Raw genomic sequence first — 57,447 nt, forward strand, 5'->3', positions numbered from 1 at the left:
CTAAAAACGCCTACACTGCTATGCGCACAGGTCTACTTTTGGCAAAGAGCTTTGGCGCTGAAGTTGTGTTTATGCATGCCATGTCTAAGCCCATGGTACCGGCCACCTCTCCTGAAGAAGTATACAACAGCCTGCTTGAAAACGAAATAAAAGAGTTGCACGAAAAGCTACGCAGGAGCTGCCATGCTTTGTATGACGAAATCAGGTTGCACCATAGTGAAGTAATGAAACAAGTGCTTGTTGTATCATCTCCACTACCTGAAACTATATTACAAGTAGCCGCAAATCAAAATATTGACTTAGTGGTTATGGGTGCCGGAGGTATAAACAGCATGAAGAGCCTGCTGTTTGGGAGTAATACCCTCCAAATGATTGGTCTTACAAATGTGCCTCTGCTAATAGTACCGGAAAAGTATGTATTCAAAGGTTTTCATCAAATATACACCGTAGTACGGACAAAAGATTTAGGCTACAGAGATGGTTACCAATTATTACTTAGGTTTGCCCGTAATTTCAGCGCTGCCCTTAAATTTCTTGTTATTCAAAAAGACGAAGTCTTCGAACCGCATCTTTCTGATATCATTGGCTCAAATGTACTATTAGAAGAATTCCGTGTGCTAAAATATCAGGTATTAACTGTAAGTAAAATAGAGGTACTACAGGTTTATAAAAATAATCAACCCATTGATTTGTTTGCATGGCTTCCTAATAACAAAAGCTTCTGGTCGGATACTTTTTCAGATGATTTTGCAGAAGAAGTGCTGACAAAACTGCATTTGCCCCTACTCATCATTCCGCCTGAAGCCAAAATTTAAAGAAGCCAATAGTATGGGCAGTATAGAACTTCTACCATTTCATGAATTCGCCTTAATACTTATTCTGGCAGCAGTATTAGGATTTGTGGGCCAACTTTTAAAGCAGCCCCTTATCGTTGTTTTTATTGCACTTGGCATACTTGTTGGCCCGTCTGTTCTGAACTTAGTAGCGTCCACCGATAAAGTAAGCCTCTTATCAGAATTAGGTATTGTTATACTTCTTTTCCTGGTCGGCCTAAAACTGGACCTGAACTTAATCCGGTCTATGGGTAAGGTTGCCATTACTACGGGGCTCGGGCAGGTTATCTTTACTTCTGTTATTGGGTTTCTACTTTGCTTAGGTCTCGGCTACGATTCCATAACAGCCTTATATATAGCCATAGCCTTAACATTTTCAAGTACTATAATCATAGTTAAGCTATTATCTGATAAAAAAGAAATTGATTCGTTGCACGGTCAAATCGCCATAGGCTTTCTAATAGTGCAGGATTTGGTTGTAGTGTTCCTGATGATAGCCCTGACAGCGTTAGACAAAACAGCAGATGATCAGTTGTTTTATAGCATATTAAAGATGCTGGGCCGAGGAGTTACAGTTCTATTGGTTTATGCCATACTTGTTGCTTATGTGATACCCAAACTTGTGCAACGGTTGGCAAAAACACAGGAGTTACTCATACTTTTCTCTATCGCCTGGGCTATAACAGCAGCCTCGGCCAGCGATATGTTAGGCTTTAGCAGGGAGGTCGGAGCATTCATGGCGGGTGTTTCGTTAGCTTCCTCACCTTTTCGCAATATAATCACCGGCCGTTTAGTTAGTCTTCGGGATTTCCTGCTGTTGTTCTTTTTCATACACCTGGGTCTGCATCTGGATTTGAAACTGATCGGAGACCAGGTTACAACTGCAATTATACTTTCAGTTTTTGTATTAGCAGGAAACCCGCTTATAGTGCTAGTAATTATGGGTTTTATGGGATATCGAAAGAGGACCAGCTTTCTGGCAGGGCTCACAGTTGCTCAAATAAGTGAGTTCTCTCTAATTTTTGCCACACTTGGCTATACTTTAGGACACATAAACCAAGAAACAGTAGGCCTTGTCACATTAGTAGGTTTAATCACTATAGGTCTTTCCACCTACATGATTATTTACTCTCATACCTTGTTTGCTTGGATGTCTCCTTTGCTTGATATTTTTGAAAGGAAAGTACCCTACCGCGAAGATAATAGTGTGCTAGATCAAACATCACCTCTGGATGTTATTTTGATTGGACTTGGAAGATTTGGTAGTACTATTGCGAATGCCTTACAACGTGATAGGTACAGGTTTATGGCAGTTGATTTTGATCCCAAACATGTTAAAATCTGGCAAAGAAATGGCATACAGGCACAATATGGTGATATTGAAGACCCTGACCTGCCGGACCAACTCCCTTTGCAACAAACTAAGTGTATTGTTAGCAGTATTGCTGATGTACAGTTAAACTTAGGGCTTATCCGGATGCTAAAGTATAATAATTACAGAGGAGAAATAGCCGTTACAGCACATCGTTCAATAGATGCATTGGCTCTCGAAGATGAGAAAGTAACTGTATTATTGCCCTTTACTGATGCTGCAGAATCTGTTTGCAATAAGTTATTTAAGCTACAGAAAAGCTAAGGCAGGCAAAAAATAGCGGGTGTAGCGAAGAATATATCCTTGCTACACCCGCATGGTAAGGTAGGTTAGTAAAGTTAGATTAGATAAAAAGTATCTTAAAGTTGTGAGTTAACTTGCTCAGGACGTGAGTCAGCTTTTAAGGAGGTTCTAAGTTTTTGTAGTAACTGCGCTACTTGACCTGCCTCTTCTTCTGTTATGCCATATAACTTTTGATCAAGTTCAGGTAGAGCATCGTCAAGGCCTTCAAGTACCTTTAAGCCTGTATCTGAAACAAGTATATTAACCAATCTTTTATCAGACGGATTTTGTGTTACTGTAACAAAGCCTTTCGCGCTTAGCCGGCTAACAAGCCGTGATGCATCAGACATTTTATCTAACAGTTTTTCCCTAAGGAAAGAAGTGGATACAGGTTTTGGAAACTGATCACGCAATATACGCAATGCGTTGTATTGCTGGAAAGTAAGACCAAATTGCTTGAAAAAGTTTTCATAAGTATTATACAACAATCCCTGTGTGTATAAGATACTCATGCTGGCTTTTTGCCATTCGTTTCGGAAGTATTTGTAACCTACTTCGTTCTCTAGATTCATCTTCTTTAGTGTGGTGTGGTTCTGCTTATCAATAATAGAAATAAAAAATGATTATTCAGCAGCTTTGCACAAAAATTTATTTATCTAAAGCTGAAATATTATAAAAATAATAGTAATATGCAGGCTTTTGCTGTCGTGTAACCATTGTTCATTTCTCGAACTAAACAATTAGATCTTGTTATGGATGAAAGGATTGATTGTTTTGAAATGGCCTGTGTTATCTTAAAACCTACCACAAACCTATCTGCGCTTTTACCAGCTTTGTCAGCTTTGAAGAGACCAAACTGTAAGATTCATCAATGAGGCGATAAATCAGTTGCTGATCGAGCCCAGATTCTGGCAACACTGTATTCCAGTGGGTTTTATTCATATGATAGCCAGGCAGTATTTGATACGGATACTGATCGCGCAGCTCAATCGCCCTTGCAGGATTACATTTTAATGCGATCCCTTTGCTGTACTCTGATAAACTGCATAAAGCAAACATTTTACCTCCAACCTTAAATACTAAAGTATCATAATCAAATGGGAGTTCTTCCGTTACTCCTTTTTTGGCAATGCAATAATCTCTAAAGTCCTCTATATGTATTATACTTTTGCTTATTGCGCTACCCACTCCCACTCCTTACCATCCCAGTACATCCAGTTCGCGCTGCCTTTATTTGTAATAAGTATAAGTGCTGTGCCAACATTTTTTGGAGTTCCAGCGCCTGCTGTCAATCTTTCTTCAGCTTTCCATCCTATAAGCCAATTCCAATTACTGCCTCCTAAAGTTTTATGGTTTCCCGCACCAAATATCTGAATAGAATCACTTTCGTGCGTTAAAATAGCAATCCCTCTCCTACCAGACACCCGTTCTACTACAACTGCAGCAAAATCGATCGTGTTATTCCCGTCAATGTCCAGATTCAAATAGAAAGGGTTGATCTTTGTATCAAAATTGTATTTGTTTTTAAATCCGGGCTTTTCGAAGGCTGAAACAGTCCAGTGAGGCAATTCCATTTCAGGAACGTTTACGTTAGAAAGCTTCTGCTGCTCACAAGAATCTATGACCAGAAGTATAATGACTATGAAAGCAAGCTTAAACGATTTCATACTTACCGCAATTGTGCTAAAATCAACACTATACACAAAAAGGAGAATCTATTGATCCTCCTTATACTTTCAAAGACACAAACTCCTAGTTATAGGAGAGTTAGCTACTTATACGTGAGTGAATATAAAATAAATTACGCCAGCCAAAAACATCAGGATAGATATTTTATTAATGGTGTGCATGGTGCGCAAGTTAAAGTTAGTTTTACGGTTTGGGTCTTTTTTTCGGAAAAAATAAGTCGCAACCTCTTTAAAATCAAACAGTCCCTTCATATTAATTATTTCTAAGTGCAGTTATTTAGTAAACAGTCAAAGCTATGAAAAGATTTATTCTTAACATTAATTTTCAATGCTTCTCGGTTTTTATCAATAATGAATTAACGGCCTAGTAAGCTGCTTTAAAAGATAAAAATCTATCCAGAATATAAAGTATGGCTACCGAAAGTATAAAAGTTATACTTGATAAAACCAAAATGCCTAGTAGTGGTGATAGGTTATTGTAAGATATCCTGAACCAGCTGATAAGTATATGTTCAAGCACCAACACATGGATTAGGTATACGCCAAAACTATACTTACTAATAAGGCTAATAATATTAAGTGCCTTTGATGTGATGCTATTTGCGGTCTGCTTAATCAGCAGCCACACACCTAAGGCTTTGATGAAAATATTTAAACTGGTACTTCTGTAGAACACTTCGCTTTGGTCTGGTGCTAATTTGCTTATGTAATAGGAGCCAAAACATGTGATGCCGATGCCGATGATTATAAGCGCAACTGACATTGGGATATTCTTAAGCCACCATTCATCTTGGTTATTTGTTGACAAGCAGTATCCCATAAGGAGATACTGAGCAAATATTACATGCTTGATCACCTCTACTACAATAGGTCTTTCAGAGGGGATGAACATAGAAGAGAATGTGGTAAGAAGCGTAGCAACTAGAATGCCTGATACAGAAAAAGAAGCTTTTTTTGAAATTAACCTAATAAATGGCATCAGCAGGTAAAAAACCAGGATAGTATACACATACCAAAAATGGTTAACGCTGCTGTTCACTAATTCATAAAAGTAATCTGAAAAGCCTAATGTTGCTAGATCATTTCTGGCTAAAAGGTAGACAGCAGTCCAAAATGAAAAGGGCAGGAAAATGCGCCATACTCTCCTGCCAATAAAGCTCAAGCCTGTTGCTCTTGGCAGCAAAAGTGCACCTGAGAGCATCAGAAAAAGTGGAATACCAGATCTGAAGACAGCCTGATAAGTATTTCCAACCCACCAGTTAAACTCATGCAGAATGTTATTCGCACTGACAGGCGATGCTATATGCACAGCAATAACGGAAAACACGGCAACACAGCGTATAATATCAAATGCCACATGCCTGGGCTGTTTTACAGTTCCGGCATGTGGCATTTGGAGAGTTGAGGTCTGAGAAAACATTGATTGATGCTAGGAAATTACTCCTCCAGCTTTACTGGCTCAATCCATTTTTCGTCTTCGCGAATCAACTCTATTAATTCATCCACTGCTCTATCTGCCGGCACTGATTTTTTGATGACATTCTGACCACGATATAGCGCGATCTTATCTTTGCCAACACCTACATAGCCATAGTCTGCATCTGCCATTTCGCCGGGGCCGTTTACAATACAGCCCATAATACCAATTTTAACACCTTTCAGGTGGTCGGTGCGTTTGCGGATCATGGCAGTAGTTTCCTGCAGGTCGAATAAAGTACGGCCACAACTTGGGCAGCTGATGTATTCTGTTTTGCTCATGCGCGTGCGGGCAGCCTGCAGTATACCGAAACTTAGGTTGTTCAACTTGTCTATAGTGCTTAGCCAATCCTGCTTTTCCTGCTGCGGCAATAGTTCTGTGCTTAACATTACGCCATCACCCAAACCATCTATTAACAACCCTCCCACATCAGTGGCAGCATATAATTGTACCTGGTCAGGCGTGAGGTTGCCATACTCTCGTTTGATAATGCAAGGGTTCTTCACGCCATTGTTCATCAGCCTGAAGAAGCATTTACGCAACTCCGGCATAGCATGCTCATTGTTTGTCTGGAGCATCAAAACAGCTGTACGGTCCTGCTTCAGCTGGTTCATCAACTCAGGTGTGATATCGTGTACGGTGGCAAGTATAAAGTTTAGCTCTTGATGCAACTCTAGGGTGCTTAAGTATACTTGAGCCGGAACAAGCGGATGGCGTTCTTCGCGCTGAGCAGCAGTAAACCAGGCATCATAATTCACAATTTCCTTCAAACCGTTTGGAAGCATGAAGGTTATTGGGTTGTTGCCTGTGTAGATGTAGTCAGCACCCAGATCATTCATGTTAAACTTATCCAGCAGCATGGAGTACAGGTGGCCCACGCACTTCAGATCCGCATACTTGATATCTGTCAGTCTGCTTAGGTCTGCAACCACTCGAGGCACATTGCCAGCACCAATGTTCTCCACCTCAACTGTTTCGCGGCGATGGTACTGGAACGGATCTATCGGAACATTGCAAATATTATCTATTGGCTGCGCTTTCTCCGCGCGGTTGGTGTATCGGTCTATTAGTGCCTGGGCTACCGGTGCTTCTGCCTCTGGGGCTTCTGTAAGCGACACACGTACGGTATCTCCCAGTCCGTCTTCCAGCAAAGTGCCAATGCCAACCGCAGACTTAATACGGCCATCTTCAGCTTCACCGGCCTCAGTTACACCTAAATGCAGTGGGTACGGCTGCAGCCCCTCTTCATCCAGCTTCTGCACCAGCAAACGATACGCCTGTACCATTACCTGTGTGTTAGAAGCTTTCATGGAAATCACAATATCATAATAGCCTTCGTCTTCGCAGATACGAATAAACTCCAGCGCGCTTTCAACCATGCCCAGCGGGGTATCGCCGTAGCGGCTCAGGATCCTGTCTGATAAAGAACCGTGATTTGTACCGATGCGCATGGCGGTGCCGTGTTCTTTACAGATGCGCACCAACGGAACAAAACGCTCCCTGATACGGTCAAGCTCTGCCTGGTAAGAGGCATCGTCGTACTCAATTACCTGAAACTTCTTCTTATCGGCGTAGTTACCCGGATTTACACGCACTTTCTCTACAATTCTTGCCGCTACTTCAGCGGCATTAGGTGTAAAATGAATATCGGCTACAAGCGGTACATTGTAGCCTCGTTTGCGCAGCTCCTCTTTTATAAGCTGGAGATTTTCAGCCTCCTTTATACTTGGTGCCGTTATGCGAATATACTCACAGCCTGCCTCTATCATGCGAATGCATTGCTCTACAGACCCAGCGGTATCCATGGTATCTACAGTAGTCATAGATTGCACCCTGATCGGATGATCACCTCCCATAGGTACTCCACCAATGTTTACTACTCTGGTTTTTCTGCGTTTATAGGCTGTAAGGCTAGGGCAATATGTTTTATTCATGTTTAGATATGCGTCAGCTCTTTGGGATAACTAAAGTTATGCCATGTTTGTTCAACTTGGCAACCTTGTAAAATTAACACCAAATATTTAATCAGGCACAAGTAAAAGCCTGTCTTTACAAAATTAGCAGAATATTAAAATTGGTGACTCCACCTCCAGCACACATGGAAAATAAGCCCCTGATTATACTTGGAAGTGCACGAAAAAGTAGCGATACACGTAAACTTATAGATAAGCTGTTTCCAGCCGGTAATATGGTGCTCTTAGACCTGCTGGACTTCGAAGTAAACAACTATAACTACCTGCACCAATACCCGGAAACAGATGATTTTGAAAAGCTTGTACAGGTTATGCTGCAGCATGAGAAGCTTGTTTTTGCAACGCCTGTTTACTGGTATGCCATGAGTGGCTTGATGAAAACCTTTTTTGACAGACTAACGGATATAGTAACAGTGCGTAAAACTCTTGGAAGGCGCCTGGCCGGAAAAGAAGCTTTTCTGATCGCTGTTGGCGCTGAAGACGCTCTACCTGTTGGATTCGCAGAACCGTTCAGGCTGACTGCTGCTTATTTTGATATGCATTTTAAAGGTGTTTATTATGCCAGCAGCAGCTCATTGAAAGGATCTATGCCTGATACCGATGCATTTATGCAACTACTTAAACTATGATGGCACACGTATGATACATATGCGTAACTTTTTCCCTTCTATCTCCCCTCTTAAACTTCAGCAATTACAAAGATGCTCTAACCTACGGCAGGAGCAGCTGGTTGAGGCGATCTCAATAACTAAAGACAGTGTATTAGGGTTTCTGAAACGGCAACTCGAAAAAGGCAATTGGAAAGAGGTGCAGGACGTGCTAAAAGGCAAGCCTATGACCAAAGCGGGCAAGTTCTTTTATAATGAGCTGAGAGGTAAAGTTGTCTCTACCCTGATGATGCGCCTGGGGCTGCGCCGGATAGTTGCTGTTGGCATAGCACTGGTGCTGGTACCTCTTATACTTGCTATGGTGGCTGGTGAGGCGGTCAGGATGGTTAAGAAATAAGCATTGCCTGATAAATGCTTCTTTTTAAGAGCATCCATCAGGCAATGTATGATTTTATACTATTGGAGAAGATTCTTATAAGCCTGCTCCACCTTCTCAAAATTAAAAGCTTCTAACACCTTCTGCATCTGTGCGGCAATCTCAACGTTGCAAAGGTTTCCTATACTTCCCTCGTGGGTGTGCATTACAGCTTCTGGGGTAGCAAAATTACCTGCTTCTATACTTTCTCCAACAGCCTTGTAAGCATCACGGAATGGCATGCCCTCCAGCACCAGCGCGTTTACAGCATCCACACTGAACAGGTATTTATACTTTTCATCCTCCAGGATGTGCTCGCGCACCTGTACTTCCTGCATCATATAGGCCATCATCTGTAAGCAGCTTTTTAGCTCGGCAAAGGCAGGAAACAGATTTTCTTTTAACAGTTGCAGGTCGCGATGATAGCCACTTGGCAGGTTTATGAGCAGCATGGAAATTTCGGTTGGCAAGGCCTGCAGCTTGTTGCACTTGCCACGTAGCAATTCAAAAACATCAGGGTTCTTTTTGTGCGGCATAATGCTGGAGCCAGTGGTAAGGTGGGCCGGCAAGGTAATAAAGCCGAAGTTCTGGCTCATGTAAAGGCACAGGTCCATGCTCATTTTAGCCAAAGTAGCCGCCACAGAAGCCATGGCCGTTGCCACTATTCTTTCAGATTTACCGCGACCCATCTGTGCATACACCACGTTGTAGTTCATACTTTCAAAACCCAGCAGATCGGTAGTCATCTGGCGGTTAAGCGGGAAAGAAGAACCGTAGCCGGCAGCTGAACCCAATGGGTTTTTGTCGGCAATCTTGTAGGCAGCCAGCAGCAGTTGCATATCATCCACCAAACCCTCGGAGTAGGCGCCAAACCATAAACCGAACGAAGAAGGCATGGCGATCTGCAGGTGCGTGTAGCCGGGCAACAGCACATTCTTATACTTTTCGCTTTGTTCCTGAAGTACATCGAACAGCGCTTTTGTGTCTTGTACCAGTTCCTGCAACTGGTGGCGGAAGTATAGCTTTAGGTCTACCAGTACCTGGTCGTTACGGGAACGGCCGCTGTGTATCTTCTTACCGGCCTTACCTACACTACGTGTCAGTTCCAGCTCTACCTGCGAATGAATGTCCTCTACGCCCTCCTCAATGGTAAAATCACCGTCCTCTATGCGTTTGTAGATGTTCTTCAGCTCTGCCTGCAGCACCTCTAGCTCTTCGGGAGAAAGCAGGTTTATACTTTGCAGCATGCGTGTATGCGCCAGAGAGCCCAATACATCAAAGCGGGCAAGCTCCATGTCCAGTTCTGCATCTTTGCCTACTGTAAATTTTTCTATTTCTGCAGCTACGCTTGTGCCTTTCTGCCAAAGCTTCATAATTCAATTTGGAATTAGTGATTGAGTGGATGAGCGAATACATGTTGCATGTTCATCCACCGTACTATTATTTTATTACTCTCTCAAGTAGATCAATGTATAAGTTGATACCTTCCTCAATTTCGTGCAGGTATATGTATTCGTCGGCCATGTGCGAACGGCCTGAGAAACCTGGGCCCATTTTAAGAGATGGTATTGGTAAAAGTGCCTGGTCGGAAGTAGTTGGAGACCCATAAGTATTTCTGCCCATCTGCAAGCCGGCTTGCACCAGCGCGTGTTCCATTGAAATCGAGGATGGCTTTAACCTGGTAGAGCGGGGCTTTACTTCTGCCTTTACGTGTTGCTGTATTGTCTCCAGCACCTCCTCCATGGTATAAGCATCAGTTAAACGCACATCAACAGTAAACTGGCAGTTATCCGGCACCACGTTATGCTGTGTTCCGGCATTGATCACGGTCACGCTCATCTTCACCGGCCCAAGGTGCTCGGACTCTTTCTCAAATTTATACTTTTGAAACCAGTTGATATCTTCTAAGGCCTCATAAATAGCATTTATACCTTCTTCGCGGGCAGCGTGTCCAGCCTTGCCTTTTGCAACGCAATCCAGCACCAGCAAGCCTTTCTCGGCTACTGCCAGGTGCATTTCGGTGGGCTCTCCCACAATTGCCGCTTCCAGCTCACCCAGTTGGGGAAGTATAAGCTCAATGCCATTTCTGCCAGAAATCTCTTCTTCGGCAGTAGCAGCAAGTACTAAGTTATATTTTAAATTTAGCTGATTATTGAAGTATAAAAAGGCAGCGATTAAACTAACTAGGCATCCACCGGCATCGTTACTCCCCAAACCATATAGTTTTCCATCTCCTATACTTGCCTCGAAGGGGTTGCGTGTATAGCCGGAATTCGGTTTTACAGTGTCATGGTGTGAATTTAAAAGTATAGTGGGCAGCTGCTGGTTATAGTGCTTGTTAAATGCCCATACATTGTTCAGTTGCTGGTGCACCTCAATGCCGTGCTTTTTCAGAAAATCGGCAAGTATAGCTGCCGTTTTATCTTCTTCTCTGCTCAGCGAAGGCGTTTGGATCAGCTGCTGCAGTAGCTTTACTGCCTGTTGATATAGGTATTGCTGCTCCATTAATTCAGGCTGATGGTGGTGCCGGCAAAAGTAGTGTCTGTTTCTTCTATACTTAATAGTGCTTCGGCCTCTCCTATTAATACCTGGCTTACTCCCTGATTTAGGGCAGCAAAGGCATTGTCGAGCTTGGGTACCATGCCTGCCGATACGATACCTGCGACTTTCAACTCTTTATACTTTTGCTGATCAATGAAATGAATAACTGAGCCTTCATCATCCGCATCAGCCAGTACACCTTTCTTTTCGAAGCAGTACATCAGCGTCACTCTATACTTTCTAGCTAAAGCTGTGGCTAGTACAGAGGCAATGGTATCGGCATTGGTATTCAGCATAGAACCGTTACCATCATGGGTAAGCGGAGCAAAAACAGGAGTAAGTCCGGCCTGAAGTATGGCATCCAAAGCAGTTATGTTTATACTTTCGTTACCGGCTACATCTCCGGCATAACCATAATCAACTGCACCTAAAGGACGTTTAGTAGCACGTATTGCATTGGCGTCTGCCCCTGTCATGCCGATGGAATTGCAGCCAAGCGCCTGCAGCTGCGCTACTACCTGCTTGTTTACAAGGCCTCCATACACCATGGTTACCAGTTCAAGCGTTTCGGCGTCAGTTACTCTGCGGCCTTCTACCATTACCGGTGTAATGCCCAGCCGCTGGCCAATAGCAGAGGCTATCTTGCCCCCGCCATGTACCAACAACTTGGGCCCCTGCAGCTTCGAAAAATCAACCAAAAAACTATGAAGCCGCGAAGGGTTGTCCAGTATATTACCGCCTATTTTTACTATAATCATTGCCTTGAATTCAAATTTTAGCTCCGCACACCGTTTCATCCCCCTGCCCCCCTTCAAAGGAGAACTTATTCTGCAGATGTAAAATCAATTATTGAGAAACTACTCGCGCTGAATGTCCCCTTTAAAGGAGACATATGGATGAATTATACTTGAGAACAATTAGTAATTACAAAGCCTCCAGCATTCGCTTTAGTACTGCCTGCGCCGCATACGTACGGTTATTGGCCTGCTGCAATACCAGTGAGTTCTGGCCGTCCAGGATCTCATCGTTAAGCTCTACATTTCGGCGTACCGGCAGGCAGTGCATTACTTTAGCATTGTTAGTCAGGGCAAGCTTATTATCTGTCATCATCCAACCTGCTCCCTCAGTTAGTACTTTGCCATAGTCGTTGTAACTGGACCAGTTCTTTACATATACAAAGTCCGCGTTTTGAAGCGCCTCATCCTGATTTGTGGTTACAATTGCGTTCTCTGTGAATTCCTCTGCCAGTTCATACCCCTCTGGGTGCGTTACCACCAGTTCCACATTAGCCTGTCCCATCCACTCTGCAAAAGAGTTGGCCACGCATTGCGGAATTGCCTTTACATGCGGTGCCCAGGTAAGCACTACTTTTGGCTTTTTCCCTGTAGCCTTGTTTTCTGTAATAGTAACTAAGTCTGCTAGGCTTTGCAGCGGGTGGCGTGTAGCAGATTCTAAACTGACAATCGGAATACCGGAGTACTCAATGAACTGCTGCAGTAGCTCCTCATTATAGTCTTCGTCACGGTTCTGAAGTTTAGGAAAAGAGCGGATGCCAAGTATGTCGCAGTATGCTCCCATTACACCGGCTGCTTCTTTTATATGCTCTACAGTAGTACCATTCATGATGGCACCTTCCTGCGTTTCCAGTGCCCAGCCTTCTTTGTCCAGGTTCATCACCATTACGTTCATACCCAAATTCAGAGCAGCTTTCTGGGTGCTTAAGCGGGTACGCAAGCTTGGGTTCAGGAAGATAAGCCCCAGCGTTTTGTTTTCGCCGAGGTGTTTATACTTGTAAGGATTCTGTTTCAGATGCAGCGCCTCGTTTACCAATTCCTCTACATTGGCTACATCTTTTACTGACGTATACTTTTTCATTAAACTGCTGCTAATTCTGCCTTTAAAAGAATTGATTCAAATGCCTCCAGGAAAACTTTGCTTTCACGGGCTCCAATGTTAAGTGGAGGCAATAAACGTAGCGTATTCTTGTCTGACGATGAGCCAGTAAAGATTCCATACTCCTCCAACAGTTGCTTGCGTATGCCTGCACAAGGTTGGTTAAGCTCTACTCCTATCATCAGGCCTTTGCCGCGTACATCCTTCACACCTGGCATATGACGCAGTACGTCCATTATCCAGTTGCCTATGTTCTTTGCATTCTCTGTCAGGTTTTCCTGCTCCATTACTTCCAGCACGGCCAGTGCCGCCACACAAGCCAGGTAGTTACCGCCAAATGTAGTGCCCAGCATGCCGTGCTTTGCTTCAATGGCAGGGCTTATAAGCACACCGGCAACCGGAAAGCCGTTGCCCATACCTTTTGCCATTGTAATCAAGTGAGGCTTAACATCCGTGTGTTGATGGGCAAAGAATTTACCTGAGCGGCCGAATCCTGACTGTACTTCATCCAGAATAAGTAGCGCACCTACCTTTTCACAACCGGCAGAAACTGCCTTCAGGAATGTAGCTTCAGGCATATGTACTCCTCCTACACCTTGTATGCCTTCTACAATGACAGCAGCTAACTCCTGACCGTGCTCATTCAGCGCATTGGCAAAAGCATTCAGGTCGTTTAAAGGAAGAAATATGATGTTATCCGTTTCGTTGATCGGTGCCTGGATCTTAGGATCGTCGGTTGCAGCCACAGCAGCAGATGTACGTCCGTGGAAAGCTCCTTTAAAGGCAATTACTTTTTTACGACCTGTATGAAAAGACGCCAGCTTGAGCGCATTCTCATTTGCTTCGGCTCCGGAATTGCACAGAAAAAGGCTATAGTCATGATAGCCACTCAGAGCACCTAATTTTTCGGCAAGCTCCTGCTGAAGGGGCATTTTTACAGAGTTGGAATAGAAGCCGATGTCGTAAAGCTGACGGGCAATTCTTTTAACGTAGTGAGGGTGGCTGTGACCAATGGAGATAACGGCGTGGCCTCCGTAAAGGTCCAGGTAACGTTTGCCGTTCTCATCCCAAACATAAGCGCCCTGTGCTTTTACAGGAGTTATGTCGAAAAGCGGATATACATCAAACAGATTCATATTTGATATTTAGATGTAAGAAGTAAGACAATAGATGAAGTACTCGACGTACATAGGTTTAATTTTTATATTGTTAAAATGTCGTTTTCATGCTGTGTATAAAGAATCCCCCTTCAAAGGAGAACCTTATACTTAAAATGCACTGGCCTTCAGTTTTAGGCCGGCAGTTTCCTCCAACCCAAACATCAGGTTCATGTTTTGCACTGCCTGGCCAGATGCTCCTTTAAGCAGGTTATCTATCAGGCTTGTGATGACAAGTTTATCATCATGCTTTTCCAGGTACAGGAGGCACTTGTTTGTATTGGTTACCTGCTTTAGATCCGGAATAGAATCTGCAATCGTTACAAAAGGGTGGCTTCTGAAATAGCTTTTGTACATTTGCTCTGCCTCCTCTATACTTAATGTGCTATTAAGGTAACTCGTGCAAAGTATGCCTCTTGTAAACGGACCGCGGTAAGGCACAAAGTTTATTTCAGCCAAATCATCCTGCTGCATACCAGCCAGTGTGCGTCTTATCTCGTTGAGGTGCTGGTGCTGCAATACTTTATAGTTCGAGATATTGCCGTCGCGCCAGCTGTAGTGCGAAGTAGCACTCAGGCTCTGCCCCGCACCGGTGCTGCCTGTAATACCGCTTATATGTATTTCCTGCTGTAGCTGGTTCTGCTCTGCCAGCGGCAGCAGTGCCAGTTGTATGGCAGTGGCAAAACAACCCGGGTTGGCAATGTTCTGTGCCTGCTTTATCTCTTCCCGCTGAAGCTCTGGTAAGCCATATACGAAAGTCCTGCCGGAAGCCTCAACAGTTGCTTCTCTTATACTTTCATTCCAGCGGTAATCCTGGCTCAGGTCGATTATTCTTATACTTACCGGCAACTTCTCAGCTTCTACAAACTTTTTAGCTTCGCCGTGTCCAACGCACAGAAACAGCACGTCCACATCTTCCTGCAGTGTATCTTTAAAGTATAACTCAGTATCACCTAGCAGGTCTTTGTGCACCTCGTAAACTGGCTTTCCAGCCTGGCTTTTGCTGTGCACAAAGGCTATCTCTACATTGGGGTGGTTTGTGAGCAGACGTAGCAGCTCGCCGCCTGTATAGCCAGCGCCGCCTACAATACCTGCTTTTATACTTACTCCGTTGCCCATGCTGCTTCGGTGTTGTTTACGCTATGGTATAGCTTGGTTTGATTTCCAAAAATCTTGGCAAAGCCTTTCACATCGTCAGATGTCCAGGCGCGGTTCATTTCGCCGTAGCTGCCAAATTTATCACTCATCAGGTCGTGTACACTTTCTATACCCTCTACCTGGAAGCGGTAAGGCGCCAGCAACACGTATACTTTACCTGTAACGTTCTGCTGCGTGCTTTCCAGGAAGGCTTCAATGTCGCGCATAGTTGGGTCCAACAGCTGTCCCTCGTGCAGCCAATTGCCGTACCAGGCCGAAAGCTGGTCTTTCCAGTACAGTTGCCACTTGGTTAGCACGTGCTTTTCTAACGTATGGTGTGCTTTGATGATAACTAAAGGAGCTGCCGCCTCAAATCCAACACGCCCTTTGATTCCAATGATCGTATCACCTACGTGTATATCGCGACCGATGGCAAACGGTGCTGCCAAAGCCTGCAATTGTTGAATAGCTTTTACCGGAGTATCATACTTGTTGTCGTTTATGCCCACCAGTTCGCCTTTCTCGAAATGCAGTGTTACGTGCTCCGGTTCGTGCTTGCTTAATTGTGTTGGGTACGCCTCTTCCGGCAACGGCAAGTTCGATGTAAGTGTTTCCTTGCCTCCTACGGATGTTCCCCAAATGCCTTTGTTAATGGAGTACTGCGCTTTGGCAAAATCCATCTCTACACCGTGCTGCTTCAGGTACTCAATCTCCTCTTCACGCGACAGGCGTTTGTCACGGATTGGTGTAATGATCTCAACCTCCGGGATCAGTGCCTGGAATACCATGTCGAAACGCACCTGGTCGTTGCCTGCGCCTGTGCTGCCATGTGCAACAAAATCAGCGCCTACACTTTTGGCATGCTGTGCAATGGCAATGGCCTGCGTAACGCGTTCAGCACTAACGCTAAGCGGGTATACGTTGTTCTTAAGTATATTACCGAATACAAGGTACTTAATGCAGCTGTTGTAGAAGTTCTGTGTCTCGTTCAGGTGCGTGTGCTGCTTTACACCCATGGTATAAGCACGACGCTCAATTTCCTTCAGTTCCTCTTCTGAAAAACCGCCTGTGTCTACAATGGCAGAGTATACTTCCAATCCTAATTCCTGCGCCAGGTAAATGGCACAGTATGATGTATCTAAACCGCCGCTAAAGGCTAAAACTACTTTTTTCATGTCGGGTTACCGTTACTTAAGAAGCGTTACGCTCGTTACTGTTCATGTTTTGCTGGCCAGGGCGCATGCGGTGGCGTATCCAGCGATCATTTATACTTATTACTTTGGCTGTACTTTGCTTTTCAGGAGCTGGCATCTCAACTCTCTGCACAACCGGTAAAGCCATAAAGTTTTCTTCCTTGGTCGGGTCGTAAAGCATGGCGGTGCACAGGCAGTTTGTGCGGTTTTTGCTTTGCAGGATCTCAAAATTCACGCAGCTACGGCAGCCTTTCCAGAACTCCTCGTCATCAGTCAACTCAGAGTATGTAACAGGTTTATAACCCAACCCGGAGTTGATACGCATAACAGCAAGGGCTGTAGTAAGACCAAAGATCTTGGCATCCGGGTACTTCGTAAGGGAAAGCTCAAATATCTTCTGCTTTATCTGGCGAGCCAGTCCGCTTTTACGCAGCTCCGGCGACACGATCAATCCGGAATTAGCCACATACTTATCGTGCCCCCATGTTTCGATGTAACAGAAGCCAGCCCAGGTACCATCCTGGTGTAGGGCGATAACTGCTTTGCCTTCCATCATCTTCTGGGCGATATAATCCGGTGAGCGTTTGGCAATACCAGTACCACGCGCCTTAGCCGAAGACTCCATCTCATTACATATCTGTAACGCATACTTAACATGCTGCCCATTGGCAACTGAAACAATGAAATCGAATTGATTCATCTATGAGGTAATGAATAATACCCTGGCTGTGCAATGCACAGCACCAACGTTAAAAATTAAAGTATAAATACAGCTGCTTTAGGCAATACTTTTGCCTTTGGGTACACTGTTGCGAAAAGCTGTTGTGGAAGTATGACTACCGCATAGGTAGTCGGTAAAGCTGTAGGCTACCGCCTGTAGCGGACCGTAAGTGACGAGGCCCTAAAAACTATCCTTGCGTAAATAATAGAAAAAGTCGCACCCTCCATGGCTGGAGCGTGATTTATCAAAGATGATAAAGACGACGTTTTTTTCATTTCAGTAATTAATGCTTGGGATTACTTATACCCCTATTACGCTGCAAAGTTTTCTGAATAGTTTATTTATATCCAAGTGCTATGTTAATTTTCATCCAAAATTTATACTTCTTATGTTTTTTGTTTAACATATTAAACTTAACACATTATAAATTATTATCGGCAAGTAGTGTATTAGCCAAAAGCTTTAACTTGCGGCTTAAGTATGTTTAAACAACTTGCCTTAGGGTGTTACAGCATGAAAAACATTTCTGTACGGGTAATTATAGGTATTATATTTTCAGCCATTGGGCTGGCTTCATTATTTATTACCAAACAAACATTGATGGCGGCTATCTGGCTTAGCTTTGGTAACGGGCTTATCTTATCTGACCTGCGCCTGACGGGTGTTGATGAAAAAGGTAATGTGTTTGTGAAGCCAATTCCGAAGGCAAGGATGATAACAGCCTTACTTCTGATTGTTTTTGCTGTAGCGTTGTTGTTATTTCAGATCTTTCTAGATTTTCAGCAGCCATCGCTGCAGGAATAGCACCAATTTAGATGCGGCTCTGTAGCACAAAATTCACATCAAAAACCTTGTGCTCCCTTTTCAACCGCATTCTTATTTTACGCCCAGGTCTGCTGTCTATCATATCTAATATCTCAGGCAGCAGCATGTCTTTACACTCTACGCCATTTATACTTAGTATCTGATCGCCTGTCTCTATTCCTACCTTTTTAGCGGGTGTGTTTTCTGTCACATTCGAGACGATGTAAAGGTTAGTGCCTGGCAAAGGAGTTGATATCTCGAAACCAGCCAAATTATAGTTGAAAGGCTCCTTAAATTTACTGTTGGGTATCAGGGTTAGCTTGTTGTGCGGGTAATCCAGTATCACTGTAAACCTGTTTAACACATCTGACCCTAAATTACCGTTGCGGTTTGCAATTTTCAGCGCAGGTCTAATAGCTTCCTCGTCCGGGTAAGAGGCTGGCAGATTCGGCAATTCATACTTGCCCAGTACAAAAGCATTCAGCCTGCCAATTTTACCATGAATATCCCCACCTAGTCCACGGCCTAAATAAGCCTCCATTACCTTAGGCGGCAATGAGAGTCTCTCATTGGTTGGCAGGTACAAAGAAACAGTGTGGCTGGCGCCGGTATCCAATACCAATTTAACTTGCAGCGTATCGCCGTTTTGCTGGTGTACTTTACCATACACGTAGGCCTTCGTCTCTTCTATGTGCAGCGGAAACTCTTCGGCTTTACGCTTTTTCTTCAGTTTTACATCTGGACGGTACAGCGTAAGTGTTTTAGTGGAGTAATTGATCTTGACTATAAAATTCTTAAAAATATCATATCCTATAATCCCATGTACAGGCATTCCCATCCGGTGCGATAGATTGAAAACATCCTCCATTAATACATATACCTGGTGGTTATCTCCTTGTATGCCTTTCATTTGCATGGTGTTACCGCCAGAGTATAAGGCCTCAATATCATGTCCGGAACCAAGGCCACGAATGGCTACTTTATCAGCAGATTTCAGATTAAGAGAGTCAGAATAGTACAGTCGTGTGATCAGCGTATTGCGAACGCCGGAGTCAAGTATGAAATTGAGCGACTGTGAATCGTTTATCTTAACAGGAATAATGATGAGGTTGTGAACGAGTTTAAAAGGGAGCTTAATGTTCTTACGTTTCGAGGTAAAGTATACTGTATCGTGCTCGAACTTTGGCTGCACTTGTGCGGAGACAAATTCGGGCAGAAGAAAAAAAACGAGACAAAGCAGTGTCAGGAAACCAGCTTTTGTCATACGATTGGATATTATTGGTTCATACTATAAGCTTAACACTAATAATACGCAAAATATTCCAAAAGGACAATGTGCTATTTATTCATCTTCAATTATTTATAGCTTCTAATTGTAACATCGCATATAGCATTAATGAGATATTGCTAGAAGTATATACCGGAAACCAGCCCGCCCTTTACTCTTTATTAGCTGATGTGATGTCGCCAAGGTATTTGCCTTTGTGGCGGCCATATACCAGGTGCTTTGGGGTACCGATGAGTTGAGACCCGTAAATGCCTGAGTGCCCTGAAAACAGATAGGCTACAACGCAAGCAAGCGCCATATACACACTGCTGTCTGCGCCAAACAACTCAATAGCCATAATGGTACTGGTGAGCGGTGTGTTTGTGGCCCCGGAAAAGACTGCCACCAATCCCATGCCAGCCAGTAATGCCATCGGTAACGGTATAGCACCGGATAAAGCATTGCCAAGTGTGGCACCTGTAAAGAAAAGCGGCGTTACTTCACCCCCTTTAAAGCCAGCTCCCAGTGTAAATGCAGTAAGCACAACTTTTACAAGAGAATCGTACCAGGGCAAAGCTTGCTCAAAGGCAGCCAGGATAGTGGGCACGCCCAAGCCAATATACTTGGTGGTTCCCATTGCCCAGACTACTACGGCAATTACTAATCCTCCAAGCAACGGACGGAACGGTGCATAGCCAATGTACTGCCTGAACTGCTGCGAGAAGAAGTGCGTGCTTCTAGAAAAAACCATCCCCGCCAACCCAAAAATAGCACCAGCAACCAACGCATAAAATATAGCTATGGGGGATAACTCAGGAACTACCGGAATGGCAAAAGAAGTATGGCCAACACCCCATGCGAAGCAGACATAATCGGCAATAACGGCAGCCAGGAAACTAGGTAAAAGCGCCTCATACCTAAGCCGGCCAAGTATAAATACCTCTAGCCCAAAAACAGCGCCGGCCAGTGGTGTACCAAACAAAGAGGAAAACCCTGCGCTGATCCCTGTAATGATAAGTACCTTTCTGTCGCGGGGCCGCAGTTTAAAGATCTTGGACAGCTGATCAGCCAGGGCTCCACCCATCTGCACTGCGGTACCCTCTCGTCCGGCTGAACCACCAAGCAGGTGCGTTACTAGGGTGCCTAACAAGACCAGCGGTGCCATCAGGAATGGAATGATTTGCTTAGGTCTTTGAATCTCTTCCAACAGCAGGTTATTGCCTTTGGCAGCACGGCCGGCAAAATAGTGGTACAGTAATCCCACGAACAACCCTCCAATTGGCAGCAGCCAGATGATCCAGGTATTTGCTTCGCGGTAATCTGTTACCCAATCCAATGCCACCAGGAAAAAAGCGGAGGCAGAGCCCGCCATGCAGCCCACCAGCACACAGATCAGCAGCCATTTTAAAGTATAAAGTATGGCAGTTGCCTGCTCTCCGGAAGAAAGCATTTTGCTCAGGAATTTTGAAAAGGCAAGATTGCGGGGCGTACGATTTTTCATGTTCTAGCTGACGACAAATATACAAACAGGCAATGTATAGCAAAGCCTTCTGTAGGAGTCATCAGCGCTGCCTGGGCAGGCGGTTACAGGTGGTACCCCATCACCTAATAACAAAGGTAAATTTTATACTTAATTATACAAAAAGTAGCTCCAACGGATGATGCACGAATCCTTAAATTCGTATGTATAAGCATGGATGCTTTAATTGTAACATTGGTGTTGGCCTCGTTTGGAGTCGTGTACCTAATAAAAACAGTTTATACCAGCAGAAAAGGGAAGAAGCCAGAGAGAAAACACTTCGATCATTACTGGTAACCCCAGAGAACTGCGAGTATAAAGTGCAGCGGATTCTAGTAGTATTGTTTTCAACTTTCGCTTTACACCAGACAGCCTCTGCCCTACTCCTGTAAATTGAACTGAGCTAATAAATTTGCCTCCACCACCTCAGTTTTAGTTGGCAGCAGCAAGAGTAGTTAATATAAGAGATATTGCACAAATCCACTGCTAAAAATTCACCTTCAGGAGCATCAAAAATGCATTAACTTTAAATTTACGTGCATTTGCGCCTTTTTTTCATTATCTTCAAGTATAACCTCCTACTTACAACTTGAAAGTAATTATACTTTTCTAATACATGCACTATATAGACTTGTCCATCTTTGCGGCATACATGCTCGCGATGCTCGGAGTTGGATACTACTTTCTAAAAAAGAATCAGGGCGCAGAAGACTATTATGTTGGCGGCCGCACCATGAGTAGCGGGCACATAGGCTTGTCAGTGGTGGCAACTGATGTAGGCGGTGGCTTCTCAATTGGATTGGGAGGGCTGGGCTTTGCCATGGGGCTTTCCGGTTCGTGGATGCTATTTACCGGACTGCTTGGAGCATGGTTGGCTGCAGTTTTCCTGATCCCGAAAGTGAAAGACAATCCGGCCTTTGCAAACTTCTTTACCTTCCCGCAGATATTCGGGCACTATTTTAACGCAAGAGTAGCTTTACTGGCAGGAATTATTTCAGCTATTGGCTATACCGGCTTTACCAGCTCACAGATACTGGCAGGTGCCAAGCTGGCCAGCGGCACGTTTATAGACCTAGATCTTAATACTGCCTTGCTTGTAATGGGTATCATGGCTGTTGTTTATACTGTAATGGGTGGCCTTAAAGCCGTTATTTACACCGATACTATTCAGTGGGCCATCTTGATGGGCGGCCTCGTGTTTATAGGCATACCTATATCGTTTCTGGCAGTAGGTGGCGGCATAGAACATTTAAGCTTTGCGCAGCTAACAGACCCTGCTTTTCTTGCTGCACAATCAGGAAGAAGTATGGCCGCTGTCCGCAGTACGCTGCCTCCAGAATTCCTGAGCCTGAGCAATATTACCTGGCAGCAAATAGTAAACTGGGCTATCACCATTATTCCGATCTGGTTTGTTGGCATGACTCTGTACCAGCGGATTTATGCCTGCCGCGACGTGAAAACAGCTAAGCGGGCCTGGTACATTGCCGGACTTTTCGAGTGGCCTATTATGGCGTTTATGGGCGTGAGCCTGGGCATACTGGCAAGGGTGGCAGCCGAACAAGGAATGTTTGATGGAATGACAGCCGGAGGCGTGGTAGATCCTGAAACCGGCCTCCCCATGCTGCTGCGCTCAGTGCTGCCGGTTGGCCTGATGGGGCTGATGCTCTCCTCCTACTTCTCGGCCATACTTTCTACTGCCGACAGCTGCTTAATGGCGGCCTCCGGTAATATTGTAACCGATGTGCTAAGCCATTTCCGCCGCATCGATCCAAACGATTCCTCTACCCTTAAACTCTCTCAGTTAGTTACATTGCTGGTAGGTGCATTTGCGCTGTGGCTGGCAACCATGATGACGAACGTGCTGGACCTGATGCTCTACTCCTATGCTTTTATGGTGTCGGGTTTGTTTGTGCCGGTACTGGGTGCCTTGTTCTGGAAAAAGCGCAGCAGTGTAGCCGCGTTCTGGGCGATGCTGATGGGTGGTGTGGTAACGGTAGTGCTGCAGGTTTTTATGCTGGCAAGTATAGGTGCCGGTACAGATATGGTGCTCCTGGCAAAGCAATTACAGCCTTATTTCGCTGAAGCCGTAAACCTTCAGGCCCTAACTACGCCAGAGCTACAGGCATTGGTTAACCAAACATTGTCCACAAACAGCCTGGTACATATTCCTGTTATGGGTTTAACATTTAAACTGCCCTACAACCTGAACCCTAATTTATTCGGATTATCTACTTCCGCAATTTTATACTTTACGTTAACTATTTTATATCCCGATAAAGAGAAAAATAAAACATGGCAGAAAACAACAACGTCAGCTACAACTTCTTTACCCCAGGAAATAACGCAGAGCTAGACCAGGACGAGGTGCTCGACTTCCTGTTCAAGCATCTGGATGAATACGGGGATCAACGTGCCGACATTGCCAAATGCATGGATTACGCCCTTTCTACCGCAGAGGGTAAAGGAGGTTCTGTAGTAGTTGCCCGCGAAGACAGTAATGTAGTAGGTGCGCTGATTATGAACAATACCGGCATGAGCGGGTATATACCTGAAAATATCTTGGTGTATGTGGCTGTGCACAACAGCCAGCGCGGAAAAGGCGTAGGTAAAAAGCTTGTGCAACTGGCCATAGACAATACCGAAGGTAGCGTTGCCCTGCACGTAGAACCACAGAACCCAGCAAGGCACCTTTACGAGAAGCTGGGCTTTACAAACAAATACCTAGAATACAGACTACAAAGATAAACCATGGCAGTTTTAAAGCTGTACCACGATAAACTTCAACACAATTACAACCACCTGGACCGGGTGTTTAAGCAGCATAGTATAGACTGGGGCATTGTAACCAAACTTTTATGCGGCAACGAGCTTTTTCTGAAAGAGGTACTGGCGCTTGGCGTGCAGGAAATCCACGACTCCAGGGTTACCAACCTGAAAGCCATCAAAAAAGTAGCCCCTCATGTGCAGACGGTGTACATTAAACCTGCACCGAAGCAAAGTATACCCGACATCATTCAATTTGCCGATGTCAGCTTTCAGACGGAGTATGAAATTATCAAGCTCTTGTCTGACGAGGCGGTGCGACAGCAAAAACAGCACAAGATCATCATCATGATCGAGATGGGTGATTTGCGCGAGGGTGTGATGGGTGATGACCTAGTTAATTTTTACGAAAAGGTATTTGAGCTACCCAACATTTCAGTGATAGGTTTGGGAGCTAATTTTAACTGCCTGCATGGCGTTATGCCTACCCGTGACAAATTGATACAATTGAGCCTGTACAAGCAAATCATCGAGGCAAAATTTAATCGTAAAATCCCTTGGGTATCAGGAGGCACCTCTGTTACCATTCCGTTGCTTTTTACCCACCAGATGCCACAGGGTATTAACCATTTTAGGATCGGGGAAGCGCTTTTCTTTGGCCTGAACCTGTTTACCGGCGAAACTTTTGAAGGCATGTACGATGATGTGTTCGAGCTTTTTACAGAGATAATAGAGCTAACTGAAAAGCCGATGATCCCTAGTGGGATGCTTGCCGAAAACCCGAGCGGCGAAAGTTTTGAAGTGGATGAGAGCCTCTACGGTAAAACTTCACACCGCGCCATACTTGACGTGGGCTTACTCGATATCAACCCAAAGTTTCTGATACCAAAAGACGAAAGTATAAGCGTTATAGGTGCCAGTTCTGACATGTTGGTAGTGGAACTTGGAGACAACAAGGAGAATTACAAAGTAGGTGACATGCTTCGCTTTGGTTTACGGTATATGGGCGCGCTTAGCATACTTAACTCACGGTATATTGCCAAGGAAATAGTGAGGTAGACCTTGTTTCCTGCTGATGCGAATTAATTATGCTCAGGACCATATGATTTACAGAAGCCAACCTGCTCGGATAAAGATACTCTTGCTGTGCTTTAGCTTTTGTGGTGTGAGGTTGTTTTGCAAGCTTCCTACTTAGTGTGCATGTTATTTATTCCAAAATAGCCACCTGATCAATAAAAAGAGTGATAATGCCAGAAGCAACAGACCCACTAAGCTAAACATGTACAAGCGTTGTTGTGTATTGTAGACTACAAAAAAGGTAAATGAAAGCGCTACGCCACCCCCTAGTACTATCATTATATCTTTCAAAGTGCATTCTTTAAGTTTTATGATGGTGTATACCTTTCCGTAAAGGTAAAACGGAAGCCAAAAAGAGTAAATGCTGGAGATATAAAGTAAAGCCTTTGAATCTACTAGGTCTATTAAAAGTAATAACACGCCTTGAAGTTTATTTTATTTTGATTGCTTGTCTACGAAAAAGGCTATACACGGGGTGGGGATTGATGTGCAGTTCTGTATCAATCCGTAAATTGTTTCCAGAAACAACTTTCAGCTTGAACTACAAACTAAACCCCACTCGTGTATAGCTAATGTTGTGGCTATGTACTTTTATTTATCTTTCATTTTATAGTGCATTTGAACAAGCCCACTGTCATAATTTTTTGTCGACGCTAATTCAAGTTCTTGTTCAGGTCTACCATCCTGAAAAAGTCTCGTTCCGTCACCAACTAAAATAGGAACTACAGATAGAATCATTTCGTCAAACAGTTTATCAGCTAGAAGTTGATTGACGATTTCTGAGCCACCATCACAAAAAATGTTTTTCCCTTTTTTAGCTTTCAATTCTTTTACTAAAGTTTTTAGGTCACCATTGTAGAAAGTCAGATTGCCTTGTTTTGGTCGTTCCTGTCTTGTAATGATATACGATTCTTTATCCGAGTGAGGGAAATCATATCCTTGTCCAACCACCCAATCGTAAGTCTTACGACCTACAATTACTGTATCTACTGTTGCCACAAAATTATTGTAACCATAATCCTCTCCTTCTTTTTGAACAATACTTAAAAAGCTTAGGTCATCCTTAGGTTTTGCAATGTAGCCATCTAAAGAGCATGAGATGTAAAGAATTAGTTTTCGCATATTTTTAAGATTTTTTCGCAAAAATCCTTCTTTAAAATCATAAAGTATAGGACAAAACTTACCTTAGTCATTCTGCATTAATCGATACTGATTGGGAGTCATTTGCATGAAGCCTTTAAAAACCCGATTAAAATGGGACTGATCATAAAAACCGCTATCCAAAGCTATTTGACTTAATGTAAGATAAGGATCCTGTAATTTTTTAAGAGAGTATTCAATGGCTCGAAACTGAAGATACTTCAAGGGGTTTATGCCAATATGGGCTTTAAAAATCTCAATGAATGTTTTTTGAGAAATATGTGAAAAGGCAACCAAATCCTCAATTTTCATTACATTTTTATCAAAAGCATTTATGGCACTATATATTTTGGTAAAAGTTGGGTTTATTTCCTTGAAAGAAATTTTATTCTTCACAAATGAATACAGTATCTTGGACTTGTCCTCCATACTTGATATTTTGAGGTCTTTTTCTAGGTGAACAAGTTGCTTTTTTAATTCTGAAATAATCGTTTGTTGGCTCAGATGATAAGTGCTTTTTCCGTCTATAGCATTAATGTATAAAAAAGCCCATGGTTTTAAGATTATGCCACTTGTAGAATGGTAACCCTTAGCATTAACAGGAATAGCATATAATTGATTTTTGGAAATTGAAGAAAGTTCAGTTGTTCCTTTTTCAATTGAGTAGTTTGCAAACGAAAAGTAGTCACCAAATGAAAAGAAAATTTCAGAGTTAATACTTGGGCTTGATAATCCATGATAATTAAATTCTTCAGCTTCATTACTGTAAATTAACTCAACATAATCAGCTAAAGATTCTTTAGGTTTTATTACTACGCTATCCATAGGTTTTCTTGTATTAGCTAGCGGCTATGCGTAAACATACGGTTATTGACACTATGTGCGTAATTATTTTGTCCCATCTCACCTTATTTAATGGATGTTGGGCTATGATTGCGAATTCTCCAACAATATTCTACAAATACAATATATAGAAATTTAAGATGACCTCATCTCTTCCCTTTACGATTTTAAAGAATTTATAAAAACCCACCTCACCACCTTCATTAGTCAATATAAATTACTACTCATTTTTGTGCTGTTGTTACACAAAGCGGATTCTGTTACCATAATAACAATCACAACTATGCAGAATAAAGTATACATAGCCAGAATGAAGGCTATTACACGAGCGTTTAAAATAACCCTTGTTATACCTTTCTCGTCCATAACAGGATAATTCCATCATATAGCTATACACTGTTACATGCCAAAAATATCATTGTACCGCCGGATTATTTACCCGCTACAGGAGTTTCTGCGTGCCGAGGCATTCAGCGGAATGCTGCTTATGTTTATTACACTGGCTGCACTTGCCTGGGCAAATTCGCCATGGGCCGAAAGTTACATAGATACTTGGAATACTGTATTAACCTTAAAACTCGGAGCGTTTGGTATATCTAAGGCGGCTATACTCTGGATCAATGATGGCTTGATGGCGATTTTCTTTTTTGTGGTCGGTCTGGAGATCAAGCGCGAAACCATGGTAGGCGAATTATCTAGTTTTAGAAGTGCGGCGTTTCCTGTGATGGCTGCTATTGGTGGTATGGTCGTGCCTGCGGGTATTTTCGTATGGCTGAATCAGGGGCTACCCAGCTTTGACGGATGGGGAGTACCTATGGCGACCGACATAGCATTTGCGATTGGAATACTTTCTCTGCTCGGAAACAGAGTACCGCTCTCGCTCAAGCTATTTTTGGTAGCTTATGCTATTGTAGATGATATTGGCGCTGTGCTAGTGATAGCATTGTTTTATACTTCAGAGTTGAGCCTTTTAAGTCTTTGGATTGGTTTTCTGGTGTTTGGTGTGCTGCTCATACTAAATGCATTACGGGTCCGGAACATTCTAATCTATACGCTATTCGGGGTTGTGATGTGGGTGGCATTTTTAAAATCAGGGGTGCATGCCACAGTAGCCGGAATATTACTTGCTATTACCATACCAGGGCGTTCTAAGATATCTGAAGGAGACTTTATTTCGAGCACCGACACTATTTTAGGTGAATTACATGCACGCCATGTATCTCAATTACCAGCCGCCGACAATTATGAAGAAGATGATTTTCAGGCAGCTGTACGCACTATTGAGAGTAACTGCGAAGAGGTGGGCTCTCCGATGCATAGGCTAGAGCATGCGCTGCACCCATGGGTCGCTTACGCTATCATGCCCGTTTTTGCACTCGCAAATGCAGGAATTCTGATCAACTCCGAACTAACAGATGGATTTTCGAACCCGCTTACCTGGGGCATTATACTTGGATTGGTGGTGGGAAAACCACTCGGCATTGTGCTCTTTGCAGCGCTTGCCTCAGTAACCCGCATCGCACGCAAGCCGGCAGCATACACCTGGTTACAATTGATAGGGGTAGCATTTGTAGGTGGCATAGGCTTTACAATGGCAATTTTTATAGCAAACCTTGCTTTTGCAGGCTCTACTCTCCTGCCACAGGCAAAGCTGGCTATTCTTTGCGCTTCGTTAATTGCCGGCCTTGTAGGCTACCTTTTCCTGCGCTTCTCCGGCCAAAAGGAAGATGCTTAAAAAGCATGCACATCAGCACAGGATAAGGTGCCTTAATAAAGATGTAAAGGCTAATCAGTAATTCAGATTAAGTATAACCGCTGCATTGCACACATTACAGAATAAGCAGCTATGAAAGCAAAGCGTCTAAAAAGCCGACTTCCTCTTTCTCTTTTTTAAACACTAGCAACGGTATGTCCATGTCATGGCGAAGTATTTTTTCTGTCACGCTTCCTAATACAAAATGTGCAGCAGCTGTAAGTCCTTTGGCTCCAATTACCAGCATGTCGGCACGTACGCGCTTGGCCTCCATTACTACCAGTGCGCCAATATCGTCGTCATGTCCTTGTCTCACCATAATAAATTGTGCCCGATCTTTAAGCTCCGGGAATTTGCTTAGCAGCCTGTCATACTTTTCTTGTGCAAACCCCCGCATACGCTCCTCAAATGCCTCATAAGTCATGCCAAGAGTGCGATAGCCAGTAGGAACCTCGTATACATGCAGGCAATACACTTTAACGTTAGGCCTGTTTAATGCTGAATGTAGCACCCTGTTTAAAGCCATCTCGCTGTATTCCGAAAAGTCAATGCTAACGAGTATATGATTAAGGTGAGGCTCAGCAGTTTCAGATACAAATAATACTCCTGTCTTACCTAGTCGCAACAATTTTTGAGCAAGTACGCCGCTCCCGCGTAACCTTAGTTTTCTGCCTACCAGCATCAAATCTATCTGCTTTATTTTAGACCAGTGCAGCAAACCCTTTAGCGGAATCCCCTCCTCTACCAGCACTTCCGTTTCTGTGTTGATGCCCGAAAAGGCTGTGTTAACACGGGTAGCAATCTGCTGTCGAAGATTTTCATCTGGAGGCAACTGCTGGTGTTCCAGGTCATTTAATAGTTCCTGTGGGATATCGAGGCTCTTAACGATGTGGATGAAGTATACTTTGTCGATTTGTAGTTCTGCGCTCAAAAAAGCAGCATACCTTATCAGTGTGTCATCCATGGGAGTTAGGTCGAGGCCTACCATTATTCGTTTCAGCGTAGTCATGGTATTGTGGGTTGTAGTGTTAAGTATAAGAGCTAAGTAACTGAACAGCAGTTTTTGCAACTAATTGCCCGTATAGGTGTACTACTGTCTAACTACATACGGAACATAACAAAAACATGTAAAAAAATAGAGGTTTTATGCTGTTGGTATTAACCATTTGCCTTATTATGGCCTTTACAGCACCTTGGTTGTTCAAGATGCTAGGCCGGTATGTGGTTATACCATTCACATTGTTGCCATTTTCCATATTCAGCTACCTATGCACCTTTTTACCAGCTGTACTATCAGGAAAAGTAGTGCGCTTCTCTTACGGCTGGATACCCTCTTTAGGCATTGATATGCATTTTATGCTGGATGGGTTAAGCCTGTTCTTTGCTTTACTGGTTACTTTTTTTGGTGGGCTGGTGATGCTATACGCCTCAGGATATCTTAATGGCCATGTACTGTTAGGGCGCTTTTATCTCTACTTAACTTTGTTTATGGCTGCCATGCTTGGCTTGGTAACCTCCGACAGTATTTTCGGCCTCTTTCTGTTCTGGGAGCTTACCAGTATAAGCTCTTACCTCTTAATTGGATTTAACAACGAAGAGGAACGCGTAAGAAAATCTGCCTGGCAGGCCCTTATGGTAACCGGAATGGGAGGTTTGGCTCTGATGGCGGCATTCATACTGCTCTCGCTTATTTCCGGAAGCTATACTTTTAGCGACTTGCTAAGTATGGAAACAGACATTACGGAGCATTTTCTTTTTTTACCGGTGCTGCTGTTGCTGTTAGTGGGTTGCTTTACAAAGTCGGCACAATTTCCGTTTCATTTCTGGCTTCCTAACGCCATGGCAGCTCCAACACCGGTAAGCGCTTACCTGCACTCCGCCACAATGGTAAAAGCTGGAGTATATCTGCTGGCACGAATGGCTCCTGTAATGGCTGGGTCCGAAGTATGGCAGTATACGCTGGTGCTGGTTGGCGGCGCTACAGCCCTTTTAGGTGCATTTTTAGCGCTGCAGCACACAGACATGAAAGCCATCCTGGCTTATACTACGATCAGTGCGCTTGGGCAAATGGTAACTATGATCGGGATTGGCACTACCGTAGCTTTAAAGGCCATGATGGTTTTTTTGCTGGCGCACGCACTCTACAAAGGCACCATGTTTTTGGCTGCCGGCGCAATAGATCATTGTACCGGCACACGCGATGTAAACAAGCTGCGCGGGCTTGCACGCTACATGCCTGTTACCGCACTAGCCACCACATTGGCTGCTTTATCTATGGCCGGACTTATGCCATTTTTCGGTTTTATTGGTAAAGAGCTTTTATACGAGGCAGCCCTTAATAGCAGGTTTTTTGTGTGGCTTGTTTTTGGGCTCACGTTCCTGACAGGTATAGGCTATGTAACAGTGGCCGTTACACTCAGCTATGGCATCTTCTGGAATATGCCCCGACGCGCAACAAAATTAGTGCATCCCCCCGGGTTCAGCTTATATGCGCCAGCCTTCATACTGGGTCTATTAGGTGCAGCTTTTGGACTTATACCCAGGCAAATTGTCACTCCTATACTGGAACGCGCTGTACAAAGCATTTCTGGAAACGAACTGGTACAGCTAAAACTATCGCTATGGCATGGCCTTACAAAAGAGTTAGGGCTAAGCGTACTTACCATTCTGATGGGGCTGCTGCTTTACCGCTATTTAAAAGTAGTACAACAAAAGAGCAGCATCTTAAACCCACTGTACAAATTTGGCCCGAATAATATTTATCATAAAGCCTTCAGCGGTTTCCTTTTAGCTGCCAAAGCGTTTATTACGGCAATCCAAAACGGTAACCTCAGGCGCTACATTATCTACATAATCCTGTTTTTTTCGTCGATGATGTTCTATGTGATTTGGAGAGATGCTCCACACATTGATTTTTCTTCCAGAGCACAGCTATTGCAGCAATTGCCTTTCCATGATGTAGTGATATTTACATTGGTAGTTGCGGCACTGCTTTTTCTGTTGGGCACGCGATCCAGGCTTACATCTATTGTGGTGATGGGCCTGGTCGGGTATTCGGCAGCCCTCATCTACATTATGTTCGGAGCACCCGACGTAGCTGCCACCCAATTTCTTATAGAGACGCTGACAGTAGTGATATTTGTGTTGCTGCTGCACAAATTACCTGCCTTTATTTACCTGTCGCATCAGTTTAACAAGTATAAATACATAGCTATCTCAATACTTTTCGGGGCAGTAATGACCTATACCATGCTGGTAGTGCAGGACCATACGGTAGAGTCTGAACTGAAAGACTATTTTGGAAAAACAAGTGTACTGCAGGCACACGGCCGCAATATAGTTAATGTCATACTGGTAGATTTTAGGGCACTTGATACGTTGGGCGAGATAACGGTATTGGCCGTAGCAGCCCTGGGAATATACGCCTTGTTGCGCATGCAGCCAGAGAAAGGAGACAAACCATGAGAACCCTGATTTTTGCAACAGCCATACGCATACTAACTCCCTTGTTTCTGGTCTTCTCCCTGTATATTCTGCTTCGCGGGCACAACCATCCCGGCGGCGGTTTTATTGGTGGCCTTATGGGCTCGATTGCCTTTGTGTTTCACACACTGGCACACGGCACAAAACAAACAGCAAAATCTTATTTCAGCCTCACGTTTTACAAGTACGACAGAAAACCCCACCACAACAACTTGAGCCATGCCCTTCGCCTGCTCCGAAAAAACATCGTCCGCAACAAGAAAGAGAAACCGATTTTTATCTGGAACTACTATTTGCTGCGCCTAAGGCCCACTTACCTGATGGCCATCGGGTTAGCGGTAGCTGTAGGCAGCGGTCTTGTTGGTTTGGTGATGGGCAAGCCTTTTATGGCAGCGTACTGGCTAAAGGTTAAGATACCTTTAGTTGGTTCAGTGGGCACCCCCCTGTTATTCGACACGGGTGTGTACCTGCTCGTGTTGGGCATGGTGCTTAAAATGGTTTTCACAATGTCTAAAGATTAAAACAATGGAAATATTACTCCCATTCTTAACCGGTACCTTATTCTCCGTTAGCATCTATTTTATTTTGCACCGCCACCTGTTCAAACTTATACTTGGGCTTATACTTTTTGGCCTGTCTACAAACCTGTTCCTGTTTGTAGTAGGTGGAATGAAAAGGGGTAGCATCGCTATTATTGAACAGGGCAGCAATTTACCTGCCGAGCCTTATGCAGACCCCGTTCCGCAGGCGCTGTTACTTACGGCCATTGTAATCGGGTTCGGCATTCAGGCATTTTCCATTGTGTTGATCAGGCGGGTGTACCAAACCTTTAAATCAAATAACATGGATAACCTGAACAACAACGAAAAAATCTGATTCTAACCGCTATGCCAGCCAATATTCTGCTTATTATACCCTTGTTATTACCTCTTTTAGGGGCCATAACCTGTGTGTTTATGTGGCGGGATATTAAATGGCAGACTGTAGTGGTATCGTGTGTACAATTGATTTTTGTAGGTATATCAGGTATTATGCTGCAGCAAGTGCTGATGCAGGGTATGCAGGTAACGCAGATTGGCGGCTGGCCTGCTCCTTATGGTATTACGTTAGTGGCGGATGTTTTAAGTGCACTGATGCTCCTGACTACAAGCATAGCCGGACTTGCCGTATTTATGTTCTCGCATGTAGCCTTAGATAAATCGCGCAAGAAATTTGGTTTTTTTCCGCTGTTCCTATTGCTGCAGATGGGCGTGAGCGGCGTTTGCCTGACAGGTGACATCTTTAACCTCTATGTATGGTTTGAGGTGCTCCTTATCTGCAGCTTTGCTTTGATCGCCTTGGGTAGCAAGAAGTCTCAGCTGGAGGGTGCTTTAAAGTATGTAACAATTAACTTTATTGCATCGGGTTTGCTGCTTACAGGTGTTGGGGTGGTATATGCATTGTATGGTGCGCTTAACCTGGCCGAATTGGCCTTACTGGTAAGGTCGGAGCACGTAAACGCGGAGCTGCTCGCATTGCCAGGCATCTTTTTCCTGACCGGGTTTGGTATTAAGGCTGCTATATTCCCTCTGTTTTTCTGGTTACCGGCTTCTTATCATACGCCACCCATTGCTGTCTCTGCGTTTGTTGCCGGTATCGTATCCAAAATAGGTATTTATACTTTGCTGCGTTTATACAGTCTCATTTTTTCAGTGGAGGGAGATTATGCGCAGCCTCTTCTGCTGCTGCTTTCTGGCCTAACCATGGTAGTAGGTGTAGTAGGCGCCGCTGCACAGGTAGACTTCAGAAAAATACTCTCCTTTCATATTATTAGCCAGATCGGGTACATGCTGATGGGCATAGCCATTTATACTCCGCTGGCCGTTGCCGGAAGCATCTTTTTTGTGATACACAACATGCTTGTCAAAACAAATCTTTTCCTGGTTAGTGGCGTGGTGGCACGAAGGCACCGTTCTTTCTCCTTAACAAGGCTTGGTGGAGTATATTTAAAGCATCCTACTCTCTCCTTCTTGTTTCTCATCTCTGCACTCTCACTGGCTGGTTTGCCACCCTTATCTGGCTTTTGGGGTAAGCTGATGCTGGCAAAGGGCGGCTTTCAGGCAGGTAATTACATTTTGGTTGCCACATCGCTGTGTGTAAGCCTGGTAACGCTGCTCTCCATGACGAAGATTTGGAATGAGGTGTTCTGGAAACCCAGGCCAAAGCGGCTAAAGCAATCAACACACGAAACAATGGGTACCTATACCTTATACTTCCCGGTTTTCTTTTTGCTGGTGTTTATACTTATACTTGGTGTTTTTGCTGACCCTGTAATACAGGTATGTAAAATTGCAGCACAAGAAGTCTTCCACAGCGAAATATACATTAATGCCGTACTAAAAGATAAACGGCCGTAGCTTATGCGTACATTTTATCTGCATTCTGCCATTGCATTTATAGCTGCTTACCTGATCACGCACCAGGATCCTCCCCCATTGCCTTACAATGCGTTTACTGCAGCTTTTGTGTTCCTAGCCATTTTCTGGACCCTATGGTTAACCAGCTGGTTTTACAACAGAGCGTACTTGCGTAAAATGCCAAAAGCGATAAGCTTCGCAGCCTTTTTTTTAAAAGAACTGCTAATAGCCAATGTTAAAATTGCCTACGATATCATTACGCCCCGCTACCACATGCAGCCCACGGTCATCGCACTGCCGCTGACGGTAAAAACAGAATTCGAGATTACGCTTTTAGCCTGTATGATCACCCTTACGCCCGGAACACTCAGCATTGATGTAAGCGATAACCGCAAAGTATTGTATGTACATTCACTCTATATAAAGCATAACAATACCGAAGCCCTGAAAAAATACATAAAAGACGGGTTTGAGCGACGCTTGTTAGAACTTACCACATGAGTCTGTTCCAGCTAACCCTTACCATTGCAATGGCCACTTTAAGCCTATGCTTGCTGCTTACCGCCATACGGTTTGCCATCGGTCCAACGCTGCCTGACCGCATCACAGCATTTGACCTGATTGTGGCAAACGTAATAGGGATAATAGCTATTTATACTGAATTTACTGGAAACGAAGACTTTATAGACGTGGCAATTATACTTTCGGTATTTGGTTTTCTGGGCTCGGTTACTTTCGCATTTTACATCATGAAAATAAACAAATAACATGCTCGAAAACCTGAACCTGGAAGTTGTAAAAGAGATTGTAAGCTGTGTGCTGATATTGATGGGTGTATGCTTTATGTTTATTGCCACGATTGGATTGCTCCGCTTCCCGGATTTTTACATTCGCATGTCAGCTATCACTAAAGGGGCTACGCTTGGAGTTGGCCTGATTCTGCTTGGCCTTGGAATTTACTTTAACCAACCAGACATCATGCTGAAGGTATTGGCTATTATTATATTTACTTTTATCACAGCTCCCGTTGCAGCACACGTTATCGGAAGAACCGCCGTTAGAAATCACTCACCGTTCTGGCCTAAAACCAACCTACAGGAATTTGAAGAATATATGTTGAAAGACCACCTGGAGAAAATGAAGAACCATGACCGGTATGCAGAGGAACACCACGAAGTGCCAAAGCCTAGTGATGGTGGTGGTACCTGATAAAGGGCCTCACAGATTTGGCATAGGTATCAAAGGAATCTACGGAATGGAGTACATGATCCGGATAGGTCAGTGCCGTTAATCTGCCCCCAAACACACACCCAGTATCGATGTTGATGGTGTTATTGCGCCACAGCGGTTCATGCACCGGCGTATGACCATATACTACAATGGCCTTCCCGCAATACTCTGCTGCCCAGTCCAGGCGGATGGGCAGACCGTGCTCGTCTGTTTCGCCGGTTGTGGGCCCATAAAGGCAAAGGTCGCGTACTCCTTTTGAATTTATACCGTGTAGCTGTTCTTCCAGACCGGCATGGGCCACAACTAACCGCCCTTCATCCAGAATAATGTGATGTGGCAAATTCAAGAGAAACTTCTTCATGCGATCTTTAAAAGGCTTGCCATACCCTTTTAGCTGCGCCACAGTAAATTCGAGCCCGTGCCTTACGCGCACGTTTCTGCCAAGGAGCAGGCGCAACAGCTTATCGTCGTGGTTTCCGCTTACACAATAGGCCATGCCCGCATCAACCATATCCATTACCAAACGCACTACTTCCGGTGAGTTTGGTCCTCTGTCTACCAGATCACCAACAAATATGACCATGCTCTCATCTGGCCTGCTTATAAGGTACTTTTCGGAAGCATCATCAAACGTAACATTATACTTTAGCTGTTCCAGCAAAGCCACGAGTTCTCCAAAGCAGCCATGCACATCACCTATTATATGAAAAGGGCCATGCAGTTGATGCAACTCCAGAATGCTGTGCTCTATGGGTGCTAATTTTGGCATACGTTACGCTTTTGTTCTATACTTATAGTCTACTTAAACAGCCTCTCCTGGTTTTGGGTTGGGGCTTTTCGTGTTATTAAAATGTAAAAGGGCAGATGTTTCGCAATTAATGATTGGCCTTCGGAATGCTTATGCTAAATTTGCAGTCTAAACATCATTATATGATTTTCAGGCTAACCATCTGAAATGCCCTACATTAAAAAATTTAAAATTCCGCTTCTCTGGGTTCGACGCCATACTTCTGACCGAGAGTTTATGCTACTGTCGAGTGTACTTGTTGGTTTAACTGCAGGATTGGCTGCTGTTGTGCTTAAAACATTGGTACACTACATTCATTTACTGCTGGCCTACGGCAACCGGCTTCTCGACCAACCCTACTGGCTAGTTGTATTCCCGTTGATAGGCATCCTGCTCACTGTTTTTTTGGTAAGGGTGATGTTTAACGGAAAAATAGGACGAGGTACAGCTAACATACTCTTCAACATTTCCCAGAAATCTAGTATGGTGGAGCGGCACAAAATGTACTCTCATGTGCTTACGAGTGGCATAACGGCCGGGTTTGGTGGTTCTGCGGGTCTGGAGTCGCCTATTGTTGTTACCGGTTCTGCCATTGGCTCAAATTTTGGCCGCGACTATCATCTGAACTACCGCGACAGAACCTTGCTGCTGGCATCCGGTGCAGCCGCTGGCATAGCTGCCGTATTTAATGCACCCATTGCTGGCGTGCTGTTTGCCATCGAGGTGCTGCTCATTGATATTAGCATCTCAGCTTTTATTCCGCTAATTATTTCTGCTGTTGTAGGTGCACTTTGCTCCAAGCTTATACTTAATGAAGAGATCCTTTTTTACCAAGAGCAGCAGGAAATATTCGAGGCCGGTCACATACCGTTTTATGTTTTATTGGGTTTACTTGCAGGCATGATCTCGGTATACTACTCCCGTATGGCCATGCGCGTGGAGGAGCTATTTGAAGGGTATCAGGACAAAGTGTACCGCCGGGCCATTATTGGAGGTATATTGCTTGGTTTGCTGATCATGCTCTTCCCGCCGTTGTTTGGTGAAGGCTACGGAAGTATACGTCTGCTGGAAAGCAACCAGGCAGAGCTGCTGCTGAAAGATAGCTGGCTCGGGTTCTTTGGTACAAACGAGTGGCTTATACTTGGCTTTGTAGGTGCGCTGGCTTTGGTTAAAGTTTTTGCCACTACTATTACCATCGCATCGGGGGGTAACGGAGGTAACTTTGCTCCTTCTATGTTTGTGGGGGCCAGCACCGGCTTCTTTTTCGCAAGGCTAATAAACATGCTCCATATTAGCAACCTGCCGATAAACAGTTTCTCGATGGTGGGTATGGCCGGTATACTTAGCGGGGTGATGCATGCTCCGCTAACAGCTGTGTTCCTTATTGCAGAGATAACAGGTGGTTATACTTTGATGATACCCCTTATGATCGTGGCAGCCTCTTCTTTTGCACTGGTAAAATACTTTGAGCCATACTCACTGGATACAAAAAAGCTAGCTCAGAAAGGGCAACTGCTTACGCACAATAAAGACAGAACCATACTTCGAATTCTTCAAATCCGCCACCTGATCGAAAGAGATTTTCAGGAAGTTGCACCGGAGGCAACCTTAGGCGAACTCGTGCAGGTAATTGCCCACTCGCGCAGAAACCTTTTCCCGGTGGTAAATGCTAATCAGCAACTGGAGGGGGTTATACTTCTGGAGAACGTGCGCGAGATTATGTTCAAAGCTGACAAATACGACTCAGTTAAAGTAAAGGAGTTGATGCAAAGGCCACCAGCGGTAGTCCAGCACGATGACAGCATGGCCGATGTAATGAAAAAGTTTGATGAGTCTGGCGCCTGGAACCTACCCGTTTTAGAAGGCGACGAGTATCTTGGCTTTGTATCTAAGTCGAGTATTTTTACTAAGTACAGGAAACTACTTATCAAGACTACGAACGTGTAAGTTTTTCTGCTAGTTAAACTGTTTCTCTGCCATCTTCTCCAGCCCCATACTTGCCAGTAAACCGCTGGCAAGGCAGTCTTTCCAGTAGCTAATAAATGACTTGTTTCGGTCGCGTTTGACTTTAATCTGAGCTATACGTGCTTTATCCCCTTTGCTGTCGGGGTTACTGTCTTCGATCAGGAACCAGTCCGCTGCTTTAGAGAGTATTTTTTTGCCCAGACTCTGATCTCTGCCTGAAGCAGCACCAGTAGAAAGGATCTCAACTTCCAGGTTTGTATAAAGCGCCTTCATAGTGCCTGTTGCCCTTTGCCTGTTTAGTGTTGCACTAAAATTTATTTGCTGCACAAAGCCTTTGTCAATTTTAATAAAGCTGGTTGGCACCAGTATGGGGTTTAATACCTGAGGTCTGCCTCCTTGTATATTGCCTTTTAAGGTATGGTAGCCACTCTTGTCTAAAAGTGGAAGGCGTACAGTGGCCTGTGTTTTTACTTTACCCATCATCAGCGCACTTGCCTTTATCACAGCAGGGTTTTTACGGGAAATTTGCTTTGGCATATTTGTCAGATTTGTAATAGTGCAATTCAGGTTAGTGAAGTAAATATGACCTGTTTCGGAAGCTTTCTCAGCAAGCTCTTCATACCTCACATAACCCTCTGTTACTTTCATGCTGCTGATCATAAAACCTGGTTTTATACTTTGCACCAGGTCGTGTGGCAGTGGCTGATTCTTACTATCCTTAAAATGCTTTTTGTCTTTATAGCCATTTAGGCTTGGCTTGCTAATAAGCACCTGGCTGGCTATAAAATTATTCGTCCTAGAATGTGCATCATAATCTAGTCCGGATATAGTTACCTGCGGTACTTTCACTTTCAGGTGTGCTGTTGCATCGCCTGTTGCCTTAGCTAATGCTGTTGGCCCCACAGTTGGCCTATAGTAAATGTTGCTGACCGTAAAAAGCTTTTTATCTACGTTTATCAAAACTGAATCTGTGGTAAGCTTGTACAGGTTGTTGGGTAGGTTGTAAAGTGCTGCCTTTGCCTTCAGCACTATGTTATTGCTATAGTATGCCCGCTTCGGGTCTTGTAAAGATGTGCTGTCGAGCCTGAAATCATCTACCGTCAGGTTGAAGCTCTTTAAGGCGAACATATCTGTGTTACGTTGGTTATAGTTCCGGTACCTTAAGTTTGCATCGTTAACATCAATTTTGCCAATGTGCATGTTCCTAAGCAAACCATTTACTGTTTTGTGCATTGGCTGGTGCTGCCCTGTAGTATCCTTCGCCATGGCTGTTATCAATAATTCTGGGTTTTGCACCAGCATACTATCCAGGTCCACATTGTTCTGGAAAAGTATTTTAAAGAAGCTTAGCCTGTTTAATGAAATAGCTTTAGACCGCAACTCTACTAAGGTACGCGACACATCTTTCCCCTGGCTTTTGAGTTCTTTCCAGCGATCATAGTCTGGTGTTAGGGCTAAACTATCCACAGACAAAGTACCTACAAACGGAGAGGTTTCCATACCAAACAGCTCCAGTTGGTAAACCCCATCGGTATTGTTGTTCACTGTTTTCTCCAGTTTCTGTTGCAGCCAATTTGTAAATACATACTGGCCTATAAATAAGAACAACGCTACGCCTAGTATCACTGACCCAACAACTAGCCACTTCTTTGCTTTGTCCTTCTGTTTCGTTTGTCTTATCACGCAGTGCGGTTTAATTTCTATTCTGTCCTCATACGTTGATTTTGTACACGCGAGTTAAAGGAGATAGTACTATAGCCGAATTAACATTCCAATTTTGATTTCAGATGGATTCAACTAATTTTATGAACGAACGTTCAATCAATATATGGCAAGTATAGCAGAGAAACGTGAACAGAGCCGGCAGTTGCTGATAGAAACAGGACTAAAGCTTTTCTCCCAAAAAGGGTTTGAAGCTACTTCTATTCGGGCAATTGCTAAAGAAGCAGGTATCTCACTTGGCCTGATGTACAATTATTTTCCGGGTAAAACAGATCTGCTACGAGCAATCTTTCAGGAAGGCCAATCAGATATAGAAGCAACCTTTGAGCAGGTACAGGAAAGTATGGTGGGCTTGCCGGGTATAGAGCGCCACATCCGTAACATAGTAAGCCTGCTAAAGGAAAAACGAGAGTTCTGGCGATTGCTCCACAGCTTGCGCATGCAAAGCGAAATAGTAACTGAGATGATGGGCAGTATTGAACAGCAAGTGGCTTACATACAGCAAATGATTGGAAATAACCTTAAGGAAGTGGGATATCAAAATCCGGCAGAAGAGGCTTTATTACTGTTTGCCACCTTAGATGGTATGGCTAGCCACTACCTTTTAGATCCGTCCTACCCTATTGATGATGTTGCAAGTTATCTTATTCAGAAATATAAAAAAGCACAATAAACTATGACTAACCCAGTGGCTAAAATGATAAACTCACCAAAGTGGCTTGACCGTATCCTGTACCCTTTTGCCCATCATACGTTGCAACTGCCGGATGGGCAAATGCACTATGTAGATGAAGGTGAAGGTGAGCCAATCGTTATTGTGCATGGCACCCCTACCTGGTCTTTTTTGTGGCGTCAGCAGCTAAAACCCCTGAGCAGAACGCACCGCTGCATTGCCCCTGATCATCTGGGCTTTGGCTTATCTGATAAACCCGCTGATTTCGCTTATACCCCCGAGGCACATGCAGATAACCTGGAACGGCTGATAGAGCACCTGCAGCTGAAAAACATAACGCTGGTAGTGCACGACTTTGGTGGCCCGATTGGCTTACGCTATGCCTTAAAGCATCCGGAGAATGTAAAGCGCCTGGTTATACTTAACACCTGGATGTGGAGCCTGGAAGAAGAGCAGCAAATGATGAAGGTTAGTAAGTTCCTGAGTGGTGGTATCGGTAAGTTTCTGTACTTGAGGTTGGGTTTCTCGCCAAGACTGCTGCTGCCAAAAGGTTACCATCAGCGCAAGTACCTTACCAAAGACGTGCACCAGCATTATCTAAAACCATTGTCGTCTGCAAAGAGCCGTTTGGGAACATGGGAGTTTGCAAAGGCGCTACATCAGTCCAACCCCTATTTTGACGAGCTATGGCAACAACGCGAAAAAATAAGAAACATCCCTAAGCTTATACTTTGGGGTGAGAAGGACTCTTTGCTTCCGATAAATTTTTTAAACAGATGGCAGGAAACATACCCTGAAGCTAAAGTATTGAAAATGAATGCAGGTCATTTCTTACAGGAAGAGAAAGGTAGTGAAGTGACAGATGCGATTAAACAATTTATATAAGGTATACTTAATATTGGCACGGTAATGGCTAATGCTTTTCAACTAAATAAACCAATTAAAACTATGAAAAAGCTATTACCACTATCGTTCCTGTTTTTACTAACACTTCTGTTTACCGCCTGCGACTCTGATTCAGATAGAGAAGCGGAGGAAGTTGCGCCTGCTGCAGTAGCTACCATGCGTTCAGTTATAGCTTACGCTTACAACGAACCTCAATCAGCTGAATTCTCCGAATACAGCGGCATGAGTGTTATAAGCCATGCCAGCCTTGACACGGAGAGACTTGTTGCAAGCTTTATCATACCTAGTCATATTGGCCGTGATGCTATTGCTTTCAGCATCAACAAACCACAAGTTGCAGCTGGTTATGTAGGCACGTATGCACTTAAGTCTTTACCAGATCCGGCTACTGGTGCTGTTGATGTTCGGTACTCTTATCGTAAAGACGGTAACACTTACTCTGTTTACCTAAGCAGCTCTAGCACAATGGAAGGCCACTTTACCATTACAGCCTATGATGCTAAGCACAAACTCATCAGTGGCAACTATGAAATGAAAATGAGACGGGCGTTTGATCCTAAGGCCAGTGAAGTGAGTCTGGAAAATACTCGCAGATGCGACATCACCATTCAGGGAACATTCACTAATGTGAAGATTACACAGTAATACCGCAGTAAAGAAAAAGCCCGCAAGTAAGCTATACTTGCGGGCTTTTTCTTTACTGCTATTTCTTGTGTCGCTCTTCTAAAACAGCCACTACATCTTTTAACTCCAAACCAGTCGCAGCCAGCAGCACCAGCAGGTGGTACAGCAGATCGGCAGCTTCGCCTTTCATGGTATCCAGTTTGCCTGCCACAGCATCAATTACTGTCTCTACAGCCTCCTCTCCTACTTTCTGGGCAATTTTGTTCACACCTTTCTCAAACAGGAAGTTGGTATAAGATCCCTCTGCCGGAGTAGCTTTACGCTGCTGTATCACTTCTTCCAGTTGCGCAATGAATTGAATAGCTTTGATGCGTTTTGAAGTCTCTTCTTCACCAAAGCAGCTGGTGTTACCTGTGTGACAGGTTGGGCCCTTTGGTTGTACTTTTATCAGAAGCGAGTCGTTATCGCAGTCTTCAGCTATACTTACCACCTGCAGGGTATTGCCTGAGGTTTCGCCTTTGGTCCAAAGGCGGTTTTTAGAACGGGAGAAAAATGTTACCAGTCCCTCCTGTTGCGTCTTTTCCAGCGCCTCCTGGTTCATATAGCCCAGCATCAGCACCTGGCCGGTTGCATTATCCTGTATTACAGCTGGCACCAAACCACCTGCTTTCTCAAAGTCTAAAGTCATGTTATGGTTATAAGTTATGAGGCAAGTCTACTGAGGTTCTTTCGCTCAATCACTTCCTCTACTCATTCAAAATTATATCCTTACCGCTATTCCCTGTTGCTTCAGGTACTGCTTAAGCTCCGCTACACCCAATTCTCTGAAGTGAAAAAGGCTGGCAGCCAAGGCAGCATCGGCATTGGCTTGTAAAAAGGCATTAGCAAAGTGCTCCATACTTCCGGCACCACCAGAGGCAATCACCGGCACAGTTACAGCATTGGCAACCTTACCTGTAATATCCAGCGCAAAGCCTGCTTTGGTACCGTCGTTATTCATACTTGTAAGCAGAATTTCACCAGCCCCTAAGTCAACTACCTGCTTTGCCCAGTCCACTGTCTGATGTTCTGTCTCGACGGTACCGGCACGTGTGTATACTTTCCAACCTGTGGCTTCGGTATACTTGGTGTCAATAGCTACAGTAACGCATTGGCTGCCGAAATGCCTAGCCAGTTCTTCTACCAGTTGCGGAGTTTTAATGGCTGATGAGTTAATAGAAACCTTATCAGCTCCGTTCTGTAGCAGCACCTCTACATCGGCCACAGAGCCAATGCCACCACCTACAGTAAAAGGAATATCAATGTGGCGGGCAATGTCTCGTACCAACTGGGCAAAGGTTTTGCGGCCTTCGTTGGTAGCAGTAATATCCAGGAATACCAACTCGTCGGCTCCCTGCTCGGCATACCACTTCGCTAGCTCCACCGGATCTCCGGCATCCCTGATGTTTTCAAATTGCACCCCTTTCACAGTGCGACCGTCCTTAATATCAAGGCAAGGTATAATGCGTTTGGTTAGCATATAAATCTTTCTAAGTCTTTTAAACTGATGGTACCTTCATAAATGGCTTTACCGATAATAGCACCTTTTACTCCAATCTCCTGTAATTGCTCCAGGTCTTCTACTGTTGTTACACCTCCGCTGGCAATAATTCCGGCCTCGGGCAAAGTCAGCTTCAGGTGGCGATATGTGTTCGTGGATGGCCCCTGTAGTTTTCCGTCTTTGCTTACATCGGTGCAGATAAACAAGGTTGCTCCTGTTTTCACATAACCCGAAATAAAATCCTGCAGCGGATATTTGCTTTCTTCGGTCCAGGCGCTGATGGCGATATTGGTGCCTTTAAAATCTGCGCCAATAATGATCTTTTCTGAGCCATACTTTAGCAACCAGCTTTTTACAGTCTCTGGTTCACGAACGGCTATACTTCCGGCTGTTATCTGTGCCGCACCGGCATCAAACGCCTGCTTCACGGCTTCTTCTGATTGAATGCCTCCGCCAAAGTCGATGGTCAGATTGGTATTGGAGGCTATACTTTCTAGCACCGCTAGGTTTACCGGCTTCTTGGCTCTGGCACCGTCCAGGTCTACCAGGTGCAGGCGCTTGATGCCGTGACTTTCGAAGCGTTTGGCTACTTCCAGTGGGTTGCTGTCGTAGGTGGTTTGCTGAGCAAAGTCGCCCTCGGTTAGGCGCACGCACTGGCCGCCGATTATGTCTATGGCAGGGATAATTTCCATCATAAGGCTAAGAAATTTTTAAGTATCTGTGAACCGGCTGCCCCGCTTTTTTCGGGGTGAAACTGCGCGGCGTAGAAATTTTTATACTGTAGGGCTGCCGAAAAAGGCTCAGGATATGAGGTTTGCGCAATAGTGTAATCACTTAGCGGCACATAGTAGCTGTGCACATAGTATACAAAGTCCTTTTCTGGCACTCCGTTAAATAGCGGAGAATTCAACTGCTCCAACTGGTTCCAACCCATGTGAGGCACCTTCAGCTCTGTTTCGAAATGCTTAACAGTAAGTGGAATGATATTTAGCAGTTCCGTATCGCCTTCTTCAGAGTGCTGGCAAAGCAACTGCATGCCAAGGCAAACACCAAAGAAAGGCTGCTCCAGTGTTGGCAGCAGCTTATCCAGATTGCGTGCCTTCAATTGCGCCATAGCCGAGGCGGCCTGTCCCACACCCGGAAAAATAACCTTATCGGCGGCTTTAATGGTCTCAAAGTCGGAGCTCAAGGTAGCCTGTACGCCCAGTCGCTCCAGCGCAAACTGCACCGACTGTACATTTCCGGCTTTGTAATCAACTATAACTAAGTTCATATTATAGAATTATGAATTACTAATTATGAATGAGTATTAAAGTATAAATTCTGCTCTTCCTGTTTCATAGAAATTATGGCTCAGACAGTAACAAAAAAAGCCTGACTCTGTTCGGAGTCAGGCTTTTGAATATGGTATAGTTTATACTAGTAGCAAATCCATAGGCAGGCGGCTCCGAAACTGATGCTTCGTGCATGATGGTGATGCATATGAGCTAATGTGCCTTTCATTGTTACAAAGGTAATGCATCTAAAGTATAAATCAACAAAATATTAGCTCTTTCTTCGATTGAATACAGTGAAAGATCATTTTTTGTATGACCGCAATTCTCTTATTTTTGATGCATGAAAAAGATATTTATACTGGCTGGTGTGTTTGCTGTAAGTATGGCGCAGGCACAACAGCGCATGACACCTGAACTGCTCTGGAAACTGGGCCGTGTGTCAGCCGAGACTGTGACACCAGATGGTAAGTCGGTGATCTATGGCGTTAGCTACATAAACATGGATGAAAATAGCAGTGAGCGCAACCTCTATGCTATCCCAGTAAACGGCGGCCAGGCTACACAGCTTACTTCCACCAAAGGCGGTGAAAGTGTGGTGCATATCGATAAAGCTACAGGCAACATGGTGTACCTGCACAAAGGCCAGTTGTGGCAATTAACAGGTGGCAAAGGCGAACCAAAACAACTAACCAATGTAGATGGCGGCTTAAGCAATGTACGCTTCTCTCCGGACGGGAAACACCTGCTGTTTTCCCGCGAGGTGCACATCAAAGACATCCACAGCAAGGATAAATATCCTGACCTGAAGAAAGCTAATGCCTACATTTTTAATGATCTGAATTACCGCCACTGGGACACTTGGGAAGACGGTAAGTTTCAGCATGTGTTTTTTGCCCCTTACGAAAATGGCAAAGTAGGCACTGCTGTCGATATTATGAAAGGTGAGCCGCACGACACACCTCAAATGCCTTTCGGTGGTAAGGAAGACATTATCTGGACGCCGGATAGCAAGGCCATACTTTATGTGAGTAAGAAAAAGTTTGGCAAAGACTACGCTGTTAGCACCAACACCGACATCTACCGCTACGACATAGCCAGCGGCAAAACCATCAACCTGACTGAGGGCAACAATGGTTACGACACGCATCCGGAATATAATACCGATGGTTCTAAACTGGCCTGGCTGGCGATGGATGAAGACGGCAACGAAGCAGATCAGAATGAGTTGACAATTCTGGACACCAAATCAGGTAAAAAGTTTAACCTGACAAAAGACTGGGACGAAACAATAAACTCCTTTACATGGAGCAACGACGGCAGCAAGATCTGGTTTGTAGCGCCTACCAAAGGTACTATTCAGCTGTTTGAGATAGCACTGCCTAAGGATTTAGGCAAGTTTTCTGCAAAAAGTATAAAGCAGGTTACCAAAGGTCAGTTTGATGTAAACGGTATCGTGGGACAATCAGGGAATAACCTGTTAGTGTCGCGCACCGATATGAACCATGCACCTGAGCTTTACCGCCTCGACACCAAATCCGGTAAGCTGACGCAACTGACTTCTGTTAACGATGAAGTATACAGCAAGCTGGCACTTAGCAAGGTAGAGCCGCGTGTTACTAAAGCCACCGACGGCAAAGACCTTTTCTCGTGGGTAGTTTATCCGCCAGATTTCGACCCGAACAAAAAATACCCGACGCTGCTTTACTGCCAGGGAGGTCCGCAATCGGCGCTAACGCAGTCGTACTCTTACCGCTGGAACATGCAGTTGATGGCTGCAAATGGCTACATTGTAGTAGCTCCGAACAGACGCGGTATGCCAGGCCATGGCGATGCATGGAACCGCCAGATCAGCGGTGACTGGGGTGGACAGGTGATCAAAGACTATTTAGCTGCGATTGACGATGTTTCCAAAGAGCCTTATGTAGACAAGGACAGACTTGGTGCAGTTGGTGCCAGCTACGGTGGTTACTCGGTGTTTATGCTGGCAGGAGTGCACGATGGTCGCTTTAAATCCTTTATCGCACACGATGGACTGTTTGACATGCGCAGCTGGTATGGCACTACAGAAGAATTGTTCTTTGCTAACAATGAGTTGAAAGGTCCTTACTGGGAAACAAAATCCCCTACAAGCTATAAGGAGCACAACCCAATTGAGCATGCTAATAAGTGGGATACTCCTATACTGATCGTTCAGGGCGGACTGGATTTCCGTGTTGGCATTGAGCAGGGCTTGCAGGCATTCCAGTTGGCGCAACTGAAAGGAATTAAGAGCCGCCTGTTATACTTGCCAGACGAAAACCATTGGGTGCTCCAGCCACAAAACGCAATTGTGTGGCAGCGTGAGTTCTTCAACTGGTTAGACGAGACGCTGAAGAAAGAAGTAAACTAAAGTATAAAAGCCCGATGCAGTTTTGCACCGGGCTTTTTTTGTATCCTCGAGATCTCGCGGCGTCCGAAGGCCCCGCGAGCGTCTAATGCTTGCTTTAAAGTAGTAGATTTGCCATACATTCGCAGGAACTGCACACGCTGCGAGGTCTAATTATTGAACAACGAATAACGAAAGTTAAAAACTCTCCCTCAGTTCATATGCCTGTCGCATACGCTTGATCATGCGCTCCGACTCCCAGAAGTTAACCGTCTGCTGTGCATCTGAAAATGCTTTTTCCGGTGTCTGGTGCGTTTCATAGATCACGCCATCTGCACCAGCCATTACCGCTGCCAATGACATCTGCTCTACATAATCGCGTAAGCCTATACCATGCGATGGGTCTACAATTACCGGAAGGTGGGTTTTCTCTTTAAGTACAGGCACCGCGTTCAGGTCGAGCACATTGCGGTAAGCACCCTCATACGAACGGATACCGCGCTCACATAGCATGATCTTTTCGTTGCCGTGAGAGAAAATGTACTCAGCAGCCTGCAGTAACTCCTCCAATGTACCCGAGATTCCCCGCTTCAGTAGCACCGGCTTCTGCGCCTCGCCCAGCGAATCGAGTAGGTTGAAGTTCTGGCTATTACGGGCTCCCACTTGGAAAACATCTACATAATCGATCATCTCCTCAATCTGCGACACCTGCATCACCTCCGTAATTACCTTGATGTTATTTTCGCGGCAGATACGGTGGAACATTTTAAGGCCATCCATGCCCATACCTCTGAAGGCATACGGCGAACTACGAGGCTTGAAAACGCCGCCGCGCATAATGCGTACGTTGTTTTCCTTCAGGTGCGCCACCACGCTCTCTATTTGTGCTTCGCTTTCGATAGAGCACGGGCCAGCCATGATACTAATGCTGCCTTCGCCTACCACCACACCATCTCCTAAGTCAATACGGGTTGGCTCCACGCGCCACTTACGAGAGATCAGTTTATACTCTTCTGATACCCTATGAATATCTGCCACACCTGGTAGCTGTCCGATGTGGCGTATATCAAAATCTTTTTTACCAATAGCCACTAGGTAGTGCGCCTCCTGCGTTATCACCTCGTTGGCTTTGTAGCCGATCTCCGCCACCTGTTTTAGTATATTCTCCTTCAGGTCTGCCGGAATGCCTTGTTGCAGTTGTATGATCATGTTAGTTTTTGATGCTTTGGATGAATGATGAGATGTTTTGCTCCAGGCTTCCCTCTTGTTGCAGCGCCTTTACAAAAGCACTACCTATGATAGCCCCACTGGCATGGTTACAGGCGGCACTGAACGTATATTTGTCGTGGATGCCGAAACCAATAACTCCCGGATTTTGTAGTTGCATGGCTGCCACACGCTGGAAGTATGCCTGGCTTTGTTCTGCCAAACCCACCGTTTTACCAGTAGTTGAGGCTGACGATACCAAATAAATAAAGCCGTTAGTGTTGCTGTCAATTTCCCGGATGCGCGCCTCCGGTGTTTGCGGCGTTATCAGGAATACTTTGCTTAGGTTATACTTCTCGAACAGCTCCTTATACTCTTCCACATACTCACGCAGTGGCAAGTCAGGAAGTATTATACCATCTATGCCCACCTCAGCGGCTTTCTGGCAAAAACGCTCCACGCCAAACTGCATTACCGGGTTCAAGTAGCCCATCAGCACCAATGGGATTTGTGTTTTTTGGCGGATGTCTTTTAGTTGCTCAAACAGCTTAGAAATAGTCATGCCGTTAAGCAGAGCTACAGTGCTGCTGGCCTGTATGGTAGGTCCATCGGCCAACGGATCAGAGAATGGCATACCTACCTCAATTAAGTCTACGCCATTCTTCTCCAACTCCAGAATGATTGTTTCTGTATCATCCAGGTTCGGGAAACCAGCCGTAAAGTATACCGACAGCAGCCCTTTCTGCTTCTGTGCAAAAAGGCTCTTGATTCTATTGTTCATCGAAATGGAAATGCTTTAGATAAGTAGATAGGTCTTTGTCGCCGCGGCCAGAGAGGTTAATGATAACGATCTCATTCGGCTTTGCCTGCAGCTTCTCCAGCACCGCCAGGGCATGCGCTGTTTCCAATGCCGGAATAATGCCTTCCAGCCTTGTAAGTTCAAGCACGGCCTTTAGCGCTTCATCATCGGTGGCACTCATAAAACGGGCACGCTTGCTCACGAACAGGTGCGCATGCAACGGACCAACACCCGGGTAATCCAGTCCAGCCGAGATAGAGTATGGCTCCGTTACCTGACCGTCCTCCGTCTGCATCAACAACGTGCGGCTGCCATGGATGATGCCATCTTTGCCAAGTATGGATGTTGCTGCCGACTCACCGGAATCAATGCCTTTACCGGCTGCCTCTACCGCCACCAGTTGAACTTCCGGCTCGTCGAGGTAATGGTAAAAAGCACCAGCCGCGTTACTACCACCGCCTACACAGGCTATTACATAGTTTGGTAATTCAGTACCTTCTTTCTCTAGCAGCTGCGCACGCATTTCTTCAGAAATAACCGCCTGAAAACGAGCTACCATGTCCGGATATGGGTGTGGACCAACTACTGAACCAATGATATAGTAAGTATCCTCAGGATTGTTAATCCAGTCACGGATGGCTTCGTTAGTCGCATCCTTTAAAGTTTTACTTCCGCTAGTGGCTGGCACTACCGTTGCCCCTAGCATTTTCATGCGGGCCACGTTCGGTGCCTGCCGTTCAATGTCCACCTCACCCATGTACACGATGCACTCCAGCCCCATCAGGGCGCAAACTGTAGCCGTAGCCACACCGTGCTGACCAGCACCTGTTTCTGCGATGATGCGTTTTTTACCCAGGCGCTTTGCAAGCAGTACCTGCCCGATGGTGTTGTTGATCTTATGTGCACCTGTATGGTTCAAGTCCTCGCGCTTCAGGTATATTTTGGTGTTATACTTTTCAGAGAGGCGCGGCGCAAAGTACAGAGGTGTAGGTCGTCCTACATAATCCTTTAGCAGATGCTGCAGCTCGTCCTGGAAATCAGGCTCCTGTATGATGCGAAGGTAATTCTGGCGCAGCTCCTCCACATTGGGGTACAGCATTTCAGGAACATAAGCTCCTCCAAACTTACCGTAAAATCCTTTTTCGTTAACGTGATAGCTCATAATATTTAATTATGAATTAGAAATTATAAATTAGAAATGATCTGCTGAAAAAGCCCTTGGAACTAAGCATATATTCTATAAGCTTCTGCATTACTAATCATTCTAAACCTATTAACTCCTAATTATTAATTTCTAATTTTTAATTTTTAATTGCTCAAAGAGCAGCCTCAGTTCATCCACCTTCTTTAGCCCCGGCTCCATTTCAAAGCCGCTGTTTACATCGATGGCATAAGGCTGTGGCCGTACTTTGTCCAGTTGTTTACTATTCTCTGAATTGATGCCACCGCTTAGGAAGTATGGCTTTGGCGAGAGATAACCCTTTAGTAATTCCCAGTCAAAGGGAAAGCCGTTGCCTCCATATTCCTGGCCTCTTGTATCAAAAAGGAAATAGTCGGCACATGACTCATATAGTAGCGTATTTTCAAACACAAACCTGTCATCCACCGAAAACACCTTAATTACTTCAACACCAAGTTCCTTCATTTCAGCGCATTGGCGCGGCGTCTCACGGCCATGGAGCTGTACCGCATCCAGTTTATACTTCTTGATTATTGCTTTAATACTTTCCGTCGAGGCATTTACAAATACACCTGTTTTCTTTATACTTTTCGGGAGCTCGGCCAACAATTGGGGAGTAATAGAGTTTTCGGCGTAACGCTTAGAGCCTTTGTAAAAAATGAAGCCCATGTAGTCAGGCATTAACTCTGCCACATGCCGGATGTTCTCCGGATTCCGCATGCCACAAACCTTTATTTTCATAATTAAACAGTAAGCGTTAAACCAGCTGTCCTTCTTTTTTCTCCAGCAGTTGCTTGAATTCTTTGATAAAATTAGCTGCTGCACGTTCCGGACGGCTGTTATACATAAAACTTTCCCCAATCAGGAAGCCATTGAAACCAGCCTCTCGCAAATCTAGCAATGTTTGAGGATTGCTGATGCCACTTTCTGATATCTTGGTAATGCCAGCAGGAATGTACTTAGCCATTTCAAACGATGCATTTATATCAGTAACAAAGTCTTTTAGGTTGCGATTGTTTACGCCTACCACATTTACGTCATCACTTAGTGTGGCATCAAGTTCTTCTTTATCGCGCACCTCCAGTAGAACCTCCAATCCAAATGAGCGGGCAAAAGCAGCCAGCTCCTTTAAACGCACAGGTTCCAAAGCGGCAGCAATCAGAAGTATGGCATCGGCACCGATAGATTTGGCTTCCACGATCTGGTACTCATCCACTGTAAAGTCCTTGCGCAGAATTGGGCAGTAGTTGTACTTTCTGGCAGTTGACAGGTCTTCGTTTTTGCCACCAAAGTATGGCCCATCGGTTAAAATAGATAAAGCGGAAGCACCTGCCTGCATGTAACCTATAGAAGTGCGTTCTACTGACACATAGGGATTAATGTCACCGCGTGATGGTGATTTGCGTTTGATCTCTGCAATAATGCCGCTTTTATCCGGGCGCAGCAGGTAACGCTCCAGCGAAATACAAGGTGTTTCGAAGTATAAACTCTTCTCCAACAGCTTTACCGGGTATAACTCTTTACGCTCAGCTACTTCCTTATATTTTGTGGCGATGATTTGGTCTAGGATATTCATATCGTAATGTTTTGTAATTTGAGTATTTAGAGACCACTAAGCCTCTACCAGTTTCTGATCGTTTATAAGCTTGTTAAACAAAGTATAGGCTTTACCTGAAATCAGTGTTTCTTTGGCTATACTTACAGCCTCTTTCAGTTCCAATTCCGGACGTGCGCATTGTATTGCCATGGCTGCGTTAGCTGAAACAACAGCTGTTTGCGCCTCACTGCCTTCTCCCTTCAGCACCTGTAAAAAGATCTCTGCTGCGGAGGCTATGGTACCGCCTCCCTTTATCTGCTCTTCTTGCAACTGCGGCAGGCCCAGCGCCTGTGCGTCCAAAAGCACTTCCTGTCTGTCAGAAATCACTTTAAACGGACTCGTAAGTGAAATTTCGTCGTATCCATCCAGTGTATGAAGTATGGTATAGCGGGTGTCGGTTTGCTGATAGAGATAGCCGTACATACGCGCCAGTTCCAGGCTGAACACCCCCACCAGCTGGCGTTTCGGGAAGGCGGGGTTGACCATCGGGCCAAGCATGTTGAAGAAGGTCTTTACGCCAAGCTCTCTTCTGATAGGCCCTACACTCTTCATTGCCGGGTGGAAAAGCGGCGCATGCAGAAAGCAGATGTTATACTTTTCGATGCTGCGTTCCAGTGCATCTGTATCGGTAGTAAATTTTATACCCAGCGCCTCCAATACGTTAGATGAGCCGCAGGAAGAGGAAACGCCGTAATTGCCATGCTTAGCAACTGCCACACCATTAGCCGCTACTACAAAAGAAGATAGCGTAGAGATGTTAAATGTATCCTTTCCGTCGCCACCAGTACCGCATAAATCCATCGGGTTGTAAGCGTCCAAGTCCACGCGGTGACACAGTTCCAGCAGTGCATCCCGAAACCCCTCAAGTTCCTCCACGGTAATGCTGCGCATCATGTACACTGTCAGGAAACTGGAGATCTGGCTTTGGTTATACTTGCCGGCCGCAATGTTCACCAGCACTTCCCGCGCCTGTTCCTTCGTCAGTGTTTTATGTTCGAATAAGTGATTTAGTATCTCTTTCATGTTTTAAGCTTCTAACCAGTTCTTGATCATTTCCTTGCCATGCTCCGTTAGCACCGACTCCGGATGGAACTGCACACCTCGGACTTTATACTCTTTGTGGCGCATGGCCATGATATTGCCTTGTTCATCTACTGCTGTTGGTATCAGGCAATCCGGCAGTTCCTGCTCTACCAGCCAGGAGTGGTAACGGCCAGTAGCGAACTTCTCTGGCAGATCTTTAAAGAGTGGTTCATCCTCACTTATCACCTGCACCGGCGTTGCAATACCATGCCATACTTCGTTGCTGTTAAATAACTTACCACCGTATACTTCGCCTATCGCCTGATGCCCCAGGCACACGCCAAACATATCTTTTGTAGGGCCATAGGTACGGATGATCTCTTTTAACAAGCCTGCCTCATCCGGAATGCCGGGCCCGGGAGAAAGCATGATCTTATCATATTGCCCAACCTCTTCCAGCGTAGTTTTGTCGTTGCGGCGTACGGTTACATTTGCCCCCAGCTCCTGCAGCAGGTGCACCAGGTTATAAGTAAATGAGTCGTAGTTATCGATTACCAGAACGTTCATATTAATTGATCTCCTGTGCTAGTTGTAAAGCGCGGCGCAGCGCCATTAATTTATTGTCCACCTCCTGTAGTTCGCTCTCCGGGTTAGAAGCAGCCACAATGCCGGCACCCGCCTGGAAGTATAATTTATAGTCCTTGCTCAGGAATGAGCGGATCATGATGGCGCTGTTGAAGTTGCCGTTGAAGTCGAGGAAGCCGATGCAGCCGCCATAGAAAGCGCGGTTAGTAGTTTCATACTTATCTATCAATTGCATGGCCTTGTGCTTGGGAGCACCCGATAAGGTACCAGCCGGAAAAGTGCTGGCAACCATCTTCAGCGCATCTTCCTGATTGTGCAGTGTACCCGATACTTTGGACACCAGGTGAATCACATGTGAGTAGAACTGAATCTCACGGAATGTCTCCACTTGTACGCTATGGCCATTTCGGCTCAGATCGTTGCGGGCCAAGTCTACCAACATCACGTGCTCGGCATTCTCTTTGGGGTCGGCAAGCAGTTTCTCGGCAAGTGCTGCGTCAGCCGCATCATCACCTGTTCTTCTGAAAGTACCTGCAATCGGGAAAATGCTTGCCTTCTGATCTTTGATAACCAGTTGTGCCTCCGGGGAAGAACCGAAGATCTTGAAGCTGCCGTAATCGAAGTAGAACAAGTATGGCGATGGGTTGATAGAACGCAGGGCACGGTACACATTAAACTCATCGCCCTGGAATCCCTGTGCAAAACGGCGCGACAGCACCAGTTGGAACACATCGCCACGGTAGCAATGCTGCTTTGCCTTCTCAATGTTCTTCAGGAAGTCCTCAGTCGTAATATTATGCTCCTCCTTCCCGGATGTTTTAAAAGTATAGCTTGGGATGTTGCGGCTATTTAGCAGGGCCTCTAGTTGCGCAATACCATCGTCATCTCCTTGGTTGTAATTATGCGCAAAGATGTAAGCCTCGTTGGTAAAATGGTTAATGGCGATGATGTGGCGGTACACGGCATAGTATAGATCCGGAATATCGGCACGGCCTTCGCGAAGCGTTAGGTCAATGTCTTCATAGTAACGCACCGCATCATAGCTCATGTAACCGAAAAGGCCGTTATGTATAAAGCTGAACTGCTTCTTCTCCTCCACTTCAAAGCTCCTCGAAAACTGGCTCAGCAATGCTGGCACATCTGTTTCCTTGGTAACATCCGTAGTACGCACGCTGCCGTCTGGGTAAACCTCAGTCAGCACTTCGTTCTCTGCTTTTATACTAGCCATCGGGTTGCAGCAGATATACGAGAAGCTGTTCTCCGCCCCGTGATAATCGGAGCTTTCCAGCAAAATGCTGTTCGGAAACTTGTCGCGCAGCTTCAGATACACACTAACCGGAGTAAGCGTATCGGCTAGAAGGCGTTTGTAGGTGGTGGTAATTTTATACTTGCTCATTGTGCAAATTGGTCTAAAACAAAAAGGCCTGCTGTTCTTAGTGAACAGCAGGCCTTTGATACCTTTGGGTTAATGCTATTTGTATTACTTCACATTTAGCATAGAACGGCTGTTCACGATACTTTTAGTAACGTGCCACCACCATGCCATATGAAGATTCTTAATCATTTCTTTTTCTAAAGTTGAGACAATATTAAATGTCTTATTGCAAAAGTAATGGCTAATCTGGTAAGTGCAAACTTTTTCAGGAATTATTTACTCGCCATTAACCCCAAAAGGCAAAGCGGCAGCTTCATTTTTCTTCACAAACTTTTGCGCTGCATTTATGCCACAAGTTGTTTGAATCAGGTTTTCGTAAAACTGAATGCACTTTCTTAAAACATCAACAGATATTCGTTCATTTACATTGTGTACCAGCTTGGCAGACTCGCGGTTAACCACCTGCGGAGCAAAACGGAAGATATTTGGAGTAAGGTTAGTGTAGTGTTTAGAGTCTGTTGCTCCCGGAAATAGAGCCGGTACAACCAGCGCATCCGGAAAGGTTTTATTGATTGTACTATTTAAAGCGGCATATAACCATGTATCTGTAGGAGTAACAGGTGAAGGCGGTGTATACTTTCCAAAAACCTCTACTTGCACCCTATCATCAGCAATAGACTTTTTTACATGCTTTATTACAGAGTTGATATCTTCCCCATTTAAAATCCTGATATTGATGATGGCTGTTGCTATTCTTGGGAGTACATTATACTTATCGCCTGCCTCTAGTATGGTAGGTGCCATTTTGGTCCTGATCAGCGCATTCGTAGCCTGATCTTGAGCGAGCATCTTAAGTATTCTGTTTTCAAAAAGACCATAATGGCGCACAGCAAATTTATACTTGCCTCCCATTCTACTGGCCAAAACGTTTACAGTCTCTCTTGTTGTAGGGATCATGCGAGGTTTAAACGGTTTATCATGCAACCTCACAAGAGCGCGACTCAGCAATGCAATCGGGGTTTCGAGTGGTGGCATAGAAGAGTGCCCACCCTCACCGGTTACTGTTAGCTTTAAATTTAAGTTTCCCTTTGCGGCTGTTCCTACTAATGCCAATTGCTCTTCTACTCCCGGTATTATATCCTCAGCAACTGCTAAACCTTCATCAAACACAGCTTCCAACGCAACACCTCTACTCTCCAGTAAAGCACTGATTTGACCAGCACCTTCGTAGCCCCCTACCTCTTCATCATGGCCGAAAGCAAAGTATATCGTCCGCTCTGGCTGATAATTTTGCTGTAGAAGCCGCTCCGCCGCCTCAAGTATGGCTATTACCCTATACTTGTCATCCATGGTGCCTCGCCCCCAAATGTAGCCATCTGCTATTTCGCCCTTAAAAGGATCATGACGCCAATCGTTCTCCGAAGCAGACTCAATGGGAACAACATCTAAGTGTGCACTAATTAGTACTGGTTTTAGAGAAGAATTAGTGCCGGTCCAGGTATATAAAAGGCTGTAATTATTAACTGCCTCTCTTGTTAAGTATTGGTGCACCAAAGGAAAAGCAGTAGCTAAATAGTTATGCAGCCCTAAAAAATTTTCAGCGTTATTGTGTATATCAGTAACAGAGGAGATAGTTTCGTACTGAATGCATCCGGCTAGTTTGTCTACGACAAGGTGAGCAGCATTTGAGTGAACATTAACCAGAAGGTGTTGCGCAATTCCCTTTTTAAAATTCGTAACAGTCGTGATAAGAAAAAAAAGTAGTAAAATTCTGAGTGATTTATTCATAAAAAAACTATTAAATCCGACTGCACTATTCGGGGAACCAACGCCAGTTTGCAGATTAGAAATTACTGTTAAAACATATACAATAAGTATATATTCGTACGTTTAATCTGAGCATGCAGTTAACTTACATAATTGAAATATAATAATGTTGCCTTGAGCCGCTGCCTATAAAACCAGTGCAATTTTCATCTTAATAGATTTGATAAACTTCAAAAAAAGGTTGCTTTTAGAAGCAATTGGTTTGTAGTTTTGCCACCCATTCGCATCAAAAATTAGTGTTGTGTTAAAGAAATTGATGAGAAACGAGCTTTTGTACCGTGACGACCATTTAGCCATAGAATATAATTCTGTTGGGGATTGGATCTATGTTAATTGGCGTGGGTACCAAAATTATGACAGTGTTGTAACTGGCTGCGAAAAAATGCTGGAAATTATGCAATCTCAGGCCTGCTACAAGATTCTGAATGACA

The 57,447-nt window shown here is 44.7% G+C and carries 57 protein-coding genes and 1 riboswitch (2 of these 58 only partly in view); of the genes, 23 read left to right on the forward strand and 34 right to left on the reverse strand.

Annotated elements, in window-relative coordinates; all coding sequences use genetic code 11:
- Together H8S84_RS02755 and H8S84_RS02760 are read left to right on the forward strand one after the other, a co-directional pair.
- On the forward strand, window positions 1-815 hold the 3' portion of the coding sequence (locus tag H8S84_RS02755; RefSeq protein ID WP_187065738.1) for a universal stress protein. Its footprint begins 16 nt before the window's first position; the window shows 815 of its 831 coding nt (coding positions 17-831); its start codon lies beyond the left edge, outside the window; the stop codon is at window positions 813-815.
- Window positions 816-828: 13 nt separating this feature from the next.
- A complete protein-coding gene (locus tag H8S84_RS02760; RefSeq protein ID WP_187065739.1) occupies window positions 829-2,469 on the forward strand; it encodes a cation:proton antiporter in 1,641 nt (546 codons plus the stop codon).
- Between the two features lie 95 nt (window positions 2,470-2,564).
- Here H8S84_RS02760 and H8S84_RS02765 read toward each other — a convergent pair whose 3' ends face one another.
- The 6 genes from H8S84_RS02765 to ispG form a co-directional block, all read right to left on the reverse strand.
- Window positions 2,565-3,059 (reverse strand): MarR family winged helix-turn-helix transcriptional regulator, encoded by a 495-nt coding sequence (locus tag H8S84_RS02765; protein ID WP_187065740.1) that lies wholly within the window; start codon window positions 3,057-3,059, stop codon window positions 2,565-2,567.
- Window positions 3,060-3,288: 229 nt separating this feature from the next.
- On the reverse strand, window positions 3,289-3,675 hold the full coding sequence (locus H8S84_RS02770) for an MmcQ/YjbR family DNA-binding protein (protein WP_317175420.1): 387 nt from the start codon (window positions 3,673-3,675) through the stop codon (window positions 3,289-3,291).
- Window positions 3,660-4,154, reverse strand: coding sequence for a hypothetical protein (locus H8S84_RS02775; protein WP_187065741.1), 495 nt, complete (start codon window positions 4,152-4,154; stop codon window positions 3,660-3,662). Before H8S84_RS02775 ends, H8S84_RS02770 begins: the two co-directional genes overlap by 16 nt.
- Before the next feature lie 108 nt (window positions 4,155-4,262).
- The gene (locus tag H8S84_RS20280; RefSeq protein WP_317175421.1) at window positions 4,263-4,427 is read right to left on the reverse strand and encodes a DUF6728 family protein; all 165 of its coding nucleotides are present in this window, start codon (window positions 4,425-4,427) and stop codon (window positions 4,263-4,265) included.
- Window positions 4,428-4,539: 112 nt separating this feature from the next.
- Window positions 4,540-5,595, reverse strand: a complete 1,056-nt coding sequence (locus H8S84_RS02780; protein ID WP_317175422.1) for an acyltransferase — start codon at window positions 5,593-5,595, stop codon at window positions 4,540-4,542.
- Window positions 5,596-5,612: 17 nt separating this feature from the next.
- Entirely contained in the window at window positions 5,613-7,586 is a 1,974-nt protein-coding gene (ispG, locus tag H8S84_RS02785; protein ID WP_187065743.1) for a (E)-4-hydroxy-3-methylbut-2-enyl-diphosphate synthase, read from the reverse strand.
- Between the two features lie 164 nt (window positions 7,587-7,750).
- Here ispG and H8S84_RS02790 point away from each other — a divergent pair, with 164 nt between their 5' ends.
- Entirely contained in the window at window positions 7,751-8,254 is a 504-nt protein-coding gene (locus H8S84_RS02790; RefSeq protein WP_187065744.1) for a flavodoxin family protein, read from the forward strand.
- Window positions 8,255-8,273: 19 nt separating this feature from the next.
- On the forward strand, window positions 8,274-8,630 hold the full coding sequence (locus tag H8S84_RS02795) for a hypothetical protein (RefSeq protein ID WP_230407022.1): 357 nt from the start codon (window positions 8,274-8,276) through the stop codon (window positions 8,628-8,630).
- A 59-nt stretch (window positions 8,631-8,689) separates the two neighbouring features.
- Here the strand turns inward: H8S84_RS02795 and argH are convergent, their stop codons facing one another.
- The 8 genes from argH to H8S84_RS02835 form a co-directional block, all read right to left on the reverse strand.
- Window positions 8,690-10,021, reverse strand: a complete 1,332-nt coding sequence (gene argH, locus H8S84_RS02800; RefSeq protein ID WP_187065745.1) for an argininosuccinate lyase — start codon at window positions 10,019-10,021, stop codon at window positions 8,690-8,692.
- A 67-nt stretch (window positions 10,022-10,088) separates the two neighbouring features.
- Window positions 10,089-11,153, reverse strand: a complete 1,065-nt coding sequence (locus tag H8S84_RS02805; protein ID WP_187065746.1) for a M20 family metallo-hydrolase — start codon at window positions 11,151-11,153, stop codon at window positions 10,089-10,091.
- Window positions 11,153-11,947: an acetylglutamate kinase gene (argB, locus tag H8S84_RS02810; protein WP_187065747.1), complete on the reverse strand. Its 795-nt coding sequence runs from the start codon at window positions 11,945-11,947 to the stop codon at window positions 11,153-11,155. Before argB ends, H8S84_RS02805 begins: the two co-directional genes overlap by 1 nt.
- 166 nt (window positions 11,948-12,113) lie before the next feature.
- Window positions 12,114-13,064 carry a Rossmann-fold NAD(P)-binding domain-containing protein gene (locus tag H8S84_RS02815; RefSeq protein WP_187065748.1) on the reverse strand — a complete coding sequence of 317 codons (951 nt, stop codon included), beginning with the start codon at window positions 13,062-13,064 and terminating at the stop codon, window positions 12,114-12,116.
- A complete protein-coding gene (locus H8S84_RS02820; protein ID WP_187065749.1) occupies window positions 13,064-14,218 on the reverse strand; it encodes an aspartate aminotransferase family protein in 1,155 nt (384 codons plus the stop codon). The genes H8S84_RS02815 and H8S84_RS02820 overlap by 1 nt, the downstream gene beginning before the upstream one ends.
- Window positions 14,219-14,350: 132 nt before the next feature.
- A complete protein-coding gene (gene argC, locus H8S84_RS02825) occupies window positions 14,351-15,358 on the reverse strand; it encodes an N-acetyl-gamma-glutamyl-phosphate reductase (protein WP_187065750.1) in 1,008 nt (335 codons plus the stop codon).
- Complete coding sequence (locus H8S84_RS02830) at window positions 15,343-16,551, reverse strand: argininosuccinate synthase (RefSeq protein WP_187065751.1); 1,209 nt, start codon at window positions 16,549-16,551, stop codon at window positions 15,343-15,345. The genes argC and H8S84_RS02830 overlap by 16 nt, the downstream gene beginning before the upstream one ends.
- Window positions 16,552-16,567: 16 nt before the next feature.
- Window positions 16,568-17,269: a GNAT family N-acetyltransferase gene (locus H8S84_RS02835; RefSeq protein ID WP_187065752.1), complete on the reverse strand. Its 702-nt coding sequence runs from the start codon at window positions 17,267-17,269 to the stop codon at window positions 16,568-16,570.
- 534 nt (window positions 17,270-17,803) lie between these two features.
- Here H8S84_RS02835 and H8S84_RS02840 point away from each other — a divergent pair.
- Window positions 17,804-18,094 (forward strand): hypothetical protein, encoded by a 291-nt coding sequence (locus H8S84_RS02840; RefSeq protein ID WP_187065753.1) that lies wholly within the window; start codon window positions 17,804-17,806, stop codon window positions 18,092-18,094.
- A 7-nt stretch (window positions 18,095-18,101) separates the two neighbouring features.
- Here H8S84_RS02840 and H8S84_RS02845 read toward each other — a convergent pair whose 3' ends face one another.
- The gene (locus H8S84_RS02845) at window positions 18,102-19,358 is read right to left on the reverse strand and encodes an aspartyl protease family protein (protein ID WP_187065754.1); all 1,257 of its coding nucleotides are present in this window, start codon (window positions 19,356-19,358) and stop codon (window positions 18,102-18,104) included.
- Between the two features lie 175 nt (window positions 19,359-19,533).
- Window positions 19,534-20,862, reverse strand: coding sequence for a voltage-gated chloride channel family protein (locus H8S84_RS02850; protein ID WP_187065755.1), 1,329 nt, complete (start codon window positions 20,860-20,862; stop codon window positions 19,534-19,536).
- Between the two features lie 45 nt (window positions 20,863-20,907).
- Window positions 20,908-20,976, reverse strand: a riboswitch (Fluoride riboswitch).
- Between the two features lie 78 nt (window positions 20,977-21,054).
- On the opposite strand from H8S84_RS02850, the gene H8S84_RS20195 reads away from it, so the two are divergent.
- The 4 genes from H8S84_RS20195 to H8S84_RS02865 all read left to right on the forward strand — a co-directional run bounded on the left by H8S84_RS20195 (window position 21,055) and on the right by H8S84_RS02865 (window position 24,702).
- Window positions 21,055-21,177: a hypothetical protein gene (locus H8S84_RS20195; protein WP_262890221.1), complete on the forward strand. Its 123-nt coding sequence runs from the start codon at window positions 21,055-21,057 to the stop codon at window positions 21,175-21,177.
- A 319-nt stretch (window positions 21,178-21,496) separates the two neighbouring features.
- Window positions 21,497-23,233, forward strand: a complete 1,737-nt coding sequence (locus H8S84_RS02855; protein WP_187065756.1) for a sodium:solute symporter family protein — start codon at window positions 21,497-21,499, stop codon at window positions 23,231-23,233.
- On the forward strand, window positions 23,173-23,625 hold the full coding sequence (locus tag H8S84_RS02860; protein WP_187065757.1) for a GNAT family N-acetyltransferase: 453 nt from the start codon (window positions 23,173-23,175) through the stop codon (window positions 23,623-23,625). Before H8S84_RS02855 ends, H8S84_RS02860 begins: the two co-directional genes overlap by 61 nt.
- Window positions 23,626-23,628: 3 nt before the next feature.
- Entirely contained in the window at window positions 23,629-24,702 is a 1,074-nt protein-coding gene (locus tag H8S84_RS02865; protein ID WP_187065758.1) for an alanine racemase, read from the forward strand.
- Window positions 24,703-25,311: 609 nt separating this feature from the next.
- Here the strand turns inward: H8S84_RS02865 and H8S84_RS02870 are convergent.
- A complete protein-coding gene (locus H8S84_RS02870; RefSeq protein ID WP_187065759.1) occupies window positions 25,312-25,842 on the reverse strand; it encodes a dihydrofolate reductase family protein in 531 nt (176 codons plus the stop codon).
- A gap of 63 nt (window positions 25,843-25,905) precedes the next feature.
- Entirely contained in the window at window positions 25,906-26,685 is a 780-nt protein-coding gene (locus H8S84_RS02875; protein ID WP_187065760.1) for a helix-turn-helix domain-containing protein, read from the reverse strand.
- A gap of 421 nt (window positions 26,686-27,106) precedes the next feature.
- Here H8S84_RS02875 and nhaA point away from each other — a divergent pair, with 421 nt between their 5' ends.
- Window positions 27,107-28,438 (forward strand): Na+/H+ antiporter NhaA, encoded by a 1,332-nt coding sequence (gene nhaA / locus H8S84_RS02880; RefSeq protein ID WP_187065761.1) that lies wholly within the window; start codon window positions 27,107-27,109, stop codon window positions 28,436-28,438.
- 109 nt (window positions 28,439-28,547) lie between these two features.
- On the opposite strand, the gene H8S84_RS02885 is transcribed toward nhaA, so the two are convergent.
- Window positions 28,548-29,465 carry a universal stress protein gene (locus H8S84_RS02885; protein WP_187065762.1) on the reverse strand — a complete coding sequence of 306 codons (918 nt, stop codon included), beginning with the start codon at window positions 29,463-29,465 and terminating at the stop codon, window positions 28,548-28,550.
- A 167-nt stretch (window positions 29,466-29,632) separates the two neighbouring features.
- Between H8S84_RS02885 and mbhE the strand changes: the two genes are divergently transcribed.
- The 7 genes from mbhE (at window position 29,633) to mnhG (ending at window position 35,544) form a co-directional block, all read left to right on the forward strand.
- A complete protein-coding gene (gene mbhE / locus H8S84_RS02890; RefSeq protein ID WP_230407023.1) occupies window positions 29,633-31,921 on the forward strand; it encodes a hydrogen gas-evolving membrane-bound hydrogenase subunit E in 2,289 nt (762 codons plus the stop codon).
- A complete protein-coding gene (locus H8S84_RS02895; RefSeq protein WP_187065764.1) occupies window positions 31,918-32,460 on the forward strand; it encodes an MnhB domain-containing protein in 543 nt (180 codons plus the stop codon). The genes mbhE and H8S84_RS02895 overlap by 4 nt, the downstream gene beginning before the upstream one ends.
- Window positions 32,461-32,464: 4 nt before the next feature.
- Window positions 32,465-32,815, forward strand: coding sequence for an NADH-quinone oxidoreductase subunit K (locus H8S84_RS02900; RefSeq protein WP_187065765.1), 351 nt, complete (start codon window positions 32,465-32,467; stop codon window positions 32,813-32,815).
- Between the two features lie 80 nt (window positions 32,816-32,895).
- A complete protein-coding gene (locus H8S84_RS02905) occupies window positions 32,896-34,335 on the forward strand; it encodes a proton-conducting transporter transmembrane domain-containing protein (protein ID WP_230407024.1) in 1,440 nt (479 codons plus the stop codon).
- Window positions 34,336-34,338: 3 nt separating this feature from the next.
- On the forward strand, window positions 34,339-34,836 hold the full coding sequence (locus H8S84_RS02910; protein WP_187065767.1) for a Na+/H+ antiporter subunit E: 498 nt from the start codon (window positions 34,339-34,341) through the stop codon (window positions 34,834-34,836).
- Complete coding sequence (locus H8S84_RS02915) at window positions 34,833-35,102, forward strand: monovalent cation/H+ antiporter complex subunit F (protein WP_187065768.1); 270 nt, start codon at window positions 34,833-34,835, stop codon at window positions 35,100-35,102. The genes H8S84_RS02910 and H8S84_RS02915 overlap by 4 nt, the downstream gene beginning before the upstream one ends.
- A 1-nt stretch (window position 35,103) precedes the next feature.
- Window positions 35,104-35,544, forward strand: a complete 441-nt coding sequence (mnhG, locus tag H8S84_RS02920) for a monovalent cation/H(+) antiporter subunit G (protein ID WP_187065769.1) — start codon at window positions 35,104-35,106, stop codon at window positions 35,542-35,544.
- On the opposite strand, the gene H8S84_RS02925 is transcribed toward mnhG, so the two are convergent.
- Window positions 35,522-36,334: a metallophosphoesterase gene (locus tag H8S84_RS02925; protein ID WP_187065770.1), complete on the reverse strand. Its 813-nt coding sequence runs from the start codon at window positions 36,332-36,334 to the stop codon at window positions 35,522-35,524. The genes mnhG and H8S84_RS02925 overlap by 23 nt on opposite strands.
- A 186-nt stretch (window positions 36,335-36,520) precedes the next feature.
- On the opposite strand from H8S84_RS02925, the gene H8S84_RS02930 reads away from it, so the two are divergent.
- Complete coding sequence (locus tag H8S84_RS02930; RefSeq protein WP_187065771.1) at window positions 36,521-38,299, forward strand: chloride channel protein; 1,779 nt, start codon at window positions 36,521-36,523, stop codon at window positions 38,297-38,299.
- Between the two features lie 9 nt (window positions 38,300-38,308).
- On the opposite strand, the gene H8S84_RS02935 is transcribed toward H8S84_RS02930, so the two are convergent.
- The gene (locus H8S84_RS02935; RefSeq protein WP_187065772.1) at window positions 38,309-40,000 is read right to left on the reverse strand and encodes an AsmA family protein; all 1,692 of its coding nucleotides are present in this window, start codon (window positions 39,998-40,000) and stop codon (window positions 38,309-38,311) included.
- Between the two features lie 145 nt (window positions 40,001-40,145).
- Between H8S84_RS02935 and H8S84_RS02940 the strand changes: the two genes are divergently transcribed.
- From H8S84_RS02940 to H8S84_RS02950, 3 genes are all read left to right on the forward strand, one after another.
- Complete coding sequence (locus H8S84_RS02940) at window positions 40,146-40,712, forward strand: TetR/AcrR family transcriptional regulator (protein ID WP_187065773.1); 567 nt, start codon at window positions 40,146-40,148, stop codon at window positions 40,710-40,712.
- Window positions 40,713-40,715: 3 nt separating this feature from the next.
- The gene (locus H8S84_RS02945; protein WP_230407025.1) at window positions 40,716-41,597 is read left to right on the forward strand and encodes an alpha/beta fold hydrolase; all 882 of its coding nucleotides are present in this window, start codon (window positions 40,716-40,718) and stop codon (window positions 41,595-41,597) included.
- Between the two features lie 63 nt (window positions 41,598-41,660).
- On the forward strand, window positions 41,661-42,263 hold the full coding sequence (locus H8S84_RS02950) for a hypothetical protein (protein WP_187065774.1): 603 nt from the start codon (window positions 41,661-41,663) through the stop codon (window positions 42,261-42,263).
- Window positions 42,264-42,321: 58 nt separating this feature from the next.
- Here H8S84_RS02950 and hisIE read toward each other — a convergent pair whose 3' ends face one another.
- The 4 genes from hisIE to hisH form a co-directional block, all read right to left on the reverse strand.
- Window positions 42,322-42,930, reverse strand: coding sequence for a bifunctional phosphoribosyl-AMP cyclohydrolase/phosphoribosyl-ATP diphosphatase HisIE (gene hisIE / locus H8S84_RS02955; protein ID WP_187065775.1), 609 nt, complete (start codon window positions 42,928-42,930; stop codon window positions 42,322-42,324).
- Window positions 42,931-43,002: 72 nt separating this feature from the next.
- Complete coding sequence (gene hisF / locus H8S84_RS02960; RefSeq protein WP_187065776.1) at window positions 43,003-43,761, reverse strand: imidazole glycerol phosphate synthase subunit HisF; 759 nt, start codon at window positions 43,759-43,761, stop codon at window positions 43,003-43,005.
- Entirely contained in the window at window positions 43,755-44,477 is a 723-nt protein-coding gene (gene hisA, locus H8S84_RS02965; protein ID WP_187065777.1) for a 1-(5-phosphoribosyl)-5-[(5-phosphoribosylamino)methylideneamino]imidazole-4-carboxamide isomerase, read from the reverse strand. The genes hisF and hisA overlap by 7 nt, the downstream gene beginning before the upstream one ends.
- A complete protein-coding gene (gene hisH / locus H8S84_RS02970; protein WP_187065778.1) occupies window positions 44,474-45,055 on the reverse strand; it encodes an imidazole glycerol phosphate synthase subunit HisH in 582 nt (193 codons plus the stop codon). The genes hisA and hisH overlap by 4 nt, the downstream gene beginning before the upstream one ends.
- Window positions 45,056-45,399: 344 nt before the next feature.
- On the opposite strand from hisH, the gene H8S84_RS02975 reads away from it, so the two are divergent.
- Window positions 45,400-47,448: a S9 family peptidase gene (locus H8S84_RS02975; protein WP_187065779.1), complete on the forward strand. Its 2,049-nt coding sequence runs from the start codon at window positions 45,400-45,402 to the stop codon at window positions 47,446-47,448.
- A gap of 174 nt (window positions 47,449-47,622) precedes the next feature.
- On the opposite strand, the gene H8S84_RS02980 is transcribed toward H8S84_RS02975, so the two are convergent.
- The 9 genes from H8S84_RS02980 to H8S84_RS03020 form a co-directional block, all read right to left on the reverse strand.
- The gene (locus H8S84_RS02980) at window positions 47,623-48,633 is read right to left on the reverse strand and encodes a bifunctional 3-deoxy-7-phosphoheptulonate synthase/chorismate mutase (RefSeq protein ID WP_187065780.1); all 1,011 of its coding nucleotides are present in this window, start codon (window positions 48,631-48,633) and stop codon (window positions 47,623-47,625) included.
- Between the two features lies 1 nt (window position 48,634).
- On the reverse strand, window positions 48,635-49,411 hold the full coding sequence (trpA, locus tag H8S84_RS02985) for a tryptophan synthase subunit alpha (protein WP_187065781.1): 777 nt from the start codon (window positions 49,409-49,411) through the stop codon (window positions 48,635-48,637).
- On the reverse strand, window positions 49,401-50,591 hold the full coding sequence (gene trpB, locus H8S84_RS02990) for a tryptophan synthase subunit beta (RefSeq protein WP_187065782.1): 1,191 nt from the start codon (window positions 50,589-50,591) through the stop codon (window positions 49,401-49,403). Before trpB ends, trpA begins: the two co-directional genes overlap by 11 nt.
- Window positions 50,592-50,723: 132 nt before the next feature.
- Entirely contained in the window at window positions 50,724-51,350 is a 627-nt protein-coding gene (locus tag H8S84_RS02995; protein ID WP_187065783.1) for a phosphoribosylanthranilate isomerase, read from the reverse strand.
- Window positions 51,351-51,366: 16 nt separating this feature from the next.
- The gene (gene trpC / locus H8S84_RS03000; protein WP_187065784.1) at window positions 51,367-52,185 is read right to left on the reverse strand and encodes an indole-3-glycerol phosphate synthase TrpC; all 819 of its coding nucleotides are present in this window, start codon (window positions 52,183-52,185) and stop codon (window positions 51,367-51,369) included.
- Between the two features lie 36 nt (window positions 52,186-52,221).
- Entirely contained in the window at window positions 52,222-53,229 is a 1,008-nt protein-coding gene (gene trpD, locus H8S84_RS03005; protein WP_187065785.1) for an anthranilate phosphoribosyltransferase, read from the reverse strand.
- Window positions 53,230-53,232: 3 nt separating this feature from the next.
- Entirely contained in the window at window positions 53,233-53,796 is a 564-nt protein-coding gene (locus H8S84_RS03010) for an anthranilate synthase component II (RefSeq protein ID WP_187065786.1), read from the reverse strand.
- A gap of 1 nt (window position 53,797) precedes the next feature.
- Window positions 53,798-55,210, reverse strand: a complete 1,413-nt coding sequence (locus H8S84_RS03015) for an anthranilate synthase component I family protein (protein WP_187065787.1) — start codon at window positions 55,208-55,210, stop codon at window positions 53,798-53,800.
- 255 nt (window positions 55,211-55,465) lie between these two features.
- Window positions 55,466-56,977 carry a M20 family peptidase gene (locus H8S84_RS03020; protein ID WP_187065788.1) on the reverse strand — a complete coding sequence of 504 codons (1,512 nt, stop codon included), beginning with the start codon at window positions 56,975-56,977 and terminating at the stop codon, window positions 55,466-55,468.
- Window positions 56,978-57,272: 295 nt separating this feature from the next.
- Between H8S84_RS03020 and H8S84_RS03025 the strand changes: the two genes are divergently transcribed.
- Window positions 57,273-57,447, forward strand: the start of a protein-coding gene (locus tag H8S84_RS03025; RefSeq protein ID WP_222621557.1) for a hypothetical protein. The gene runs 227 nt beyond the window's last position; 175 of the gene's 402 nt are visible here — the first part of the coding sequence; the start codon lies at window positions 57,273-57,275; its stop codon lies beyond the right edge, outside the window.

Origin of the sequence: Pontibacter cellulosilyticus (assembly GCF_014306105.1) — a bacterium.
In the GTDB taxonomy this organism is placed as follows: Bacteria; Bacteroidota; Bacteroidia; order Cytophagales; family Hymenobacteraceae; genus Pontibacter; species Pontibacter cellulosilyticus.

Coding starts and splice junctions, on each gene's coding strand:
- H8S84_RS02760 (WP_187065739.1), top strand. CDS start 829: ATGGGCAGTATAGAACTTCTACCATTTCATGAATTCGCCTTAATACTT.
- H8S84_RS02765 (WP_187065740.1), bottom strand. CDS start 3,059: ATGAATCTAGAGAACGAAGTAGGTTACAAATACTTCCGAAACGAATGG.
- H8S84_RS02775 (WP_187065741.1), bottom strand. CDS start 4,154: ATGAAATCGTTTAAGCTTGCTTTCATAGTCATTATACTTCTGGTCATA.
- H8S84_RS20280 (WP_317175421.1), bottom strand. CDS start 4,427: ATGAAGGGACTGTTTGATTTTAAAGAGGTTGCGACTTATTTTTTCCGA.
- H8S84_RS02780 (WP_317175422.1), bottom strand. CDS start 5,595: ATGTTTTCTCAGACCTCAACTCTCCAAATGCCACATGCCGGAACTGTA.
- ispG (WP_187065743.1), bottom strand. CDS start 7,586: ATGAATAAAACATATTGCCCTAGCCTTACAGCCTATAAACGCAGAAAA.
- H8S84_RS02790 (WP_187065744.1), top strand. CDS start 7,751: ATGGAAAATAAGCCCCTGATTATACTTGGAAGTGCACGAAAAAGTAGC.
- H8S84_RS02795 (WP_230407022.1), top strand. CDS start 8,274: ATGCGTAACTTTTTCCCTTCTATCTCCCCTCTTAAACTTCAGCAATTA.
- argH (WP_187065745.1), bottom strand. CDS start 10,021: ATGAAGCTTTGGCAGAAAGGCACAAGCGTAGCTGCAGAAATAGAAAAA.
- H8S84_RS02805 (WP_187065746.1), bottom strand. CDS start 11,153: ATGGAGCAGCAATACCTATATCAACAGGCAGTAAAGCTACTGCAGCAG.
- argB (WP_187065747.1), bottom strand. CDS start 11,947: ATGATTATAGTAAAAATAGGCGGTAATATACTGGACAACCCTTCGCGG.
- H8S84_RS02815 (WP_187065748.1), bottom strand. CDS start 13,064: ATGAAAAAGTATACGTCAGTAAAAGATGTAGCCAATGTAGAGGAATTG.
- H8S84_RS02820 (WP_187065749.1), bottom strand. CDS start 14,218: ATGAATCTGTTTGATGTATATCCGCTTTTCGACATAACTCCTGTAAAA.
- argC (WP_187065750.1), bottom strand. CDS start 15,358: ATGGGCAACGGAGTAAGTATAAAAGCAGGTATTGTAGGCGGCGCTGGC.
- H8S84_RS02830 (WP_187065751.1), bottom strand. CDS start 16,551: ATGAAAAAAGTAGTTTTAGCCTTTAGCGGCGGTTTAGATACATCATAC.
- H8S84_RS02835 (WP_187065752.1), bottom strand. CDS start 17,269: ATGAATCAATTCGATTTCATTGTTTCAGTTGCCAATGGGCAGCATGTT.
- H8S84_RS02840 (WP_187065753.1), top strand. CDS start 17,804: ATGAAAAACATTTCTGTACGGGTAATTATAGGTATTATATTTTCAGCC.
- H8S84_RS02845 (WP_187065754.1), bottom strand. CDS start 19,358: ATGACAAAAGCTGGTTTCCTGACACTGCTTTGTCTCGTTTTTTTTCTT.
- H8S84_RS02850 (WP_187065755.1), bottom strand. CDS start 20,862: ATGAAAAATCGTACGCCCCGCAATCTTGCCTTTTCAAAATTCCTGAGC.
- H8S84_RS20195 (WP_262890221.1), top strand. CDS start 21,055: ATGGATGCTTTAATTGTAACATTGGTGTTGGCCTCGTTTGGAGTCGTG.
- H8S84_RS02855 (WP_187065756.1), top strand. CDS start 21,497: ATGCACTATATAGACTTGTCCATCTTTGCGGCATACATGCTCGCGATG.
- H8S84_RS02860 (WP_187065757.1), top strand. CDS start 23,173: ATGGCAGAAAACAACAACGTCAGCTACAACTTCTTTACCCCAGGAAAT.
- H8S84_RS02865 (WP_187065758.1), top strand. CDS start 23,629: ATGGCAGTTTTAAAGCTGTACCACGATAAACTTCAACACAATTACAAC.
- H8S84_RS02870 (WP_187065759.1), bottom strand. CDS start 25,842: ATGCGAAAACTAATTCTTTACATCTCATGCTCTTTAGATGGCTACATT.
- H8S84_RS02875 (WP_187065760.1), bottom strand. CDS start 26,685: ATGGATAGCGTAGTAATAAAACCTAAAGAATCTTTAGCTGATTATGTT.
- nhaA (WP_187065761.1), top strand. CDS start 27,107: ATGCCAAAAATATCATTGTACCGCCGGATTATTTACCCGCTACAGGAG.
- H8S84_RS02885 (WP_187065762.1), bottom strand. CDS start 29,465: ATGACTACGCTGAAACGAATAATGGTAGGCCTCGACCTAACTCCCATG.
- mbhE (WP_230407023.1), top strand. CDS start 29,633: ATGGCCTTTACAGCACCTTGGTTGTTCAAGATGCTAGGCCGGTATGTG.
- H8S84_RS02895 (WP_187065764.1), top strand. CDS start 31,918: ATGAGAACCCTGATTTTTGCAACAGCCATACGCATACTAACTCCCTTG.
- H8S84_RS02900 (WP_187065765.1), top strand. CDS start 32,465: ATGGAAATATTACTCCCATTCTTAACCGGTACCTTATTCTCCGTTAGC.
- H8S84_RS02905 (WP_230407024.1), top strand. CDS start 32,896: ATGTGGCGGGATATTAAATGGCAGACTGTAGTGGTATCGTGTGTACAA.
- H8S84_RS02910 (WP_187065767.1), top strand. CDS start 34,339: ATGCGTACATTTTATCTGCATTCTGCCATTGCATTTATAGCTGCTTAC.
- H8S84_RS02915 (WP_187065768.1), top strand. CDS start 34,833: ATGAGTCTGTTCCAGCTAACCCTTACCATTGCAATGGCCACTTTAAGC.
- mnhG (WP_187065769.1), top strand. CDS start 35,104: ATGCTCGAAAACCTGAACCTGGAAGTTGTAAAAGAGATTGTAAGCTGT.
- H8S84_RS02925 (WP_187065770.1), bottom strand. CDS start 36,334: ATGCCAAAATTAGCACCCATAGAGCACAGCATTCTGGAGTTGCATCAA.
- H8S84_RS02930 (WP_187065771.1), top strand. CDS start 36,521: ATGCCCTACATTAAAAAATTTAAAATTCCGCTTCTCTGGGTTCGACGC.
- H8S84_RS02940 (WP_187065773.1), top strand. CDS start 40,146: ATGGCAAGTATAGCAGAGAAACGTGAACAGAGCCGGCAGTTGCTGATA.
- H8S84_RS02945 (WP_230407025.1), top strand. CDS start 40,716: ATGACTAACCCAGTGGCTAAAATGATAAACTCACCAAAGTGGCTTGAC.
- H8S84_RS02950 (WP_187065774.1), top strand. CDS start 41,661: ATGAAAAAGCTATTACCACTATCGTTCCTGTTTTTACTAACACTTCTG.
- hisIE (WP_187065775.1), bottom strand. CDS start 42,930: ATGACTTTAGACTTTGAGAAAGCAGGTGGTTTGGTGCCAGCTGTAATA.
- hisF (WP_187065776.1), bottom strand. CDS start 43,761: ATGCTAACCAAACGCATTATACCTTGCCTTGATATTAAGGACGGTCGC.
- hisA (WP_187065777.1), bottom strand. CDS start 44,477: ATGATGGAAATTATCCCTGCCATAGACATAATCGGCGGCCAGTGCGTG.
- hisH (WP_187065778.1), bottom strand. CDS start 45,055: ATGAACTTAGTTATAGTTGATTACAAAGCCGGAAATGTACAGTCGGTG.
- H8S84_RS02975 (WP_187065779.1), top strand. CDS start 45,400: ATGAAAAAGATATTTATACTGGCTGGTGTGTTTGCTGTAAGTATGGCG.
- H8S84_RS02980 (WP_187065780.1), bottom strand. CDS start 48,633: ATGATCATACAACTGCAACAAGGCATTCCGGCAGACCTGAAGGAGAAT.
- trpA (WP_187065781.1), bottom strand. CDS start 49,411: ATGAACAATAGAATCAAGAGCCTTTTTGCACAGAAGCAGAAAGGGCTG.
- trpB (WP_187065782.1), bottom strand. CDS start 50,591: ATGAGCTATCACGTTAACGAAAAAGGATTTTACGGTAAGTTTGGAGGA.
- H8S84_RS02995 (WP_187065783.1), bottom strand. CDS start 51,350: ATGAAAATAAAGGTTTGTGGCATGCGGAATCCGGAGAACATCCGGCAT.
- trpC (WP_187065784.1), bottom strand. CDS start 52,185: ATGAATATCCTAGACCAAATCATCGCCACAAAATATAAGGAAGTAGCT.
- trpD (WP_187065785.1), bottom strand. CDS start 53,229: ATGAAAGAGATACTAAATCACTTATTCGAACATAAAACACTGACGAAG.
- H8S84_RS03010 (WP_187065786.1), bottom strand. CDS start 53,796: ATGAACGTTCTGGTAATCGATAACTACGACTCATTTACTTATAACCTG.
- H8S84_RS03015 (WP_187065787.1), bottom strand. CDS start 55,210: ATGAGCAAGTATAAAATTACCACCACCTACAAACGCCTTCTAGCCGAT.
- H8S84_RS03020 (WP_187065788.1), bottom strand. CDS start 56,977: ATGAATAAATCACTCAGAATTTTACTACTTTTTTTTCTTATCACGACT.